The sequence below is a fragment of the Thiohalocapsa halophila genome (genome assembly GCF_016583825.1).
GTDB lineage: Bacteria > Pseudomonadota > Gammaproteobacteria > Chromatiales > Chromatiaceae > Thiohalocapsa > Thiohalocapsa halophila.
In genome coordinates this window covers 1-54493 of sequence record NZ_NRRV01000033.1, presented here as the reverse complement: position 1 = coordinate 54493, position 54493 = coordinate 1, and the positions used below count along the sequence as shown (strand labels likewise).

The window sequence follows — 54493 nt, the reverse complement described above, 5'->3', positions numbered from 1 at the left end:
TTCGGGCAGCAGGGGAAGCTCAACGGTGCCTGGCATGGCGGCTTGCAGTCTCGTATTTATTTATCGAGCAATGCCGCAATTATAGCTCAAATTCAGACGGTTGAAGGGGGTATGTCCGGAGTTCTGCTATGGGAGCGGCATCCTTGCCGCGATGCGCCGCTGCCACCGCTCTGGAAGCCATCGCGGCCAGAGGCCGCTCCCACGGCGCCAGGGCTCAGAAATCAAAAAATCCGGCGGGCGGGCGCCAGCCCGCCCGCCGGATGGGCCGATCAGAAGTCCATGTCGCCCATGCCGCCGCCCGGCATCGCCGGCGCCTTCTCGTCCTTCGGCGCCTCGGCCACCATGGCCTCGGTGGTGATCACGAGTCCGGCGATGGAGGCCGCGTTCTGAAGCGCCGTACGGGCGACCTTGGTCGGATCCAAGATCCCCATCTCCACCAGGTCGCCATAGTCCCCGGTGGCGGCGTTGTAGCCGTAGTTGCCCTCGCCGTCGGCCACCTGGTGCAGCACCACGGAGCCTTCCGCACCGGCGTTGGCCGCGATCTGGCGCATCGGCTCCTCCAGCGCCCGGCGGGCGATGGCGATGCCCACATCCTGGTCGTGATTGGCGCCGGTGAGGTCCTTGAGCTTGGCCTGGGCGCGCACCAGGGCGACGCCGCCGCCTGGCACGATGCCCTCTTCCACCGCCGCACGGGTGGCGTGCAGGGCGTCCTCGACACGGGCCTTCTTCTCCTTCATCTCGACTTCAGTCGCAGCACCCACCTTGATGACGGCGACACCGCCGGCGAGCTTGGCCAGGCGCTCCTGGAGCTTCTCGCGGTCGTAGTCGGAGGTGGTGTCCTCGATCTGGGCGCGGATCTGCTCGCAGCGGCCCTTGATGTCGTCCTCGGAGCCGGCGCCGTCGATGATGGTCGTCTCGTCCTTGCTGATCTGGACCTTCTTCGCGGAGCCGAGCTCGTTCAGGGTGGCCTTCTCCAGCGTCAGACCGACCTCCTCGGAGATGACGGTGGCACCGGTGAGGATGGCGATGTCCTGCAGCATGGCCTTACGGCGGTCGCCGAAGCCGGGCGCCTTGACGGCGCTGACCTTGATGATGCCGCGCAGGGCATTCACCACCAGCGTGGCCAGGGCTTCGCCCTCGACATCCTCGGCCACCAGCAGCAGCGGCCGGCCGGCCTGGGCGACGGCCTCCAGCACCGGCAGCAGGTCGCGGATGTTCGACACCTTCTTGTCGTACAGGAGGATATAGGGGTCCTCCAGCTCCGCCCGCAGCGTGTCCTGGTTGTTGATGAAGTAGGGCGACAGATAGCCGCGGTCGAACTGCATGCCCTCGACGACTTCCAGCTCGTTGTGCAGGCCCTTGCCCTCTTCGACGGTGATGACGCCCTCCTTGCCGACCTTCTCCATGGCCTCGGCGATGATCTCGCCGATGGACTCGTCGGCGTTGGCGGAGATGGTGCCCACCTGGGCGATCTCGCGGTTGTCGGAGCAGGGCCGGGAGATGGCCTTCAGCCCTGCCACGGCCGTCGCCACCGCCTGATCGATACCCCGCTTGAGGTCCATGGGGTTCATGCCGGCGGCGACCGCCTTCAGGCCCTCGCGGACCATGGCCTGGGCCAGCACGGTGGCGGTGGTGGTGCCGTCACCGGCGATGTCGGAGGTCTGGGAGGCGACCTCCTTGACCATCTGCGCGCCCATGTTCTCGAACCTGTCCTTCAGCTCGATCTCCTTGGCCACCGATACGCCGTCTTTGGTGACCGTCGGCGCACCAAAGCTCTTCTCCAGCACCACGTTGCGGCCCTTCGGCCCCAGGGTGACCTTCACGGCGTTGGCCAGAAGGTTGACGCCGCGCATGATGCGGGCGCGGGACTCCTCCCCGAAATGGATTTCCTTAGCGCTCATTGCTGTTTGCCTCGCAAAATCTGAGCGAAAAATAATCGGACCTGCATGTCCTTACTCGACGACACCCATGATGTCGTCTTCGCGCATGACCACCACGTCTTCGCCCGACACCTTGGTTTCGGTGCCGGCGTATTTGGCGAAGAGGACACGGTCGCCGACCTTGACATCCAAGGAGCGGACCTCGCCGTTGTCGAGGATCTTGCCCCTGCCCACCGCGAGCACCTCCCCCTGAATCGGCTTCTCGGCCGCGGAGTCCGGGATCACGATGCCGCCGGCGGATGTGCGCTTCTCCTCGAGCCGGCGCACCACCACGCGGTCATGTAATGGACGAATGTTCAAATGCTTCTTGCCTCGATACTGTCGGACCCACCGGCCGGCGAGCCCGTGACGGAGATTGTTAGCACTCCACCCGTGCGAGTGCTGACGGGAATTTACGCCGATTCCGACCGCCGTCAAGCGATTTTTCGCGCCGGCTGCGCGCAGGCCGGCAGCCCCCGACGAGCCGGCCGGGGGCGGATATTGGGATGGGGAGCTGAGGCCGAGCGCTCGCGCAGGCGCAGGGCGGGTGGACAAGCGAAGCGCAGTCCACCAGCTAACGGGCGGCGGGCGGCTCAGGGGTCGACTTCGCTGTCGCTCGTCGATCCTACTGGTCGCGCTGACGATCAAGCCCGCGACAGACCTTCAAGGCTTAAGCCTCTTCCATGCTCTCTTCGCTGTCCACCGTCTTGGCCATGCGCTTGGCGAAGTAGTAGATGCGCTTGAGCTTCTCGATGATGTCCACTTCGATGGTGTAGGTCCGGATGCGGTTGGGCTCCTCGGCCACGAGCCGCTGCGCCTGGTGGGCAGCGGCGGACTCCGCGATGCGGTTGATCTCCTGTTTCATCGAAATCACCGTGCGTGCCGCCAGCTGATTGTTCTGCGCCACCGCCTGGACGGCGCACTCGACGGCGCGGTTGACGGCGTAGTGGAAGTTGGTCAGGACCTCGCGGGTGGGCTGGCTGATGGAGACACCCTCGTCGATGCGCTCGTGGCCGAGCACGATGAGATTGGTCTCGATCACGTCACCGATGTTCTCGAGCTCATTCACCGCTTCCATGAGCCGGATGAGCTCGCCCGTCTGTGTCTCGGTCAGCGTCAGGCGGCTGATCTTGCCCAGATAGTCGATGATCTGCGCGTGCAGCATGTCGACGTCGTCGTCCATGCGCTCGATGTCGTGCAGCTGCTCTTTGTTGCCGCTGAGGATGGCGGGCATGATCCGCTCCATCATCTCCTGCACGCGCTCACCCATGTGCAGGGTCTCCAGCCGCACCCGATCCAACGCCAGCGACGGCGTTGTCAGCAGCACATCGTCGAGATATTTGGCGCGTACCACCAGGTCCTCCTCCTCCAGAGGCTTGTCCGGCACCAGCCATTCCGCCAAGCGTGCGAACTGCCCGGTGAAGCTCAAGAACAGCAGCGTATTGGCGACGTTGAACATGGTGTGGGCATTGGCGATCTGCCGCGGCACCTCCGCCGCCAAACGCTCTTTGCCCGAGAGATCGGGGTACTGGGGGGATATCCAGCGCACGAATTCGGCCAGCTGATCGATGAAGCCCACCCAGACCAGCACACCGGCGACATTGAACAGCACATGCACCACGGCGGCGCGCACGGCCTCACGCGGTTTGCCGATGGCCGCGAGCGCCGCGGTGGCGCAGGTACCGATGTTGGCGCCGAAGGCCAGCGCGATGCCCGTGGGCAGGTTCACCAGGCCCTGACTGGCCATGACGATGACGATGCCGGTGGTCGCAGCGGAGGACTGGATCAGACCCGTGAACAGCGCCGCCACCGCGATGCCGATCAACGGATTCTCCATCTCCTCCATGACGTCGAGGAAGGGCTCGTAGGTGCGCAGCGGCGCCATGGCGTCGCTCATGACGCTCATGCCGAAGAACACCAACCCGAGCCCCATGATCATGGCGCCGTACTGTCGGATGCGCTCGCGCTTGCCCACGAACATCATCAGGAAGCCGATGCCGATCATGACCAGCGCGGCCTTGGTCACCTTGAAGGCGATCAGCTGCGCCGTGAACGTGGAGCCGATGTTGGCGCCCATGATGACGCCCACGGACTGGGCAAGCGACATCAGGCCGGCGCTGATGAAGCCCACCAGCAGCACGGTGGTCACCGACGACGAGTTGATCACGGCGGTGACGAAGGCGCCGGTCAGGGCGCCCATGACGCGGTTGGTGGTGAGCCGCGCCAGGATGTCCTTCATGCGGTCGCCGGCGACGGCCTTCAGCGCGTCGGCCATCTGCTCCATGCCGAACAGGAACAGCGCCAAGCCGCCGAACAGGCCCATGCCCATGTTCAGCCAGTCGATGTCGTCGGTGACGTCGTCGTCGCCGAGCACCGCGAACGCGGCGCAAGCCAGGAGCAGGCCGATCAGGACGGGCAGCCAGGGCGGCAGACGGTCGCCGGACCGGCGCCGAAGTGCGCGCATGATCAAGCCTTCAGCCTCGCTTCTTGCGGTCCGACTTGACCACGGTGACCGGGATCGGGGCGAGGTGAACCACCTGCTCGGCCACCGACCCGATCATCAGGTGCTTCCAACCGGTCAGGCCCTTGCTGCCGATGACGATCATGGCGGCATCGGACTTCTTCGCCACCTCCAGGATGCGCGAGCTGGGCAGGCCGGTGACGAGCATGGAATCGAGCTGCTTGCGCTTGACCAGGTCGCCATGCGCCTTGACCACACGCTTGAGGAAGTCGTCCAGCATATCGGCGGCGCCGTCCTCAATGCGGGCCAGGTGTTTTTGCTTCAGGGCTTGGCTGTAGTAGCCGGGCATCGAGCCTGGGTCGTGCACCACATGCAGCACCAACAGCCGCCGCTGCAGGCAGCGCCCCAGCTCCACGCCCAGGAGCAGCGCCGCTTCCGAGGGCGCAGAGAAATCCACCGGGACGAGAATGGGTCCCGTCTCGTGCTTATCGCTCATGCGTCCTCCATGCAGGGCCTCGGCCGCAAATGATGTTGAGGTGGTGAGCGCGCCGGCCTGGGGAGGGAGGGCACCGTCGCACGGCATCCCGCGGCCGAATTATGACGAAAAGATGACAGACTTATGACGGCACGTCCATGCCTTCAGGGTTGCGCTGCCGGCAGCAGCGCTCAGCGGCGCGCCGAGCTATTCCCTACGCTGTCGGCAATTGGCAGGATCGAGCGGGCGACAAGCCAGCATCAAGCGACCATCCGCCCCGTCCGGACCAAGCGGTTGTAGACGGGAAGGACCGGCTCGCTCGGATAGATCAGGGGCACGAGCTTGCCGCGCGGCCGGGTGATGACCCCGACGCGATCGGGTTTGGCGCCGAACAAGACGTGATGATTCTCGATCCCGCCGGCATCGATCCAGAGCGTCTCGTCCGGCGACAGGGGCGTGTGCCCCACGACGAAGGGCGTATCCGGAGCCACACCGAGCCGGCGGCGCAGGCGGCGCACGTCCGCCGGCCCGTAGCCCGTCGGCGAATTGGGCTTGCGCAGGCGCAGATGGGTCAGCTGATGCTCGAGCTTCGGCTTGTCCCGAACATGAATGAGATCCTTGCGCGAGGCCTTCATGGTCGGCGCGCCCGCATGGCAGGCGATATAGCGAGTGGAGACGATCACGTAGGGCAACAGGTCGTAGAGCCGCCGCATCGCATCCCGATAGCGTGGGCCGCGCTGGTCGTACAGCGCCCGCTCCCACAACAGGCCCTGGGGCACGCCGCCTTTGTTGATATCCTCGGCGAAGTCGTCGTGATTGCCGCGCAGGTAGAAGACCCGTTCCGGAAAGCGCAGCTTGAGCCGAAAGATCAGGTCCATCAGCAGCATCGACTGGTCCATCTCCTCCTCGTGCCCCGGCGCGTCCGGATGGACGGCGTCGCCGACGATGATCAGCGCCGCACTGCCCTCCATGAGCCCTTCCAGGAAGCCGTTCTGGGTCAGGATCACCAGCAGATTGTCGATGCACGCGTGCAGGTCACCGACGAAGATCGGCACCAGCCGCCCCGGCAGCCGCACCAGCCCGCCGGGGCGACCGTCATCCGTCTGCAGCCTGTAGGGCTCCTGCTCCATCACCGCATTCACCCGCTCCAGTAGCGCCAGTGCCTCACCCCGCGGCAGGGTGTCGATGGGCGCACCGACGGCCTTGGCCAAGCCTTCGATCTTCGACCGTCGCCAGCGCAGCATGTGCTCCGCCTCGGTCGTATCCGGCACCGGCGCGACGCAGGTACCGCGCTTGCGGGACTTGTTCTTGAACGCCAAGCCCTTGTCGCTCAGCTTGAGGCGCAGATGGTTGTCGGCCACCAGCTTGGGATAGGCCATCAGCCGGCGCTGCACCGGGTCCTCCCGTCCGAGGGTGAGCGACGCATCCGGCGCCAGCCGCAGAAAGCCGCTGATGCCCTCGAAAAAAGTGCTGGGGTCGAACAACAGGACATTGCCGCTGCGCGCGAAGGTGCCGTCGGCGCGCACTGTGAGCTCCGGCTCCAGGCGCAGTTGGTAGCCCTCGCCGCGGCCGAGCAGCAATTGCAAAGGCAGTGCCGGCTGCGGCACCCGGACCTTCTTCTCGCCCAGACGCAGCGCATCGGCCAGCTCCAAGTCGTCGCACTCCTCCATGTCCTGGATGAGCTCCTGGAAGTAGCGCAGGAAGCGATTGCGCGATTCGGTCGAGGCGTAAGGCATGGTCGGAGATACATGATCGCGTTAATGGCTGCGGGCGCCGTCGGCGTCTGCTACGCCGCACGGCGCCCGTTCAAAGCGGCGTCGGAAGCGACGCCGCGGCGGCGAATCAGCCGTTACCACAACAGCACCGAGACCGGCTTGCCCTCTGCCCCAGGGATTGAAAACAAGACTGACACAACACGACAATAGTTTTGTAATCTTTCTGTAACGTTGGGGCCTCGCTCTCGCGTCTTCGCGGCGCATCCGGCCCGAGCCGCGGGTGCCGTTGCCTGCGCCCGACCCATGCCGAGCGCACCGCGGGACCTGCCGGCCGTGCTGCGGCGCCGCCCGGCACGGCGCAGCGAGCGTCGAGCTCACCGCCCCGGGGCCAAGCCCGAGGGCCAAGCCACGAGGTCCGCTGCGATGAAGAAGCTCGCAACTCGTCTCCGCATCGGCGAGAAGATCGTCCTCGGCTTCGGCGCCATCGGACTGATATTCCTCGGGGTCATCTGGTACTACCACACCAGCCTGCGCGACATGGCGGCCGCCTACCAGGATCTCTCGGCGGTCTATGGCGCGCGCCAGGCACACGCCTTCGTCATCGAGAGTCGCGTGTCTTCCATGCGCGCGGCGGCCGATCGCTTCCTACTGACCCGCGACCTCGGCTTCGCCGAGCAGAGCCTCGACCAGGCCGAGCTGCTCCAGGCCGAGACCGCGGAGCTCGCGCAGATGGACGCGGCCGCTGCCCGCACCGCCGCTGCCGTCCGCGCCCTGGGCGAGGACTTCACCGGGCGTTTCGAGGCCATCGTCGAGGCCTGGCGCATCCGCGGCCTGGATGAGGACTCGGGCTTGCAGGGGGCCTTTCGCAGGGCGGTGCACCAGCTCCAGGATCGCGCCGCACACTACAACGTCGATCGGCTCTACCTGCTGCTGCTGCAGGTGCGCCGCGGCGAAAAGGACCTCGGCCTGCGCCGCGAGCCCGAATACCGCGAGCGGGTCTATGCGCTGCTCGAAGAAATGCAGGCGGAGCTCACCGCCTCCCAGCTGCGCGACGACACCAAGCAGGCCCTGAGCGACGAGATCGCCGCCTACCGCGAGCGCTTCTCCCGATACGCCGAGCGCGTGCTGGCCGGTGAGCCGCTCGACGGCGGCAAAGGGGCCTTCCGGGATCGCGCCCATCGCATCGAGGATCTCCTGCAGGCGCACTACATCCCGGATCTGGAGACCGCGGTCCTGCAGATGCGCCGTCGCGAGAAAGACTATCTGCTGCGTGGGGATGCGCAATACATCACCATGGTGGACGCCATCGCCGACGACATCACCGCGCGCATCCAGGCGTCGGCCATCGCCGACGAGCAGCAGGCCGCCCTGCTCCCCCTGCTCGACGACTACCGCCGGGACTTCCACGCCCTGGTGGACCAGAACGAGCGGATCGCCCGGCTCAGCGAAGAAATGTTCCAGGCCGCCGCCCGCATCACACCCCTGGTGGAAGACAATCTGGCCGAAGCCACCGCAACAATGTCGGCGCAGAGCGCCGCCATCGCCGACGACGCGGCACGGCGCGCACAGTGGAGCCTGCTCATCGCCGCCGTCACGCCCCTGCTGGGCCTCGTGCTGGCTCTGCTGATCACTGCCCGCATCGTGCGACCGGTACGACGCATGGTGGGCCTGCTCGATCAGCTGACGCGGGAGGTTCCGCGCGAGCGCCTGGACGCCGACCCCGCCGGCCGTGACGAGATCAACGCCATGGCCATCGCCTTGAACACCCTGGCGGATCATCGGGCACGCTTCGCGCAGTGGTGGCGCAGCTCCATGCAGGCGGCCACGGCCTGCCGCGACCTGAGCGAATCGGCCAGCGACGACGAGCGCATCGAAGCCGCCCTGGAAATGCGCAGGGCCTTCGGCGCCAAGCTCGCCCAGCTGGACGGCGAGCGCGAGCGCATGCTGGACGAGGCCGCGCGTCTGGAGTCCATTGCCGCCCGGGAGCCCCGCAACGCCCGCGGCCGCGCGAATGCCGAGGAGCTGGAAAGCATCGCCGGCGACCTGCGCACGCTTGCGCATACGCTGGAGGGCGGCTAGCAAAACCCAGCAAAAAACTCGTGAATCGGCACGGCCATATGGCTAGAATCGAGGACCGAAGCCACCGCAGTCGAGGGCCCCCGCCATGCCCAGCGCCGCCAGCCCGTCCGACCTTTGGCCCCAGTCCGGACCGGTCGTCGCCGCCGTGCGCTTCGATGAATGTGGCCGACACTGTCTACGCCAAGCGTTACGTCTGGCGGCACACCGCGGGCAGCCCGCCATCGCGCTGCACATCCTCCACGAAACCTCCCGCACCATGGGCTTCTACCGGCACCACGACGACGGCGACGTGCTGCGGCCAAGCCTGGACGTCGCCAAGGAGCTGCTGGCCGGCTTCGCCGCGGAGGCGGTCGCCGACGAGCCCGATGCGGCCGGGGTCGCGCTGCGCCAGCTGGTCGTCCCCGGCGTGCCGGAGCGGCGCATCGTCGAGGTAGCCCGGCGCATCGAGTCCGCGCTCATCATCATCATCGGCGGCCGCCGCAAGACGGGGCTCGATCGGCTGCTCGGTCGTGACGTCACCGGCGCCGTGCTCCGACAGGCGCCGTGCCCGGTCCAGGTCTTGGATGCCGCTGGCAATGCCCTCGATCCTCACGATCTGCGACCGATCGGACCGAGCCAGCCACTGCCGCCCGCCGTGGAGAGCACCTGACTCCGTCGCGAGCGTCTGGAGTAGTCTCTGATTGGCCTGGAGCGGCTCTGCGGGCGCGGGGTCGCCGCCAGCCGACAAGACCCCTGCTTTTGGGCGCCTCGCCGGATTCAGTTCTTCCCGCTTTGCTTCTTCCACCAGGGATGCTTGGCCTCCACGAGCTCATCCCAGTAATCGTCGAAGCGCTCCAGCAGCTGGCGGAATTCGCAGGTGCGCCAGCCGATCATGCCGCCGGCGTAGATCAGCACGTCGTGCTCCCGGCTGTTGCCGAGCAGATCGTCCATCAGCGTCCGGGTCACGGCGACGTCGTTCATGACACCGAGCAGATCCTGGAGGCCCTTCATGTGGCCGATGAACACATCCATGTCGGCGAACAGCGGCCTGAAGAACTCCGCAGCGTAGCGCAGCTTTTTGCATTCGATGCGCAGCTGGTGCATCTCCTCCGCGTTCTCGCGGTCCACGTTGGTGCCGGCCGAGAGCACCCGACGCTCCTGCTTGTCGAGCAGCTGCCGGGAGAACTGGATGATGCCGGCCTCCAGGCGCTTGGCCTGTTTCTTCTTCGTGGTTGCCTGCTCCCATTCTCGGCCGTCCAGCCAGCGCGGAAATGCATCGCAGAAGCGCTGAAAGCGCTCGCTGTCGAGCATGGGCACCACGCGCTCGGCGTAGACCTGCGCGCGGCGCTGCTCGGCCAGCTCGCGCAGCTGGTCGGCGCCGGGCAGCGGCAACAGGGCAGACGCCGGCCCCAGGGCCTCGTCGATGAAGACATCGAGGTCGCGGGCATTGCCGAGCTCTCCGGCGATCCAACGCATTTCATCGTTCCAGCTCGCCGTCGCCTCGCGTGGGATGGCGTCGCGGAACAGCGTGAGTGCCGAGCGCATGCGCCGAAAGGCCACCCGCACCTGGTGCACACCCTCGATGTCCTCCCAGCTGCGGGCGCTCTCCCGCCAGGTCAGCATGTAGTCGTAGTTGTGGTGCAGAATCGTCGCGAAGGCCTCGCTCACACTCTGCTCTGGGGTAATCGGCGGTGGGGCTTTGGATTTGGTCGGCACGGTGGTGATTCTGCCTCGGGCGGTGGCCGGCGGCACTGGCAACATAGGCCGATGATAGCCGATTGGCCCGGCCCGCGATCAAACGCGGCTGCCCACGCCAGCGACGCCGCAAGCGGCCTACGCCACCCAGGCATCGCCGAGCCGCCGTGGGGCCTGCCGCGGACAGCACGGCAGAGCTCCCTAGTGCAACACTGTGGAAGCTCGGAGACCCTTCTCGTCCCCGATTGGGGTCGGCGTCGGTATCGGTATCGGTATCGAAAATCTCGTTCCTGATCGGCGTCGGCCTCGGCATGCTTCGTCGTCTTCTTCTTGCTCAAGGCGTTGATGTACTCGCCCGCATCGAACAGCTCCGTCAGCGCCGCGCGGTAGACCTTCTCGGTGCTGCGCTCCGCGATCAAGATGCCCAATCAATCGGTATCTCCCCAAGAGAGTCCGCCATGACAACCGATAAAGCCACGATTCACACCGAGGTCGATGCGATTCGCGACGCACTGGAACGCCGCAAGCGCAAGCGCATGCGGCGCCTCCTCAAGGCGATGCATCCGGCAAAGATCGCCAGTCTGCTGGAAACCCTGACGCCGGCGCAGCGGATCAGTGTCTGGCAGCAGATCGACGAGCCACTGGAGCAGAAGGTGCTGTCGCACCTCTCGCCCGCGCTCCGGGCGCAGTTGACCCAGGAGGCCGGCGCCGGCGAAGACACCGAGCCGTCGGCGGACGCGACTGGCGCGGAATCGACCGCCGGCGGCGCCGATGCCGCGGACGAGACGCAGCTGCGCGTGGTGCTCGAGGCGCTGGAGAGCGGTAAGCTGAAGCGCATCGGGCGGCTGTTCCGCAAGCTCCACCCGGCGCGCATCGCCGGGCTGTTGGAGTCGCTGCCCGCCGCCGACCGTGCCGCCGCCTGGGACATGGTGGAGCACGGCCGCATGGGCAAAGTCCTGCGGCACCTGCACGAAGAGGTCCGCCGGCGCCTCGCCGCAGAAATGGAGCAGGACGACCTGGTGGACGCCGCCCGGGAGATGGCGCCGGACGACCTCGTCGACCTCATCCAGGACCTGCCGGGCGATCTGGGCCGCGAGATCCTGCTGACGCTGAACCGGCGCGAGCGCGAGCGCGTGGAGTCCATGCTCTCCTACCCGGAGGACAGTGCCGGCGGTTTGATGAATCTGGACCAGATCGCGGTGCGCGCCGACATCAAGGTCGGCACCTTGCTGCGCTACCTGCGCCTCCTCGAAGACCTGCCCCCGAACACCGACAAGTTCTACATCGTCGACCGCGGCAACCGCTACCAGGGCATCGTCCGGGCCCGCCGCGTGCTGACGGCCAAGCCCGAGACGCCCATCGCCGAGCTCATGGAGACCGACTTCGAGCCGGTGGCGGTGGACGCGCCCGAGGCGGACATCGCGCGCCGCTTCGAGGCGCAGGACCTCATCTCCGTGCCGGTGGTGGACCCCGCGGGCGTACTTCTGGGGCGCATCACCGTCGACGACGTCGTGGATGTGATTCGCGACCTGGCCGAGCACTCGATGATGGGCATGGCCGGCCTCGATGAAGAAACGGACATGTTCGCCCCCGTCGTGGTCAGCAGCCGGCGGCGCGCTGTATGGCTCGGCATCAACCTCGTGACGGCCTTCCTCGCGGCCTGGGTCATCGGGTTGTTCGAGAACACCCTGGAGCAGGTGGTGGCGCTGGCGGTGCTGATGCCCATCGTCGCCAGCATGGGCGGCATCGCCGGTAGCCAAACCCTGACCCTGGTCATCCGCGGCCTCGCCATGGGCCAGCTGGGCACCGTCAACACCTCCATTTTGCTGCTGAAAGAGATCGGCATCGGCCTGTTGAACGGCCTGCTCTGGGCGTTGGTGGTGGCGGCGCTCGCTATTGTGTGGTTCGGCAACTGGGCGATCGGCGGCATCATCGCCGCCGCGATCCTGCTCAACCTCTTGTGCGCCGCCCTCGCGGGCGTCTTGATTCCGCTGATCCTGCGCCGCCTCGGCATCGACCCGGCGCTGGCAGGCAGCGTCGTGCTGACCACCGTGACCGACGTGGTCGGGTTCTTCGCCTTTCTCGGCCTGGCGACGCTGCTCCTGCTCTAGGGGAAACGCCAATCGCTCGGCGTTTCCTCAGATGGCCGCCACCGCCTGCATTGTCAGGCACCAAAAACCTCCGCCCGACCGACACCGCGGCACGCCTGGCGCGGCTGCCATCGGTGCTTGCCCGCTCTTTCGGACGTAGCGCTCGCAGGTGCGCAGCTATGTTGCTGGTTAAGACCTGTGCCGTGCCGTGGCTCCGCGCATGGCGCCGAGGCAGGCCTGGCCGTGGTGCGACTGCCTGGCGGTACAGGCGAGCTTCCGATGGGGCAAGACGACACCCTGTTGCCTCCGGGGATGGCCACCGGGCCCGCGGCTCAATGCGCGCGGCGAAACAGATACACAAGGACGGCCAGCACGCCGGCGACGGCGATGCTGGCCACCCAGGGGTTCAGCGCCCGCAGCGCGGCGTCCACTCTGTGCAGGTGCTCGGTCAGGTAGAAGGTGCCGAGCCCCCAGACGCTGACCCAGAGCACGGCGCCGGCCACGTTGAAAACAGTGAACAGCCACCAGGGCATGGCCAGGGTGCCGGCGAGGATGCCGTTCAGCTGCCGGGGGCCGTCGAAGAACCGGGCCAGCAGAATGAAGCCGCCACCGAAGCGATCGAACAGGGCGGTGAGCTTTGCCTCGTGCGCTGCGTTGACGTGCAGTCTTCGCAGCAGCGGCCGCCCGCCGTGTCGGCCGATGACATATCCCAGGCTGTTGCCGAGCACGGCAGCGATGACGGCCAGTGTGAGCAGCAGCGTGAGGTTGAGCTTGCCGTGGGCCGCCTCCAGGGCGCCCGCCATCAGCAAGGTCTGCCCGGGTGCGGGCACCCCGAAGCCCTCCGCCGCAACCGCGCCGGCGACGCCGGCGTAGCCGTAGCGCTGCACCAGGGGCTGCATCCGGCGCACCGCGTCCTCCAGATCCTGGCCGATGTCCGCCGCGGTGATCTCCACCGCCTGTAGCGGGTCGCCCTGGGCCAAGGCCGCTGTCGCACCGAGCGCGAACAGCACCGTCAGTAAGCCAAGGCGGGCGCCAAAGAGCAGACGGCGGCGAAGCAGGCGTGGCGGGCCCATCGCCGGCCCTATCGAAGCGCTGCTGAGCACGAGGCGGGCCTCCACGGCCAGTGTGAGGGGTGATGGGAGTATACGCAGGCGTGCCTGCCACCGGCGGCGCAGGGCCGATTCCGTTGCCGTCACCCTTTCCTCACCACCTTGAGTTATAGTTACTGTCACCGCATTGAGAGCGCGCTATCCGGCAGCGCTCGCATGGGGCGTGCTGCGGGACGGCATTCAGGTTGCTTGTGAGTCGAGGTCGGCACCTGATTGGGTGTCCGACGAAGTTTTTCGACCCGACCAGGAGCCTTATCCCATGTCCAGACACCCTCTCTCTCCGACGCCATTTCCTGGGGTACGCGCCGCCCTGAGTGCCGCAGTCATCGCTGCCGTCACCGCCCTGCCCGCCGCAGCCGAGGAGGGCGCTGTCGCCGAGGCCAAGATCCACGACCGCGACGGCGACCTCGTCGGCAATGCCCTGCTGCATGAGACGCCGGCGGGTGTGCTGCTGCACGTGAACTTCGCCGGCCTGCCGCCGGGCGTGCATGGCTTTCATATCCACGAGACCGGCAAGTGCGAGCCGCCCTTCAAGTCCGCCGGCGGGCATCTGATGGCGCCCGACACCAGCCACGGCTATCTGACCGAGAACGGCCCGCATCTCGGGGACATGCCGAACATCCATGTGCCCAAGACCGGCGCCCTGCAGCTGGAGGTCATGACCGAAGTGGCCGAGATGGATGAGCAGTTGCTCGACGCCGACGGCGCCGCGCTGGTGCTCCACGCCAACGCCGACGACTATCGCTCCCAGCCATCGGGTGCCGCCGGGCCGCGCATCGCCTGCGGGGTGATCGAGGAGCAGGTGGAGTGATGCCGGCGATAGCGCGGTGACCGGCCGCCCGTGGGAGCGGCATCCTTGCCGCGACGCGCCGTTGCCAGCGCCCTGGAAGCCGTCGCGGCCAGAGGCCGCTCTCACAGCGACCCCGCGCCCGTGGGAGCGGCATCCTTGCCGCGACGGGCCGCTGCAACCGCCCTGGAAGCCGTCGCGGCCAGAGGCCGCTCCCACAGCGACCCCGCGCCCGTGGGAGCGGCATCCCTGCCGCGACGGGCCGCTGCAACCGCCCTGGAAGCCGTCGCGGCCAGAGGCCGCTCCCACAGCCACCCCGCGCCCGCGGGAGCGGCATCCCTGCCGCGACGGGCCGCTGCAACCGCCCTGGAAGCCGTCGCGGCCAGAGGCCGCTCCCACAGCGACCCCGCGCCCGTGGGAGCGGCATCCCTGCCGCGACGGGCCACTGCCACCGTCCTGGAAGTCCTCGCGGCCAGAGGCCGCTCCCACAGCGAGCCCGCGGATGTGGGAGCGGCATCCCTGCCGCGACGGGCCGCTGTCACCGCTCTGGAAGTCGTCGCGACCAGAGGCCGCTCCCACGGCGACCCCGTGCCTGTGGGAGCGGCATCCCTGCCGCGACGCGCCGCCGCCACCGCCCTTGAAGTCATCGCGGCCAGAGGCCGCTCCCACCGCAACTCCGCGCTCGTGGGAGCGGCATCCTTGCCGCGACGCGCCGCTGCCACCGCTCTGGAAGTCGTCGCGGCCAGAGGCCGCTCCCACAGCGACTCCGCGCCCGTGGGAGCGGCATCCTTGCCGCGACGCGCCGCTGCCGGCGCCCTGGAAGTCGTCGCGGCCAGAGGCCGCTCCCACAGCGACTCCGCGCCCGTGGGAGCGGCATCCTTGCCGCGACGGGCCGCTGTCACCGCTCTGGAAGTCGTCGCGGCCAGAGGCCGCTCCCACGGCGACGCCGTGCCTGTGGGAGCGGCATCCTTGCCGCGACGGGCCGCTGTCACCGCTCTGGAAGTCGTCGCGGCCAGAGGCCGCTCCCACAGCGACCCCGCGCCTGTGGGAGCGGCATCCTTGCCGCGACGCGCCGTTGCCAGCGCCCTGGAAGTCGTCGCGGCCAGAGGCCGCTCCCACGGCGACGCCGTGCCCGTGGGAGCGGCATCCTTGCCGCGACACGGCTGTCAGCAGCGATCAAGCCGCTCACGCCGCCGGGGCAGCTCCACCGCCGCTAGGGGCAAATGAACCGACTGTGGCAGGCGAGTCCATGAGGCTCGCCCAGGCTGCGGTCGCCCTGGTCTGGCGGCGCATCTCAGGCCTCGGGGCCGTCAACAGCAATCAGGTTCTCGACCCGCGCCACGCCGTCGATGGCGGCGGCCAGCTCGGCCGCCTCGCGCTTATCGGCCGCCGTCGGCACCTGTCCCGACAGCGTAACGACACCGTCCCGGGTGGTGACATCGACCCGCGCCGCGTCCAGCGTGCGGTCGAAGCGCAACGATGCCGCAACGCGCGCCGTCAGCCAGGCATCCGACACTTGCTCCGCCGCCGAGGTCATCACCTCCCGAGCCTCGTCGGCAACCGTCGCGTCCGGGTCCACCGTCAGTTGGCTCTCCACCGCGGCGACCCCTTCGGTGCGCCGGGCGATCCGCTCGGCCAGCGCCTTGTCCTCCGCCGAGCGGACGTCGCCGGAGAGGATGACCGTGTCACCGCTGGTGGTCACGTCCACCAGCAGCCCGTAGACGGGCTCGCGCCACAATAGCTGCAGCTTGACCCGCGCGCTGGTATTGGCCTCGGTCACGCTGCGGTAGAAGGGGTTCACGGTCCGCTCTGTCTGGCCCGGCGGCGCGACCTGCAGGCGGTCCACCACCTTGTCGACGCCGCTCAGATCACGCGCCAGCAGTACCGCCAAATCGCGCGCCACAGGCGTGTCCACGATGCCGCTCAAGGTCACGGTGTCGCCGTCGACACCGACGTCGATATCGAAGGGGTTCAAGTGCTCGTTGAGGCTGTAGGTGGTCAAGAGCCGCGCCTCGGTCCACAGCTCGGAGCCGGGCGGCGCCTCGACGCCGGTGTGCTCCGGCTGTGCGTCGCCCACCGCCGTCACGGGCTCCGGCACGCCGGGCGGGTCGCTCTCCAGGTCCTGGGCGATTGCGACACCCCCGGCCGCGAGCAGCAGACCGCCGAGGGCCGCCGCCAGCCCGGGCCCGACGGCCCGGCGGCTGGCTCGCCAAGTGAAGCGGGGAAGCAATGGTGATCGGACGCGCGATGGCGTATGCATCATGAGGGGTCTCCGTTGGTCGCGACGGCCTGCGCACAACCGGGCAGCCGTCGGGACCGGAGAGTCCGCGCCGAATCCGCCCCCGGGGCAAGCCGTCGTTGTAGGGCGCGTTCGCATGCCGTATCGGATGCCGCGTTTCCATCCCGGAAGCAAGCAACCGCTGCGCCAGCCCGAGCGTGACAAGAATGCTCCGGTCGGGCTGAGGCACGAGGCCCGACACCGCGCTACCGGCAACCTGCTGATTGTCGGGCCTCCTGATGTCGGCCCGACCTACGCCGAAGCACTCCCACGACGCACGCGGGGCAGCCGTAAGCAATACTTGCCCAATCTCACCGGTCCCTGAGCATTGGCTCGCCGTGGACAGGCGTGATGGCGTGCGCGAGCGCCGCCCCGGGACTGGTCCACGACTTGCTGTATCTATGCCGGAACCTCCGGCCGACGCGGTGGCGGCACGCCGGAGCGCGCGACCCGGCAGCGCGATCCCGCGGGGGCTGGCGTCGGGCAGCACGCCGGCGTCGCCGCCGAGCCCGGCCCATCTGTTGAGCGACGGACATGAACGACTGGCACTGGCACTACCACGACTACCAACCCGAGCAGGAGCGCCTGCGCGAGGCCCTCTGCACCCTCGGCAACGGCTACTTCGCCACCCGCGGCGCCGCCCCGGAGGCCGAGGCCAACGAGCACCACTATCCCGGCACCTACCTCGCCGGCGGCTACGACCGCGCCCGCAGCGACGTGCACGGGCGCACGGTGGAGAACGAGGACCTGGTGAACCTCCCCAACTGGCTGCCGCTGCGCCTGACCTTCGACGACGGCACCGAGTTTTCGCTCGACACCGTCGACATCCTGGACTACCACCAGGGGCTCGACATGCGCCGCGGCGTGCTGGAGCGCGAGGTCCGCTTCCGCGATGACAGCGCACGCACCACCAGGCTTCGCCAGCGCCGGCTGGTGCACATGTCGGAGCATCACCTGGCGGCGCTCGAGACCGAGATCACGGCGGAAGACTGGTCGGGGACCGTCACCGTCGAAAGCGCCCTGGACGGCAGCGTCACCAACTCGGGCGTCGAGCGCTACCAGGGGCTGGAAGGACAGCACCTGGAGCTCATGGCCACCGAGCCCGTCGGCGAGGACGGCATCTGGCTGAAGGTCCGCACCCGCCAGTCGCGCCTGGAGATCGCGCTGGCCGCGCGCACCCGGCTGTACCGCAACGACGAGGCCCTGGCCGGCGAGCCGAGCCTAGAGCAGGCCGACGAGCGCATCGGCCAGACCTTCACGCTGCAGCTCGACGCCGGCCAGCCCATAGCCGTCGAAAAGGTGGTCGCCCTCTACACCTCCCGCGATGCCGCCATCAGCGAATGCGGGCTGGCGGCCCGCAACGCCATCGCCGACGCGCCCCGCTTCGCAGCGCTGCTCGCCGGCAGCGCGCTCCTCTGGCAGCAGCTCTGGCAGCGCTTCGACCTGGAGCTGGAGCTGGCCGACGACCACGACCACCGCACCGCGGCCATCCTGCACCTGCATCTGTTCCATCTGCTGGTGACGGCGGGGCCCCAGGTCATGGACCTGGACGCCGGCGTGCCCGCCCGCGGCCTGCACGGCGAGGCCTACCGCGGGCACATCTTCTGGGACGAGCTGTTCATCTTCCCGACCCTGAACCTGCGCCTGCCGGAGATCACCCGCTCGCTGCTCATGTACCGCTGGCGGCGCCTGCCCGCCGCCCGGGCCGCGGCGCGGGAAGCCGGCTACCGCGGCGCCATGTATCCCTGGCAGTCCGGCAGCAACGGCCGGGAAGAGAGCCAGCAGCTGCACCTGAACCCGCGCTCCGGGCACTGGACACCGGACGAGACGCACCTACAGCGCCACGTCAACGCGGCCATCGCCTACAACATCTGGCAGTACTACCAAACCAGCGGCGACACCGAGTTCCTGTCCTTCTTCGGCGCCGAGATGCTGCTGGAGATCGCCCGCTTCTGGGCCAGCAAGGCGCAGCTCAACCAGACCCTCGGCCGCTACGAGATCAACGGCGTCGTCGGCCCGGATGAGTTCCACACCCGCTACCCAGACCGCGAGGAGCCCGGCCTCGACAACCACGCCTACACCACGGTGATGGCCGTCTGGGTGCTCTGCCGGGCGCTGTCCCTGCCCGAGCACCTGCCGCGGGAGCGCTGGGACGAGCTGGTGGCCCAGCTGGACATCACCCCGGACGAGCTCGACCACTGGGACACGGTCAGCCGCAAGCTGCGGGTATGCTTCCACGGCGACGGCATCATCAGCCAGTTCGAGGGCTTCGAGCAGCTCCAAGAGCTGGACTGGGACGGCTACCGCGAGCAATACGGCGACATCCAGCGCCTGGACCGCATTCTGGAGGCCGAGGGCGACTCCCCGAACCGCTACCAGGCCACCAAGCAGGCGGACGTGCTGATGCTCTTCTATCTGCTCTCCGCCGAGGTGGTGGAGCAGCTGTTCGAGCGCCTGGGCTACGACTTCGACCCGGACATGATCCCCCGCAACGTCGACTACTACGGCGCACGCACCAGCCACGGCTCGACGCTGAGCCGCGTCGTCGACGCCTGGGTGCTGGCGCGCTCGGACCGCCCGCGCTCCTGGCGGCTGTTCAGCCAGGCCGTCGAGAGCGATGTCGCGGACATCCAGGGCGGCACCACCTCAGAGGGCATCCACCTCGGCGCCATGGCCGGCACTGTGGACCTGATGCAGCGCTGCTACACCGGCATCGAAGTCCGCGACGAGCAGCTCGTGCTGAACCCGCAGCTCCCGGACGAGCTGACCAGCCTGCGCATTCGCCTGCGCTACCGCGGCCAGACGCTCGCGCTGCACATCACCCACGAACAGATGCAGATCCGCGCCGTCTCGGCACACCTGGGCGCCATCCGTCTGCGCATCGACGACCGCAGCGTCACCATGCAGCCCGGCGACTCCCAGGTCGTGCCCATCAAAGAGATGCCCGTCGCCGTCCATGGCCCTTGAGCGCAACCACAATCGGCTGCTCGGTAGGGTGGACAAGCGAAGACTACAAACAGCGGAAGAAAGGCGGCTGAGCCATGCCCCTGACGAGAGATTTCAATGAGACGATCAAGGCCCGGGCACAAGCGGACCCGGCGTTTCGTATCGCTCTGCTCGAAGAAGCCCTCGATGCGTTCCTGAACAACGACCTGGAGACCGGCAAGCTGCTCCTGCGCGACTATGTGAACGCGACCGTCGGCTTCGAGGCGCTGGGGGCGGAGCTGCACAAGAGCCCCAAGAGCCTGATGCGCATGCTGAGCGACGAGGGCAATCCGCGCGCCGACAATCTCTTCGCCGTGGTCTCTCACCTAAAGGCCCACGAGGGGGTCTCTTTCAGCGTGCACTCCTCGACCAGCCCGCAGTAAGGCCGGTCGCTGCGCGGAGCGCGCCCGAGCTACCAGAGAACGCGTCCCAGCCCCCGGTTGGCGGCAGCGTCCGACGGCCCCTGCGGCCCGGCGACTCCCAGGTCGTGCCCATCAAGGAGATCCCCGTCGCCGCACAGGGGCCTTGAGCACCAGCAAAACCGGCAGCTTTGCTCCCAGCGCTGTAGGAGCCCGCTTGCGGGCGACCTCGCTGCGCTCGCGGCTGCAGAAGATCGCCCGCAAGCGGGCTCCCACCTCACAGCGATTGCGGTCAGCGGCAATCGGTTTGGGAATTGCCGCACTGTTGCACTAGGTCCACAAGGCCGTCAGGTCGAGTGTGATCTCCGCAAAGGGCGGCGCCTGTATCCGCGCATCGTCCTTGAAAGTCCCAAGCAGCAGCCACTGGCTGTCCTGCCGTTGCAGGACTTCGAGGGTGCGCAGATCCGGATCCAGCAGCCAGCACCAGGCCACCGCCTGGGCCGCATAAAGCGGCAGCTTGTCGCCGCGGTCGATCCTCGCGGTGGCGGGCGAGAGCACCTCGCACACCCAGTCCGGGACGGTGTCGAAATAGGCCGTCTCAGGCAGGCCCGGCAGACGCTCTCGGCGCCAGCCGGCCAGGGCCGGCACCAAGATGTGCGACCCCAGATGCAGCTCCGGCTCATCGAGGATCCACCAGCCGCCGGGGCCACCGCGTCCCATCTGAAACGGACCAGCCAGCTCGACACCGAGCGACGAGCTGGCAAGCAGATGTTTGGGCGCCGGACGCGGGTGGGTCACCAAGGTGCCGTGAAGGATCTCGCCGACCATATGCTCCGGCAGGTCCAGGATGTCCTGATAGGTCGCCAGGCGCCCTGCGGGTTGGCTCATGGGGTCACCTCGATGTCCGGATTATTCCGCTGTGGGAAGCGCTGCGCCCCGCCGATGACCATTCTTCAACTGTTTCGGCATCTGAGCTGTTTCCCCTACATGCGGAGCAGACGATGCCGGGCAAGAGGAGCAGGCACAGGGCGTAGGGTGGACAAGCGAAGCGCAGTCCACCCCGGAACCGGACGGCAACGGCTGAACCGCCCTCCCCTCGACGGCGATGCGCCTCGCATCAATGCTCTCCGTGGCGCGCCACGAACAGCCGCAGAGCGCTCGACACATCACCACAGCGGTGATTCTTGCTCGTTGTCGCCGTAGACCTACGGCCCATCGATGCATTGGGCGCGTCATGAAGCCGCACCTTCATGCACTTCCCGCAACGCCCGATTGAAGAAGTGCCGGGTCGCTTTCTCCCGGGCGTCCGGGTCGGTCATGACGATGTTGCGCATCTCGTTGTCTTTCTGAAACATCTGGATCGCGCCCTGGAAGAACGCCTGGGCGAAGGCGCCGTAGACGACGTCCGGCGGGTTGTTGCGCAGCATCGCGGTCATGTCGTCGCTGAGCAGGTCGCGGTTGACACGCTCGAAGCGCAGCATGTCCTCCTCGCTGAAGTCGGTGCCGTGGCGGTCGTTGAACGCCCGCACGATCTCCGAGAGCTCCTTTTGCTCGTCCTCGGTGTAGGGCTTGGCGCCGAATTCCGTGATGGCGTAGAGCGCGGCGGTCTCGCCGACGCCGAGTGAGGCGCTGCCCTCCTCCTGCTTCTCGGTCTTGAACGCCTGCAGCTTGAGCATGTCGTCGGTGATCTCGATGTCCGGCGGCACCTCGCGGTTGGGCAGCAGGCGCACGAGCCAGGCGCCGTAGCTGTAGAGCTTCTCCAGGCCGGTGTCCTCCAGGGCCATGACCTGGGCGATGAAGCTGTAGAAGCGCATGTAGCTCTTCAGCAGCTGGCGGAATTCCTCCTGCCGGCCTTCGTCGTCATCGGCCTCGAAGCGCTGAACGGCTGCACGGACCAGCCCTTCGAGCCGGGCGCGGTCGGTTACGCCGAGCTTGCCTTGGTAGAAGGTCTGCGCGAAGCGCTCGATCTCGGCGCGGTCCAGATAACCGAACTTGAACAGACGACCTTCCAGGTCGTAGACCAGGTTCGGGTCGGAGTTGGCCTCCAGGGCCGTGACCTCGTAGTAGGGCCGGAAGGCGTCCTGGATCTCCTCGATGGTGTTGCGGAAGTCCAGGATGTCGGTCGCGTCCTTGCCCGGCCCCACCGTGGCACTGTAGGTGCGGTTGAGCCGCGAGAGGGTCTGGACCGCCTGCAGGCCGGCGAGCTTGCGGTCCACGTACATGGCGCAGAGCTTGGGCTGGTCGAAGCCGGTCTGGTACTTCTCGGCGACGATCAGCAGCTGATAGGTCTCCGGATACGGGGTGCCGTCCTTCTTGAAGCCGTCGAAGCGCCCGCGCAGCTCGGTTTCCGAGAAGCCGTTCAGGGCGGCTTCGGTGAAGGTCTCGCCGTTGTGGGTCAGCTCGCCGGAGAAGGCGACCAGGGCCTTGAGGTCGCTGTAGCCCTGCTGCTTGAGGTAATCGCGAATACCGAAGTAGTAGCGCAGCGCGTGCTCGCGGCTGCTGGTGACGATCATCGCCTTGGCCTGGCCGTTCAACATCGGTTGCACATGGCGGCGGAAGTGCTCGACGATGATCTCGGCCTTCTGGCTGATGGCGGTCTCGTGCAGGTTGGCGTAGCGGGCGACGCGCTGCTGGCCCTTGCGCGAGCTGAGCCGGGGGTCGTCCTCGATGGCCTTCTCCAGCTGGTAGTAGGCGCTGTAGGTGCTGTAGTGCTGCAGCACGTCGAGGATGAAGCCCTCCTCGATGGCCTGGCGCATGGAGTAGAGGTGAAACGGGTGCGGCAGCCCGTCCTCGCCCTGGGTACCGAAGCGCTCCAGGGTGACGTTGCGCGGCGTCGCGGTGAAGGCGAAGAAGCTGATGTTGGGCTGCGGGCCGCGGCTCTTCTGATAGGCGGCGATCAGGTCCTCGATCTCGTCACTGGAGCCGGCCTCGCGGGTCAGCGCATCGGTCATCGCCTGTGCCGACTTACCTGATTGGCTGCTGTGGGCCTCATCGACGATCACCGCGAAGGTGCGCCCGCCCTGCCCGGACAGGGCCTTGAGGTGGTCGGTGGAGAACTTCTGGATGGTGGTGATGATGATCCGCGCGCCCTTGGCGATCGCCTCCTTGAGCTGCCGGGAGGTGCCGTCGATCTTCTTCACCACGCCCTGAGTCTGCTCGAACTGCGCAACGGTGTCCTGCAGCTGGCGATCGAGGATCACCCGGTCGGTGACGATGACGACGGTGTTGAAGACCGGCTCGTCGTCGGCGTTGTGCAGGTTGATCGCGTGATGGGCGAGCCAGCCAATGGTGTTGGACTTGCCGGAGCCGGCCGAGTGCTGGATCAGGTAGTTGTGACCGGGGCCGAAGGCTTGGGCATGGGCGCTCAGCTTGCGCACCGCATCCAGCTGCTGGAAGCGCGGGAAGATCAGCGTCTCCTGCTTGCCGCTGGCCTCCAGCAGCATGAAGCGGCCGATCACATCGAGCAGGACCTCGCGCGAGAAGACGGCCTTGCCCCCCACACCGGCATCGGTACCGGAGCGGTACAGGTAGGCGACACGAAACTCGCCGTCGATGTCCGGGTTGCCGGCCCCGCCGTCTCGCCCCCGGTTGAACGGCAGGAAGTGGGTCTTGCCGTTCGCCAGCCGGGTGGTCATCGAGCAGTTGTCTTCGTCGAAGGCGAAGTGCACCAGGGCACCGCGCTTGAAGGTCAGCAGCGGCTCGCCGGCCGGCGAGCGGTCTTCGCGGTACTGCTTTTCGGCATGCTTGAAGGTGGTGCCGGTGAGCAGGTTCTTGGCCTCCAGGGTTGCCACGGGCAGGCCGTTGACAAACAGGACGATGTCGATGCGGTTGTCATGCCCCTTGCCTTCTCGGCAGCTGTAGGCGACTTCTTTCATCACCGACAGGATGTTGGCCTCGTACTCGGCGACGCGTTTGGGCTCAAGGCTGCTGGCCGGCTGGAAGTAGTACAGCGCAAACTGGATGCCGGGGACGATCTTGATCCCCTGGCGCAGCACGTCGAGCAGGCCCCGATCCTTTAGCGCCTTGGCGAGCTGGGTGAAGAAGGTGTCCTCGGCCGAGGCGCTGTAGTGGGCCTCGAGCTTGGCCCAGGCGTCGGGCTGGGTCTGCTGGACGAATTCCAGCACCAGGGCCTTATCCATGGCCAGGCTCCGGTCATAGTCGCTCGCCGGATTCCGCTGCCGGTAGCCCTCGCCGGCCACGAGCTGGGCTATCAGGTGGTCCTGCAGAACCTGTTCCCGTTGGATTCCGGCTGTGTAGGGCGAGCTCATTGCGTGTCAGTCGAGTCCTTCGACGTCCTCATAGACCAGCCCGATCGGCAGAGCCAGGCGGAGGCAGTCGAGTGTCAGCTCGCCATCGGTCACCACATCCGGCGACCACTCGCGCGAGCGCCGATGATGCCAGACCTCGCGCCGCGTCTGACTCACCAGCAGGTAGTCCTGCGGGCTCGCCAGGGTCGTATAGGCCAGGAACTTCTCGCGCCGCTCGATCCGCTCGGTGGTCTCCGACAGGACCTCGACGAGCACGCAGGGCTTGGTGCGCAAGTAGGTCTGGCGATCATCCGGATCGCAGCCCAGCAGCAGATCAGGGTAGTAGAAGATGTTTTGGCCCGCGATCTGAAGATGCACCTTCATATCGTTGGCAAAGAGCTGACATCCGCGCCCGCGCAACAGCGGACGCAAGGCGGCGACGAGGTTGGAGACGATCATGCCGTGCCGATCGCTCGCGCCGGTCATCGCATAGAGCTGACCGTCGATGTACTCATGGCGCACCTCGCCCTTTTCCTCGCCGGCGAGGTAGTCTTCGACGCTGACTTGCCGTGAAGCATCTGTCGCATGCATGGTGGCGCTCCTCCGTCAGAGGCGAAAATTCGCGAACCGGTAGCACCCACCGGCGATGCGCTGGGCGATCACGTGGTCCTGGACCACCGGTTCAGTGTGGATGGCGGCCGCTGGCCTCCCTGTCATGTGCTCATCTCCTCTTCGATCTGATCCAGACGGCGGTCGGTGCTGCCGCGACGACTCCAGGCCGTCACGTCGATCTGGCCGGTGACGGCGGCGGTAATGAGGGCGGAGCGGAATTCGCGGAGTAAATCTGCTGCCTGCGAATTTTTGCGCAGCAGTTCATTTTCTTTCTGAAACTTTCTCTCAAGATCCACAAGAATGGCATCCTGGGTTGCTAGCGGAGGGATTGGCAGCGACATATCGAGAAATAGGTCTGGATAGAGGCGTAAACGTGAACTATGAATTCCCTTACTTCGCCTAGTTGCTTCCGCAATAAATGGCTTTGATCGCGCAATCAAATCGACAAAAGCAGGTCTCAACTGGTTCGAGACAAACCGATAAACTCCATATGATGGACTAATCAGCCCGTAGTGGCTGCTAACACCCATTGCCCCCATCCATGCCCACATCGTATTTATGACCAGATCGCCCTCAGAAACTAGCTTGTACCCCTGGTTTGTCTCGGCAAGAAACATATTGACGTCTTTTTCAGCGCGTTTTGTCACGCCAGTTATATGAGATACTGTAAGAAGCTCTTCCTCACCGGTCACGCTTCTCTTTTGAGTTTCACGGAGGCAGAATTTCGCACGTTTTTCCTCCCAGTCTGGCGGTAAATCGGGAAGCCAAGTCCCATCATCATGACGACCACCAATAACAACTGATGCAATTATAGCTCTTTGCCGCTCGGAGACGATCTCTGCCAAACGTATACGCTTGAATACCAACTGCTCGATGCGTGCGGTCTCGCGGTCGAGAAAATCGGCGATGGTTTTTTGGGTTTCGAGATCAGGCAAAGCAATCCATGCATTCAGCGTAGCGTCTACATCTATGCTATCAACAGTCGCACCAATTTGAGTCCATTCGAGTAATAGATTTTTAGCCTGGCCGCTGACCCAGAAAGCGAAGAATCGAGGGTCAAGTGTTCCCCTAAACCCTAAAGCCTTCATGTCCTGATTGAGAGCCACGGGCACTAAATTAATAGCCACTGGAAGAGAATGCCTCAGGATCCCAGATCTAACTACCATCAATACCCTACCGGGAGAAACTAAGGACGTTGTACTGCTTGAAACAGCCTCTTCCGTAATAAAATCCTCTGCGTGGTCGATGTAGCGGCGCTTCATATCCTTGGGTGAAACCCAAGGAATCGTACCCTGAGTCCAGTAGTCCGCCCGGTCCTTGCTCGGGGTGCCGCCGCCTACGAAGAAAGAGAGGTGGTGCTTCACCTTGCTGCGGCACCAATCTGATGGCGACAGCCGTAGTCTATGTTCGGCAAGATTCACGCCGCCACCTCCTTCAACAACCGTGCAATCTCCGCCTCCAGCGCCTTCATCTCCGCATCGATCTCCTCCAGCGGCCGCGGCGGGACGTACTGTTAGAAGTAGCGGTTGAAGTTGATCTCGTAGCCAACGCAGCCGACCTCTCCGTCGCGGGCATCGCGCATGCGGTCATCGACCCGGGCATCAGGCACAACTTGCATGCACTCGCGCGCCATGGCCTGCCGCGCATTCTCGCCGACGTTGGTGGCTTTGTTCTGGAGCGAATTGGTCATGACCCTCTCGATCACATCGCGGTTGCGTTGCTCCGCTATAGCAGCACAGAGTAGCGTCTGCACCGGCTTCTGGTCCCTTTTGGCCCAATGAATCTACCGCCCCATCTCGATCAGCTCGAGGTCCTTCTTGAGCAAGTCGTTCACGAGCGCCGACAGGTCCATATCCTTGGCACTGGCGATGGCGGCCAGTCTTGCTTGGACGTCCGCCTCAAGGTGGATGGGCAGCCTGAGCTGTGCGTCGGGGCGATAGAACTTGCCGCGGGCACCACCCGAGAAGTCGATCTCACTGGGCATATCATCATGATCGGAGGTCGGGTTCATGTCATCACCTCATCTGGTAACGTCGCGGAGCAGCGCCGCAATCTCCGCCTCCAGCGCCTTCATCTCCGCATCGATCTCCTCCAGGGGTCGCGGCGGGACATACTTGTAGAAGTAGCGGTTGAAGTTGATCTCGTAGCCGACCCGGCCGACCTCGCCGTCGCGGGCATCGCGCACGCTCTCGTCCACCCAGGCGTCGGGCACGAAGGGGGTCACCTCACGGGCCAGGTACTCCCGCCAGTCCTCACCGAGCGGGACCAGCTCCTGGTCGCGCAGCTCCGGATCGGGCTCCGGGTTGCCCTGCTTGTCGGTGCAGGTGTCGGCGGCCTCGTCGCGCTCCGACAGTGACGACAGGATCGCCTTCTTGAGCGGCGCCGAGAGCTTGATGTCTTTGTCCTTCAGGGGGCGGAGCGCCTTGTTCAGGGCCTGCTCGAAGCTGTCTCGGTTGCGGTAGAGCGCCTCGCCGATGGTCTTCAGCGCGCCGATGATTGCCTCGCGCTCATCTGGATCGAGCTTCTTGAACGCCTTCTCGTCCGCGAGCCGAGCCAGGCGCTCGTCGCTGACCTGGAAGTTGAGCTTGAGCGGGCGCTCGACCCGGATCTCGCGGTAGCCGAAGTCGGTGGTCCGGAAGATCTTGGAGACATCGGACTCACCGCTCTCACCGTTCACGAAATCGGCATAGAGACGAACGATCTCGGCGCGGGCGGCGTCGGGGATCTCGCGGCGCTTGGAGCCGAGGGATTTGCGCATCGAGCGCCAGAAGTGCTCGCCGGAGGCGTCGATGAGCTGCACCTTGCCGGCGCGGGTCTCGGGCTTGCGGTTGTTGAGCAGCCAAACATAGGTCTGGATGCCGGTGTTGTAGAAGAGATCCGTCGGCAGCGCGACGATGGCCTCAACCCAGTCGTTCTCCAGCATCCAGCGGCGGATCTCGCTCTCGCCGGAGCCGGCCCCGCCGGTGAAGAGCGGCGAGCCGTTCATGACGATGCCGATGCGCGAGCCGGTCTCGTCGTCGCGCATCTTCGAAATCATATGCTGCAGGAACAGCAACTGCCCGTCCGAGACCCTGGGCGTGCCGGCGCCGAAGCGGCCGTGGAAGCCGAGCTGGGCGGCCTCGTCCTTGATCGGCTCCTGGTACTTCTTCCAGTCCACGCCATAGGGCGGATTGGACAGCATGTAGTGGAAGCGCTTGCCCTTGTGGGCGTCCTGGGTGAGGGTATTGCCGAAGGCGATCTGCTCCGGGTCGTGCCCGGTCACCAGCATGTCGGACTTGCAGATGGCGAAGGATTCCGGGTTCAGCTCCTGGCCGAATAGCTCGACGCGGATGTTGGGGTTGAACTCGGTCAGCGCCTCTTCGGTCAACGCCAGCATGCCGCCGGTGCCACAGGCGGGGTCGTAGACCTGGCGGATGATGCCGCGGCCCGACAGCTTGGCATCGTCGTTGGCGATGAGCAGATCGACGATCAGTCGAATGACCTCGCGCGGCGTGAAGTGCTCACCGGCGGTCTCGTTGGAGATTTCGGAGAAGCGGCGGATCAGCTCCTCGAACAGGTAGCCCATTTCCAGGTTGGAGACGGTGCTCGGGTGCAGGTCGATCTCGGTGAAGCGCTCGAACACCGGCCACAGCAGGCCGCCCTCGTTCAGGCGCTTGAGCTGGTCGGTGAACAGGAACTTGTCGAGGAAGATGTCGCGGACGTTGCCCGAGAACTTGGTGATGTAGTCCACCAGGTTGGCGTGCAGCTGGGCGGGGTCCTGGCCCTTGAGGCTCGCGAAGGTGAAGCGCGAGAGGTTGTAGACCTTGACGTTGTTGCCGACGTCGCTGAACAGGATCATGTCCCGCGTGGTGTCGTCGATGTCGTCGGGCAGGGTCTCGGCGGTCTTGAGCACGGCCGCTTTGCTCGGCTCCAGCAGGCAGTCGAGGCGGCGCAGCACCACGAAGGGCAGGATGACCTTGCCGTATTCGGACTGCTTGAAGTCGCCGCGCAGGATCTCGGCGATGGACCAGATGAAGCCGCTCTTGGTCTGGATGGTGCTGTTGGTGCTCTGGCCGTCGGCCATGCGGGGGCTCCTTGTGCTCCGTGTCGTGCTTGGTCGGCGTTGTGCTCAGGGCATGCCCGCTTCGTCGGATGGCGCTGACCGCCGCTGGACCTGTGCGGCAGGTCGGTCCCTGCCCTCGCCGGCAGGATAATCGCCGCCGCCGATCCGCGGTGGGCGGCCAGAAGCGCGCATGGCATGCGCCTCGTACAGGGCGGTCTGAGGATAGCAAGCCAGGGTGCGTTGCTGGGAGCCGATGATCGTTCTGCCTTTCAGCGGCCTGGAACATCGACGCCTCGGATCTCCGGGCATCCATCGACGTTGGAATGGCGCCTGTGCAGCGCGCCGGTGGACGGGCCGAGGCGGTGCAGTGCAACCAGCGGCGGGTGCAAATCCCCCACGGTGGTGGGGAGAGCGTGCATCGATCGGGCGTCGGCGGACGGTTGCGTGATGGGTCGCACTCCGTCGTGTCGGGCCTCCTGGCGTCGGCGCCGACCTACGGGCTGCGGGGGCGGCCGGCGTAGGTCGGCGCTGAGCGGCAGCGAAGCCCGACATCGGCGTTGCGCCTGCTGCCTTGTCGGGCCTCCTGGCGTCGGCGCCGACCTACGGGCTGCGAGGGCGTTCGGCGTGGGTCGGCGCTGAGTGGTAGCGAAGCCCGACATCGGCCTGGCGCCTGCTGCCGTGTCGGGCCTCCTGGCGTCGGCGCCGACCTACGGGCTGCGGCGGGGTTCGGCGTAGGTCGGTGCTGAGCGGCAGCGAAGCCCGACATCGGCCTTGCGCCTGCCGCGGTGTCGGGCCTCCTGGCGTCGGCGCCGACCTACGGGCTGCGGCGGGGCTCGGCGTAGGTCGGCGCTGAGCGGCAGCGAAGCCCGACATCGGCCTTGCGCGTGCCGTCGTGTCGGGCCTCCTGGCGTCGGCGCCGACCTACGGGCTGCGGGGGCGTTCGGCGTAGGTCGGCGCTGAGCGGGAGCGAAGCCCGACATCGGCCTTGCGCCTGCTGCCTTGTCGGGCCTCCTGGCGTCGGCGCCGACCTACGGGCTGCGGGGGCGTCCGGCGTAGGTCGGCGCTGAGTGGTAGCGAAGCCCGACATCGGCCTTGCGCGTGCCGCGGTGTCGGGCCTCCTGGCGTCGGCGCCGACCTACGGGCTGGGGTGGCGTCCGGCGTAGGTCGGCGCTGAGCGGGAGCGAAGCCCGACATCGGCCTTGCGCCTGCTGCCGTGTCGGGCCTCCTGGCGTCGGCGCCGACCTACGGGCCGGGGTGGTGCTCGGCGTAGGTCGGCGCTGAGCGGGAGCGAAGCCCGACATCGCGCCTCTGCCCGCCGCCGCGGGCGGCGCCGGACGGTGGCGGCTGTCCGGCAGGCGTCGCCACCGGCGGCGTCGGGCGAGCCAGACTTACGGCAATGGCAATGTATTGGCGCGTTCTTTGCTCGTAGGTTGACCGGCGCTCGGTGAACGGAGGTTGGTGAAAGGTGGTCGTGCGCGCAGTCGGCATGTCGGCGCGGGAGCGGCATCGTTGCCGCGATGCGTGGCTGGCGATGCTCTGGAAGACTTCGCGGCCAGAGGCCGCTCCCACAGCGCGCTTGCGAGCGTGGGAGCGGCATCCTTGCCGCGATGGGTGGCTGGCGGCGCTCTGGAAGTCTTCGCGGCCGGAGGCCGCTCCCACAGTGCGCTTGCGAGCGTGGGAGCGGCATGCTTGCCGCGACGGGCGGCTGCCTTTGCTCTGGAAGACTTCGCGGCCGGAGGCCGCTCCCACGGGGTTGCCGGTATGAGTCCGCCGCTGGATACATCATCGGCCAAGGCGGGGCGTGTGATCTCGGTGCGGGGCAGCGTGGTGGATGTGGCCTTTCCGCCGCCGCTGCCGCTGCGCAATCAGGCGCTGCGCACGGGGGCCGATGATGAGATCGTGCTGGAGGTGCACAGCCTGCTGGACCGCGAGCGGGTGCGCTGCATCGCGCTGACCCCCACCCGCGGTCTCGCCCGCGGTATGGCGGTGCGCGACACCGGCGGACCGCTGCAGGTGCCGGTGGGGGAGCCGCTGCTGGGGCGGGTGCTGAACGTCTTCGGCGAGACCATCGACCGCGGCGGGGCGCTGACGGACGGCGACGGCGGGGACATCGCCCATTGGCCCATCCATCGCGCGCCGCTGCCGCTGGACGAGCGGGTCACCCGCACCGAGATCTTCACCACCGGCATCAAGGCCCTGGACCTGCTCGCCCCGCTGGAGGCCGGCGGCAAGGCGGGGCTCTTCGGCGGCGCCGGCGTCGGCAAGACGGTGCTGATTACCGAGCTGATCCACAACATGGTGGGCCACTATCAGGGCATCAGCCTGTTCTGCGGCATCGGCGAGCGCTCCCGCGAGGCGGAGGAGCTCTACCGCGACATGCGCGACGCCGAGGTGTTGGACCACACGGTGATGGTGTTCGGACAGATGAACGAGCCGCCGGGGGCGCGCTTTCGCGTCGGGCACGCGGCGCTCAGCATCGCCGAGTGGTTCCGCGATCAGGCCCACCGCAATGTGCTGCTGCTCATCGACAACATCTTCCGCTATGTGCAGTCCGGCACCGAGGTGTCCGGGCTCATGGGCCGCATCCCCTCGCGGGTGGGCTACCAGCCGACGCTGGCCACGGAGTTGGCGGAGCTGGAGGAGCGCATCTGCAACTCCGAGAGCGCCGCCATCACCTCGGTGCAGGCGGTCTATGTGCCGGCGGACGACCTCACCGACCCCGCCGCCGCGCACATCTTCGGGCATCTGTCGGCGTCCATCGTGCTGTCGAGGAAGCGCGCCAGCCAGGGCCTGTATCCCGCCGTGGACCCATTGCAGTCCGAGTCCAAGATGCTCACCCCTGCCATCGTCGGCGACCGCCACTACCGCGTCGCCCAGGACGTGCGCGCCACGCTGGCGGAGTACGAGGAGCTCAAGGACATCATCGCCATGCTCGGCGAGGAGGAGCTCTCGCGCGCCGACCGGGCCACCGTGAGCAAGGCGCGCCGGCTGGAGCGCTTCCTCACCCAGCCCTTCTTCACCACCGAGCACTTCACTGGCCAGCCGGGGCAGTTGGTGGAGCTGGAGCAGACCCTCGACGGCTGCGAGCGCATCCTGGCGGGGGAATTCGCCGATGTGGACGAGCAGGAGCTATACATGAAGGGGCCGCTCGATGAGTGAGCCCGCGCGCAGCGCCGACGGCGAGCGGACCCTGCGGCTGCGGGTCTTTCTGCCCACCGAGACCCTGGTGGACACGCGCGTGGTCAAGGTGATCGCCGAGGCCGAGGACGGCGCCTTCTGCCTGCTGCCGCGGCATGCGGACTGGGTGGCGGCGCTGGTGCCGGGCATCCTGCTGTACACCGACCCGGACGGCACCGAGCACCTGTGCGCCGTGGACACGGGCACCCTGGTGAAGGCCGGCGACGAGGTGCGCGTCGCCTGCTTCAACGCGGTGCCGGGGGCGGATCTCGCGACCCTGCGCCAGACCGTGGAGGACGCCTTCCGCAGCCTGGACGAGCACGAGCGCGAGACCCGCAGCGCCCTGGCGCGGCTGGAGGCCGGCACCCTCAGGCGCTTCATGGAGTGGGAGGCGGAGCACTAATGGCAGCGAAAGACGACAACGGGCGGCGCGACGAGCCGCAGGCGAGCCCGCCGGATGAGCGCCGTGACGAGACGCCGGCGCAAGCCTCGGACCATTCGCAGCGCCGGGCGCACCCGCACCGCCCGCCGGAGCAGCGCTTCCGCGACACCGTCGGCCGCAAGGCAGAGCGCAAGCAGCGCGCCCGCGCCGATGAGGACCGCAGCATCTTCTTCTGGCTCGGCATGTTCGGCATGGTGGGCTGGGCGGTGGCGATTCCGACCCTGGCCGGCGTCGCCCTGGGGCTGTGGCTGGACCGCACCTGGCCGGCGGCCGAGGCGTCCTGGACCCTGACCTTCCTGCTGCTGGGGGTGGCGCTGGGCGTGCTGAACGCCTGGTACTGGGTCAAGCGCGAGAGCGGGGAGTAATGATGGACCACGGCGCCCAGAACGCCGCACAGGTGGCACCCATGCTGATCACCATCGGCGCCATCTTCATCGCCGGGCTGCTGGCGGACCTGCTCGGCCGCCACACCCCGCTGCCGCGGGTGACCCTGCTGCTGCTGGCGGGCGTGCTGGTGGGGCCATCGGTCATGGACCTGCTGCCGCCCTTCACCGAGCGCTGGTTCCCGGTGCTGACGAACATCGCGCTGGCCATGGTCGGCTTTCTCATCGGCGGGCAGCTGACACCGAACGCGCTGCGCAAGCTCGGCCGCCGCGTGCTGGTGCTGTCCGCGAGCAAGGTGCTGCTGGCGAGCCTGTTCGTCGGCATCGGGCTGCTGCTCGCCGGCGCCGGGCTGCAGGCGGCGCTGCTGCTCGCCGGCATCGCCCCGGCCACGGCCCCGGCCGCCACCTATGACGTGGTGCACGAGTCCGGCGCCGAGGGCGAGTTCACGCAGACCCTGCTCGGCCTGGTGGCCATCGACGACGCCTGGGGCATCATGCTGTTCACCGTGCTGTTCAGCATCGCACAGGCGCTCGCCGGCGACGGCGGCGAGGCCGGCGAGCTGCTCGGTGCGCTCTGGGAGCTGACCGGCGCCATCGCCCTCGGCGCCGTGCTGGGCCTGCCCATGGCCTGGCTCACCGGCCGCGTGCGCGAAGGCGAGCCCACCCAGGCGGAGGCGCTGGGCTTCGTGATGCTCTGCTCCGGCATCGCGCTTTGGCTGGAGGTGTCTTACCTGCTCGCCTGCGTCACCCTCGGCGCCGTGGTGGCGAGCCGCGCGAAGCACCACAGCCGGCCGTTTCGGGCCATCGAGGGCATCGAGTGGCCGTATTTGATCCTGTTCTTCCTGCTCGCCGGCGCCGCGCTGGAGCTTGCGTCGCTGCAGGCAGTGGGGCTCATCGGCGCCGTCTACATCCTGCTGCGCAGCGCCGGGCTCTACGCCGGTGCCCAGCTGGGCGGGCGCCTGGGCGGCGCACCGCCGCGGATCTACCACTGGATCGGCTTCGCGGTGCTGCCCCAGGCGGGGGTCGCACTGGGCCTGGCGCTGGTGGCGGCGCAGAGCTTTCCGGCGCTGGAGAGCCTGATCCTGCCGACGGTGTTCGGCTCCACGGTGATCTTCGAGCTGCTGGGGCCGGTGGCCACCCGCTTTGCGCTGCGCCGCGCCGGGGAGGTGCCGGGATGAGCGGCGACAGCCTGATCACGGCGGCATTGGTGGTCGCGGCCTTCGGCGCCGGCGCTGGGCTCGGCTGGTTGTTCTATGCCGGGCTCTATCGCACGGTGCAGGCGCTGGGCCGCGCGCGTCATCCGGCGCTTCTGATCGGCGGCAGCCTGCTGCTGCGTATGCTTGTGCTGCTGGCAGGGTTCTGGGTGCTGCTGATGGCCGGCGAGCGGTGGACCGGGGACGGCTGGACGACCCTGGTGCCGGGCCTGCTCGGGGTCTTCGCCGTGCGGGCGCTGCTGCTGCGCCGCTATGGGCGGCCCGGCGACAGACCCGAAGGAAAAGCCGAGAGCAATGGCGCAGGCGGCCCGCCGGGCGAGGATAAAACAGAGAGGCAATCGCGATGACCATCAGCCCCGATCAGATCCTGCTGTGGCAATGGGGCCCGCTGCACATCAACGCGACCCTGGCCTACACCTGGCTCGTCATGCTGCTGCTGACTGGGGGCTCATGGCTCATCACCCGCAGGCTCCGCACCGGGCCGGACATCTCGCGCTGGCAGAACCTGCTGGAAGTGCTGGTGACCGGGCTGAAGGATCAGATCCGCGACGTGAGCCGCCAGGACCCGGGGCAGTATCTGCCCTTCGTCGGCACCCTGTTCATCTTCATTGCCACCGCCAATCTGTTGTCCTTGGTGCCCGGATACATGCCGCCGACGGGATCGCTCTCCACCACCACGGCGCTGGCGCTGTGCGTGCTCACCGCGGTGCCGCTCTACGGCGTGCTGCACCGCGGCCCCATCGGCTATCTGCGCCGTTATGTGCAGCCCACACCGCTAATGCTGCCGTTCAATCTCATCGGCGAGCTCTCGCGCACCGTCGCGCTGGCCGTGCGCCTGTACGGCAACATCATGAGCGGCACCGTCATCGTCGGCATCCTGATCAGCCTGACCCCCTTCCTGTTCCCCATCGTCATGCAGCTCCTGGGGCTGCTCACCGGCATGATTCAGGCATACATCTTTGCGGTGTTGGCGATGGTGTATATCGCCTCCGCGAGCTCGGCGCAGAAGGGTGAGCCATGAGCCGGGATCGAGCTCGCGATGCGGACGGACTGCGGGATCGTGCGCAGTGCGTAGTGCGCGGTGCGGGGCGAAGCCGAGTGCCTGGTGCGAGGCGTATCCGATGTGCGGTGCGGCGTGCGCGGGTCGGGGCATGGCAAGCGCGCAGTGCGGGGCCGCAGTCGAGTGCGCAGTGCGTTGTGCGCGTTGGGCGCAGAGCGAGTGCCGGATGCGAAATGCTTGGTGGCATACCGCACAGCGCACCGCGCACTTCGCACCATCCCCCACCGAGCCATCTCACGCGTGACGCTGTCAGCCACACCAAACATTGAAAGCTGATCCGGAACAGAGCCATGGACCCCCAATCCCTCATCGCCATCGCTTCCATCTTCACCGCCGGCATCACCATCGCCATCGGCGCCATCGGCCCGGCACTCGGCGAGGGCCGGGCCGTCGCGCAGGCGCTGACGGCCATGGCCCAGCAGCCGGACGAGTCCGCGACCATCACCCGCACGCTGTTCGTCGGGCTGGCGATGATCGAGTCCACGGCCATCTACTGCTTCGTGGTGTCCATGATCCTGATCTTCGCGAATCCGTTCTGGAACCAGGTCGCCGGCGCCGGCTGAGGACGGGCCCATGCAGATCGACTGGCTCACCGTCGCCGCCCAGATCGTCAACTTTCTGGTCCTGGTGTGGCTGCTGAAGCACTTTCTCTACGGGCCGGTGACGGCGGCCATGGCCCGCCGCGAGGACCGCATCGCCGAGCGCGTCAACTCCGCCCGCGAGCGCGAGGACGCCGCCGAGCGCGAGCGCGAGCGCCTGCACGAGCGCATGGAGCGCCTGGAGGACCGCCGCGATGCCGTGCTGGAGCAGGCCCGCGAGGAGGCCGAGTCCGAGAAGCAGCGCCTGCTGGAGGAGGCCCGCGCCGACGTGGACGACAAGCGCGAGCACTGGCGCCAACAGCTGCGCGACGAGCAGGACGCCTTCGCCAAGCAGCTGCGCCGGCAGACGGCCGAGGGCTTCGCGGACCTGGCCCGCAAGGCGCTGTCGGACCTCGCCGACGTGCGGCTGGAGGACCGCATGGTGGAGACCCTGGGGGCGCGGCTGGTCGGGCTTGCCGAGGACGAGCGCGAGCAATTCCGCGGCGCCGGCGAGCTCGTCGTCAGCACCGGCTTCGAGCTCGACGACGAGCGCCGCGCGCGCCTCACCGAGCTGGTCCAGGAACACCTCGGCGACGACAGGCAGCCCGGCTTCGAGCAGGACCCGGAGCTGGTCTGCGGTATCGCCCTGACCGCCGGCGGACGCCGACTCGCCTGGAGCCTGGCGGACTACCTGGACGGCTTCGAGCGCAAGCTCACGGCGCACCTGGACCACCGACAGCGCGAGAGCGCCGACACCGAATCCAAAACCGAATCCGATGCCGAGCGAGAAACAGCGGCGACATCGAGCTGACCGCAAGCCGTCGCGGCCAGAGGCCGCTCCCACGGCATCCGATCGCATGTGGGAGCGGCATCCTTGCCGCGACACGCCGCGGCCAGCGCCCTGGAAGCCATCGCGGCCAGAGGCCGCTCCCACAGCGGCGACCGCATGTGGGAGCGGCATCCCTGCCGCGACAGGCCGCGACCAGCGCCCTGGAAGTCATCGCGGTCAGAGGCCGCTCCCACAGCGGCGATCGCATGTGGGAGCGGCATCCCTGCCGCGACACGCCGCGGCAGGCGCCCTGGAAGCCATCGCGGCCAGAGGCCGCTCCCACAGCGGCGATCGCATGTGGGAGCGGCATCCTTGCCGCGACAGGCCGCGGCCAGCGCCCTGGAAGCCGTCGCGGCCAGAGGCCGCTCCCACAGCGGCGGTCGCATGTGGGAGCGGCATCCTTGCCGCGACGCGCCGCGGTCGGCGCCCTGGAAGCCGTCGCGGCCAGAGGCCGCTCCCACAGGCGATTGGCGCACCGTACGCCGTACTCCGTACTCCGTACTCCGAAACTTCAAACTTCAAACTTCAAACTTCAAACTTCAAACTTCAAACTTTCCCACCATGCTTACCCAAACCCTCGACCAAGCCTTCACGGACATCGGCGACGCCGTCGCCGAGACCAAGGGCGAGCCCGCGGTGGACGATGTCGGCACCCTGCTGGCCGTAGGCGGCGGCATCGCCCGCATCGGCGGGCTGCCGCGGTTGGGCTTCGAGGAGCTGGTGGAGCTGCCGGAGGGTGTGCTCGGGCTGGCGGTGAATCTGGACGAGGCGGACCTGGGCGTCGTGCTGCTCGGCCACAGCGAGCATCTGCGCCCCGGCGTGCGCGTGCGCGCCACCGGCCGGGAGGCGGACACGCCCGTGGGCGAGGCGCTGCTGGGCCGGGTCATCGATGCCACCGGCCGCCCGCTGGACGGCGGCGGCGTGCCCAAGACCCGCGAGCGTCGGCCCATCGAGCGCCCGGCGCCCGCCATCATGGACCGCGCGCCGGTGAGCGTGCCGCTGATGACCGGCATCAAGGCGGTGGACGCCATGATCCCCATCGGCCGCGGCCAGCGCGAGCTCATCGTCGGCGACCGCCAGACCGGCAAGTCGCAGGTGGCGCTGGACGCCATCATCAACCAGCGCCGCGAGGCCGCGGGCGGCGACGGCGCCCGTGACGTCATCTGCATCTATTGCGCCATCGGCCAGCGCGGCACCGCGGTGGCGCGGGCCGTCGAGAGCCTGCGGCGGGAGGATGCGATGGCGCACAGCATCGTCGTCGCCGCCTCCGGCGAGGACCCGCCGGGGCTGCAGTTCGTCACGCCCTATGCGGCGACAGCCATGGGCGAGTACTTCATGGACCAGGGCCGCGACGTGCTCATCGTCTACGACGACCTGACACGCCATGCCCGCGCCTACCGCGAGCTCTCCCTGTTGCTGCGCCGCCCGCCGGGCCGCGAAGCCTTCCCGGGCGACATCTTCTACATCCACTCGCGCCTGCTGGAGCGGGCGACGCATCTGATCGAGGAGCGCGGCGGCGGCTCGCTGACGGCGCTGCCCGTGGTCGAGACCCAGGCGCAGGACATCAGCGCCTACATCCCGACCAATCTCATCTCTATCACCGACGGCCAGATCTATCTGTCGCCAACGCTGTTCCGCAAGGGCATGCTGCCGGCCATCGACATCGGCCGCTCGGTGTCGCGCGTCGGCGGCAAGACCCAGTATCCGAGCTTTCGCCGGGTCTCGGGCGACCTCAAGCTCGCCTATACCCAGTTCGAGGAGCTGGAGACCTTCGCGCGCTTCGCCACCCGGCTCGACGAGCGCACCAAGCGCCGCATCGAGCACGGCCGCCGGGTGCGGCAGATCCTGCGTCAGGACGCCGCAAGCCCCCTCGCCGCCTGGCAGCAGATCGCCGTGCTGCTGGCCACCCAGGAAGGTCTGCTGGACGACATCCCCCTGGACGCCGTCGCCGAGGCCGAGCAGCGCATCCGCGAGCGCGTGCAGGCCGAGCACGCCGACCTCTGCGAGCGCATCGACACCGGCCGCGAGCTGAACGACGACGCCTGGGAGACACTGACGGAGACCGCCCGGTCCGCCATCGCGGACCTGCCGGCGGCGGACTGACGGCGAGCATCGCGACGGCCAGCATCCCGGGAGCGATCATCATGGCCAGCATCGAATCGCTGAAACAGCGCATGGAGAACCTGGACGATCTGCAGCAGATCGTGCGCACCATGAAGGCGCTGTCCGCCGTCAGCATCCGCCAGTACGAGCAGGCCGCCGCCGCGCTGGCCGAGTACGAGGGCAGCGTCGAGCTGGGACTGCGGGCGGTGCTGCGAGAGACGCCGACGGCCGCCGCGCCGAGCAGCGCCGACGGCGGTGGGGGCGATGGGTTGGGCGACGACTTGGGCGATAGGTCGGGCGATGAGTCGGGCGACAGGTCCGACGCGACGGACGCGGTCATCGTCCTCGGCACCGACCACGGCCTCTGCGGGCGCTTCAACGAGGTCATTGTCGAGCATGTCCAGCAGCAGGTCACGGATGCCGCCGTAGTGCGCCACTGGCTCGCCGTCGGCGAGCGCGTCGCACCCAGCCTGGAGTCCGTCGCCGGCAACGGCACGGAGATCTTCCCGACCCCCAGCTCCGCGGCGGGCATCACCGCCATCGTGCAGCGGCTGCTGCTGCGCGTGGACGCCTGGCAGTCCGAGGGCGTCGAGCGGGTCCAGCTCTACCACAACCGCCCCACGGGCCGCTCCGGCTACGAGCCGCACGGCCAGCGCCTGTTCCCGCTGGACCCTGCCCGCTTCCGCCAGCGCGCGCAGGCACCCTGGCCGTCGCGCCGGCTGCCGCTCTACACCCTGCCCCGCGGCCTGCTGGTGGGACACCTGCTGCGTCAGCACTATTTCAGCGTGCTCTTTCGCGCCTGTGCCGAGTCCCTGGCCGCCGAGCACGGCAGCCGCCTCAAAGCCATGCAGGCCGCGGAGAAGAACCTGGACGAGCGCCTGGAGGACATCACCGGCCGCTACCGCCGCGAGCGCCAGGCCGCCATCACCAGCGAGCTGCTGGACGTCGTCGCAGGCTTCGAGGCGGCGTCTTGACGCCGCGGCAGTCCGAGCCGGTGGGTCATCGTCGCCCACACGAACACAAGAGAGCCACAGCGCTACAGGAGGCAGGTAAACCCTTCCTGTTTGAAGTGTTCGTCGTTCGTGAGCACCTCGCTCAGCCCTTCCCGGCGCAGGGCCTCCATCGAGATACAGTCGGTCAAGCTGTAACCCTTGTCGGGACGGGCTTGATACAGTCGGAATCCGGCGAGAAAGCCCTCGCGGGTATAGCAGGTGTCAGCAAGGACAGCGCGCATCAGTCGCGCTTGGGGGCGCCATAGAGATAATGGTCATGCTGGGCCGCGCCATCCACGGGGACACTGTCCAGCGCATCCGTCGGGATATCGCGCACGAGATCCTCGGCGACTTCCCAGATCGGCTTTGTTTCCGCAGCATCGTCCTCGGCGGTCTCCAACACCAATGTGACTTCTTGGTGCTCTTCGAGCCGCACCGGCTCCAAGGGGCGAAAGACGCCATGCTCATAGACAGCTTTCAAGTGCTGTGTCATTGCAAACCTCAGTGTACGAAAATCCCGAGATCCCGGGGATGATGATACTGGACGAGCGCCTGGAAGACATCACCGGGAGGACATCACCGGGAGCACATCACCGGCCGCTACCGGCGCGAGCGCCAGGCCGCCATCACCAGTTCGGGTCTTGGCGGGGCGCGACCCCAGCTACCAGGGACCGTTAAGCGATCAGGAGCACAGGCATGCATCCGTCGATCCGCAGCGTGTCGCACCGGTCCGCGCTATCGAAACTGAGCCTCGGCATGGGTTGCGCCGCCTCCGGCTGCACTGCGCAGGCACGGCGCCGGGCCCCCTGGCTCGTCATCGGCCTGCTGGTGCTCACCACCAACGCCTGCGCCCGGGGCCCCGGCGCTCAGGCCGCGGTTACGCCGGATGATTTGGCACCTGCGCCGCCTGCCATCGAATGGCAGGCACCGGTGGCCATCGCCTCCGGCGACGCCGACATCGGCCCCTGGCGGATGAACCAGTCCCGCTTCCACTATGTCGATGATCCGGCGGTCGCGGTGACGGCTGCCGGCTCCGCCGCTGTGATCTGGGTGGACAACGAGCGCAAGGATGTCTTCAGCTGCAAAGCCCCCGGTGACAGTCGTCGACGAAAGTCGGACTTTCGAGCCCCGAAGACGGGTCAGCGCAATTCCTCCGCCGAAGGGCTACTCTCGAGGTCGTTGGCTTCAGCTGCATCCCCGATGGCCCTCGCTCGTGCCTGCGACTACCCTTGTGGCAACCGGCAAACGGGCCTCGAGGGGGCACGATCCGTTCATACCTTGACATGCCCGCGTGTTACTGAGCCCGACCAGCACGAACGCAAAGCTGAACCCTGTACCAACTAGTTGCCCAGCGATCCTCCATGCCAAGCGGCAGAACGCCCAAGCCCATGATCGTGACGCTCCGGCAGATCATGCGGCAGGTGTCCGCCGCAACGACCCTGGACGACGCGGCTGCGGTCCTGGTCCGGCAAGCGAGTCAAGCCGTGCCGATCGATGCCTGCGCAATCTTCCTCAAAGACGCAGCGCGGGATGCCTACCCCCTGGTCGCCGCCCAGGGGCTGAGCCAGAGCGCAATCGCGGGCCTGCCGGAGAGCCGGGATGGGGCGCTCGTCAGGCTCGTCGGCGAGCGGCTCGAGCTCGTCCTCGACCCGGACGCCAAGGGACGGCTGCGGGATGTCCCCGAGCGTCCGGGGCACCCCGGCATCGGGCGCTTCATCGGCGCCCCGCTCATCCACTACCGCCGACTGCTCGGTGTGCTGGCGGCGTGGCGCACCTCCGGCCAGCCCTTTGCGCGCGACGAGATCGGCTTCTTTGTCAGTCTGGGGGCGCAGCTCGCCAAAGCGGTGCATGAGGCCGAGGCGGTGGACGGCGTCGAGCGGCTTCTGCGCGGGGAGACAGGGGGGAATCCATTCATCCACGGTGTTTCCGCGGCGCGGGGACTGGCTATCGGCAAGGGCCGTCTGGTCAGCGCACACCCGCGCTTGGACACCATCCCCGATCACCCGGCGGCGGACGCGACGGCGGAGGAGTCGGCATTCCTGACCGCCATCGCCGCAGCGCAAGCCGAGCTGCGGCAGGCGGGCGAGGGCTTGGCGGGGCGGGTGCCCGATGCAGTGCGGGCCTTGTTCGATGTACAGGTCATGCTCTTGGGCGACGCTGCGCTGGTGCAAGAGACGCTCGAAGGCATCCGGGCGGGCAACTGGGCCCCCGGCGCCTGGCGCTCGACCATTGCGCATCATGCTCTGGTGTTCGAGCAGATGGACGATGCCTATCTGCGCGAGCGTGCCGCCGACATTCGCGACATCGGCCAGCGCGTGCTCGCGCACATGCAAACGCGCATGGAGCCGGCGGCCTTGTCAGAGCCCTGTATTCTCATCGGAGAGACGCTCGGACTGGCGGAGATCGCGGCCATCCCCCGCGGCTGTCTGGCCGGACTGGTGGCATTGCGCGGCTCGCCGCTCTCGCACATGGCCGTGCTGGCACGCGCGCTCGGCATCCCTGCAATCGTCGGCCTGGCGAGGACATCCGCCGGCTCCCTGGAAGGCCGCTCCATCGCCATCGACGGCGATGAGGGGCGACTCTATGTGGAGCCCTCGAGGACGCTGGTGGCCAAGCTCCAACAGCGTCTGCGCGACGCCGAGACCCGCTCCCGACAGCTGCTGTCGCTCTGCGATCTTCCCGCAGAAACCCTGGACCGGGTGCGCATGCCGCTGCTGGCCAACATCGGCTTCGCCGCCGACGGCCCGGGCGCCCGGGCTATGGGTGCCGAGGGCGTTGGCCTCTACCGCACGGAATACAGCTTTCTGCTCGGCGAAACCCTGCCCGTCGAGGAGGCGTTGTTGCAGGAGTATCGCGAGGTCCTGACGAGCTTTGCGCCCCTGCCGGTCACGCTGCGCACGCTCGACGTCGGCGGCGATAAGGTGCTGCCCTATCTTCCCCTGCGGGAAGACAATCCCTTCCTCGGCTGCCGCGGGATCCGCTTCTCATTGGATCAGCCCGAAATCTTCCTGATTCAGCTGCGTGCGATGCTGCAAGCGAATGCCGGCCTGGGCAACCTGCGGATACTCGTGCCGATGATCGCCACCGTCGGCGAGCTGGACGAGGCCTTGGGGCTGCTGGCTCGGGCGGAGCGGGAGCTCGTCGCGGAGGGATTGGCGGCGCAACGCCCGCAGGTGGCGGTCATGGTCGAGGTGCCCGCAGCCGTCTTTCTCGTCGGGGCGATGGCGGACCGGGTCGATGCATTCTCCATCGGCACCAACGATCTGACGCAGTATATCCTCGCTGTCGATCGGAACAATATCCAGGTCAGCACGCCCTATGACAGCCTCCATCCCGCCGTGCTCGACGCAGTACGAAACGTTGTGAGCGCGGCCCACCGCCACGCCAAACCGGTCAATGTCTGCGGCGAGCTGGCGGGCGACCCGGCCGGCGCGCTCCTGCTGCTTGGGCTCGGCGTGGACAGCCTCAGCATGAGCCCCGCATTGCTTGGCGAAGTCAAGCGGGTGATCCGTTGCTGCAAGCAGGCCGATGCCCGCCGCCTCGCAGAAGCAGGGCTCGCGATGGCGGACGGCTTCGCGATCAGTAGGCATGTGCACGCCGAGCTGGACAGGATCAAGCATTGCTCGGGCTCCGGATGAGCACATCTCGCGCCGGATCCCGGTCAAGCCATCAATGAGTCGACTGTCGAGCCGCGAGCGCCCCTGAATTTCGACCCGCGCCCGCGCCTACCAAGGTGACTCATGCAACGCTATCGCATCCTGCACCGCACCTACTACAGCTTCTCGGGCGAGGTACAGCTCGGCCCGCACAGCCTGCGTCTGCGACCACGGGAAGATCACGAGGTCCGCATCGAGTCGGCGGCGCTGACCATCACGCCCACCGCCGTGCTGCGCTGGCAGCGCGATGTCGAGGACAACTCGGCGGCGATTGCAACCTTCGACACACCAGCCAGCCAAGCACATCCCCGTGGCCGTGGCGCGGCTGCCGGAGTCCGTCCCGCCGGTTGCCGGCAGCTACGTCGGCATGCCGGGAGCCGGCCTAAGCGTCGGTGCCTGGGTATCGCAGCTCCAGCCAAGGACGCGGCAGCGGATGCTGGCAGGGCCACCCCACCAGGCGGTGGCCGAAAACGAGGCGCCGGCGGCACGGACGATGGCTGCGATGCCAACGTTCCTGAAAAGCTTGGTCATGCGCAATCTGCGTCTCGGGCTGGTGCGGGCGAGTACGCACGGTGCTCGCCGCTCCGGGATGGAGGGCGCCGTGAAGGAAAGGTCTGAAAACGAAGGCCCCGACGCGAATACTCCTTGCTATTGAGGTCAGAGCGAGTATCTTGAGGCAATCCGACTTGACTAGTCGGGCTTTGGGCGCGCTGGCGAAGTCTCGCTGACACACATCCGTCGCAGCGTGCCCTTCACCACACTCAAGGAGCAACCACCGTGTCAAAATCCCAACGAATCAGTCGGGAACCGAAGAAACAGGCACAACTGACCCCGAAGGAAAAGAAAGCGGCCAAGCGGGCGAAGAAGCATTCCGGAGATTCCGTCCCCTTGATTGTTAAGAGCTCCTGAGCTCAAGCCATGACCGGTGTCCCTGACAGCGGACCCGATGCCGGTACCAAAAGCGGCTGCCGCACTGCCATCGGGGCCCCACGCCTTGTGCCAAGAGCCGGTTAGGCTTGCCTTTAGGCTGCGTCTACTGATGCCAGCAGCTCGGCCACCGTCGTCTCCAGGAGGCAGACGCTCTCATCGCAGGCCCCGTAATAAATGAAGACTCGGCCATCCTCCCAGGTCACCACACCGTTGCAGAACACCACGTTGGGGAAGAAGCCATCGGTCTCGTAGGGCATCTCCGGCCTGAGTATGGGTATGCTGCCCCGCTTGAGGACCCGCCAGGGCTGTTCCAGATCCAGGAGCACGGTGAACAGACTGTAGATCTGGTTGCGGCCTTTGGCGTGGTATAGCTGCAGCCATCCCTGCGGTGTCTTGATACAGGGCGCGCCGCCGCCGATCTTCATCTCTTCCCAGAAGGTGTCCCGCGGTCGCAGAATACACTGGTGATTGCCCCAATGGATGAGGTCCGGCGATTCCGCGTACCAGATGGACGGCCTTCCGAAGCCACTGTTATTGGGACGGTGCAAGGCACGATACAAGCCGTCGATGCTCTCAGGGAAGATGGATACGTCCTTATTCTGCACGGTGAAGATCAGCCCGCGCCGCTCGATGGTCCGAAAGTCCCGGGTCGTGGCCAGGGCGGTGCCCCAGCCGTCGGGAGAGACGCAGGTGTAGTTGATGGCGAAGGTATCCCCGAAGCGCGTCACGCGCGCATCCTCTACGCCGAAGCATTCGCTGGCGTCGCCCGGGAAGATGAACGGCGTATCATCCACCTGAAAGCTCACCCCATCCCGACTCCTGGCGATGCGGATGTGGCTCATGGTGGAGAGGTAATCCAGGCCCTTGTAGACGATGCCCCGGGTGTCCTTCAGCGCCACGTCGGGGTCGTCGAGGGACAGCTCCAGAATCTCGGGACGGCCCACCCCGGCTTCGATGCTGGCCACGGGCACCGCTACGCGGCCTTCCCGCGCCGGACAGTCCTCCGCCACGCGCAGGAGCAGCAGCACCTCGCCGTCGAACCGAACTGCCGCCGGGTTGAAGGCACCGCGTACGCGGTAGCCCGGCGCCGAGGGGACGACCTGATCGGGCTCGATGAGGGGATTGCGCGGGTGTCTCTGCATGGTCCCGCCCCCTCAGGCCGTCGGTACTGGGCGATAGGCCACCGGGCGGTCCCCGCCGGATGACTCGCCATAACCCTCCGGCTCGGGGAAGTACACATACTCGGCCTTGCCATAGGGGACGGTGATAACCGAGTGATAGACATCGATGTGCCGGGCGGCGATGTGCCTCCACGCCGCATGCTCGCTCACGTAGTGCTGGATGTTCGTCTGGCAGCGGCGACGCAGCGCCTCGTCGTCGAGCAACTGGAGGATGCGATCCGGGTACTCGGCTTCGCTCTCACACAACAGGCCGGCCTCGACCCGCTCCAACAGGGCCCGGAAGGCGGGCAAGCTCGAAAGGACGACGGGGCGCTGCAGCGCGAAGCACTGGGAGAGTATCCCACTCTGGCCACCCTGCTCATAAGGCAGCACTACCACGTCTGCGGCGGACATGATGGTGTCGAAGGTGTACTGGGGAAACTGGCCGCGCAGGATACGGATGCGATCGGCATAGGGCGACGCGTTGAGCTTGGTGAACAGCTCGCGCCGATAGGCGTCGTATTCGATACCGCGGTCCTTGCCCGCGACCACAAGCACGGCATTCGCATCCCGCTCGGCAATCTCCGAGAACCGGTCGACGACCTTGTGGAAGCCCTTGCTGGGACGGAAATAACCCGAGAGCAGAATGACCTTCTTGCCCTCCAGCCCCAGCTTCGACTTGGCATCGGTGATCGGCACCAGATCCCGAATGCCGTGCTCGATCACGTGGATCGCGTGGTCTTTGCCGAAGTGGCGCACGAGAGTCTCTTTCTGAAACGCCTCGTGCACGATGATGGCAGAGCTCTCGTCCACGATGTGCTTCAGCAGCCGGTGCTCCTTTTCGTTGAGCTCTTCGTGCACGGTGTGCAAGGTGGTCACCACCGGGATGCCGGCCAGGCGATAGAGCAAAATGAGCTGGATGACTTCCACACCCTTCTGGGGACCATAGAGCCCATACTCGTGCTGAACGTGCATGACGTCCGGTGTCATGCGGACACTCGTGGAGTACAGATCGGCGGCAAAGGACGACGCGTGGGGGTGGTAGAGGGGGAAGACGTGATCTCCCTCGGCACCGAACTGACTGATGACAAAGGTTTCGTTCCTTGCCGACCGCAGCGTGTTGTTGAGCTGCTCGGTATAAGTGGCAATGCCGCACTCGATGGGTGGATAGGTCGAGACGAATCCGATTCTCATAGCTGCTGTCCTCTCTGCGGTTGCAGGCAAACAATGGGAGCGCCCTCTGGGGCATCGATGCGCTGACGAGAAGCGCCCAACGCGGCGGGACGCTTGTCTGTTGTGCCCGCGACCTGATCAGGGGCCACTTGCCAACAATTCAGCGAGCAAATCATTCATCTCCACCGTAGCAAAGGTGCTCGCATAATCCGACATCGCATAGGGCAGAATCAGGCGCCCCGCGTGCACCGCTGCGCCGCAACTGTAAACAACGTTGGGGACGTATCCCTCGCGCTCCTTCTCGTCCGGGCTCAAAAGGGGCTCACGCAGTCTGCCAATGATCTTTGCGGGGTTTTCCAGGTCAAGGAGTATGGCACCGATGGTATATCGGCGAACGGGGCCGACGCCGTGGGTCAGCACCAGCCAGCCGGCCTCGGTCTCGATTGGCGAGCCGCAGTTCCCTAGCTGCACATACTCCCAGGTGTAAGTCGGTCGCATGAGCAGCTCCTTGGTGAACCAGAAGTGCAACATGTCCGAGTACATCAGGTAGATGTTCTCGTTATCCTGACGGGAGAGCATGGCGTAGCGCCCGTTGACCTTGCGCGGAAACAATGCCATGCCTTTGTTCTTCACTTCCGGGCCGTTCAGGGTACTGCTCTTGAAGTGCAGGAAATCCTGCGTTTCCAAAAGCTGCGGAAAGAAGATCTCACCGTCGAATGCCGTGTAAGTGGCGTAGTAGGTGCGCGCGCCGTCCTCCTCCCGAAATTCAACAAAGCGCGCGTCCTCGATCCCTTTGCGCTCTGCCGCGGTGGACGGCAGGATGACCCGCGCCGAGAGTGCTTTGCGCGCGTCGAACTCGATCTCGTAGTTGGCTCGGGCCAAGGCAACCATGCCATTAGCGACATCGGCGTGATCCTGCCGACTGCCTCGCTCCTCCTGCAGGGCGAGCCCCAACCGCGTCTCCAGTGCTTCCAGGGTGAATTCCGCGCCCAGCGTTTCGAGGATACCCCGGGCAAAGTCGTCGAGCAGACCGAGCTCGAACAGCTTCTTGCCGAAGAGGTTTCCCTCATAGCACCGACTCGGGCGGATTTCCGGAATGTCCGCGTGGGGTACGACGGGATCGATGCTGACACAGCCGTTGGGGTCCACCGAGCCCGAGCGGAAGGTGATACAGGACGTGGCCCCCTCCCCCAGGGAGCGCAGACTGAGGACGAAGCGCTTGTGGCCCCGGGCCAAGCCGCTCTGGTCCGGGTGCCATACCATGGAGGGATTGAACAGGGCCGAGGACTCGAGAGAATACTCCTGCGTGAAGTAGGCTCCGATCAGCTGTTTTCTGTCCTCGGAGAAGGGCATATCCAGGAGTGCGAAGCGCTGAACGCTCGTGAACCGCTTTAGCAGCATTCCTTTCAGGTCCAGATGGCGCGACCTGAATTCCGCAAGCAGGCGTTCTAGCTCCTGACGCACTTGGGAATCCGAGAGCGCACAGATGCGGCTGATGATCTTGGTGCAGCGCTCCTGGGAATCGGGTGCGAACGGGCGAAACAGGACGCGCCTGGGCTCGGGCCGGAGGGTGAGGTCGACTCGGGTGACTTTCATATGCTGCCGGCCGTGATCCGGCAGTTCGGCCTAGCCTGATTGTCGGGCCTCCTGGCGTCGGCCCGACCTACACTGAAGCGCCTGCGAAGGGACAGTACGCGATTGTTGCCCGGCCTCGTGAGCATCGAAGCCAGACCCGTGCGGCTGGTTGGACTCACGATCAGCGCCCGGCAGCGCATGATCCTCGCCTAGGATTAAGGCGCATGCGCCTGGGCAGGCTCACCGAGAAGAGCCAAAGCGGCTACATAGGCTGGTTGGGGGACTACAACCGATTTTTCAGCAACGTTGCGCGTTATCGGATCCAAGTCCCGTCGTAGTATTCCCTGCCCGAATCGTTCATCACGTAATGCCGGGCGGCAAATGATATGTTGGCCGTATCTCTTGCCGTGATCGCGTCATCGAAATCGGCGTACTGAGCCACTTCGATCTGAACATACGCGGAAGATGCACCGGGCGCAGGACGTCCGGCTTTTGAACGTTTGCATTTCATCAATGTGTACATTTGTTTCTGGCCATAACCGTCAAGTGGGTGTTGCGTCGTGCGCCGGCAGACATTTGTGGCCGCCTCATCATTTGAGTATACGCGCAACTTGCCAACCCAGCGCTGTATTCTGTCTCTCCTCCTGCCGGCGCAGGCAAACTTTTTCGCGGCACTGCACCGAGCACGATGTCCACCACGCCAAGGCCCAAGCGTTCGCGGGCTGCAAGCCAGTCTTGGAGCACGCAAAAGGGGGTCGCGGCGGGCCCGGTGAAGTAAAAGCCCGGGGCGACGGCGTTTGAGGGGTCGCTGTCGTGTGCAGCCGGTAGCGCCGGCGTGGGTGCCCCGGCTCGCTCACGATGCCGGCGTTGTGGCCGCCGGTGGTCAGCAAAGGTCGTGAGCGATGCGACGCAGCCCTGCGATCTGGTGGTCGGAGCCATGCTGGAGACGGTGGGGGGCGCGCTCTTGGTGGACCACTTCCTCGCGGCGTCCGCGCTGGTCGGCATCGGGCTGAACGATCTCATGCAGTCGCTGTACGGAGCGGACCGGGATCTGGCCCAGCTGCGCGACGAGCTGGACCCCTACGCCCCGGGCGTGTATCGACTTTTGGCCCAGGTTGCCCAGCTGGCCGGCGCCGATGTGGACCGGGTCCAGCTCTGCGGCATCCTGCCGCAGCTGCCGGGCGTGCTGCCGGTGCTGCTCGGCCTGGGCTACCGGACCTTCTCGGTGGACGTGGCCCATGCGCCCTACCTGGCCCAGACCGCGGCGGCTCGCAGCTGCACGCAAGACAGCGCGCTCGCGCAGGCCGTGACCACCGCAGATTCGGTGCGCGAGGTCAAACGCCTGCTCGGGCTCGCCGAGGATCACTGATCCAGCCAGAGCTCGATACCACGCACCGTGCGGCGAAGTCGGATGCGGCCCGCATAGGGCGTGTGCATCCGGTAGAAGGTGGCAAGGGGCATCTCCAGGGCAAGGGCGATCGCGGACCGGATCACGCCCAGATGGCAGACCAGGAGCACATGCCCCTCCGGATGCTCATCGAAGATCGCCAGGATGCCTTCCCGGACCCGCGCGTAGAACCTGTCCAACGGCTCGGCGCCCGGCGGGCGGTGATTGACGGCATCCCGGAAGAAGGCGACGTAGGCTTGCGGATCGGCATCGCGGATCTCGTCGTGGCGGCGCCCCTCCCAGGACCCGAAGCCCACCTCTCGCAGGCGCGGATCGACCACCAGCGGCAGGTCCGAACGCTTTGCGATCACCTCCGCGAAATCCCGGCACCGGCGCAACGGCGAGGTCACCACATGGGTCCAATCCGATGTCTGCGCGACGGCGGCCCACATCTGCGCCCAGCCAAGCTCGCTCAGGGGATCATCGACGCCGTCGCCGCGGTAGCGCACACCGCCTCGGGGCTCGCCGTGTCTCAAGAGGTCGATGGTGCTCATGGGGTGCCTTCAGCGCCGATGGAGCTTACCGCTGGGAATGATAACCACTGTTTGCAGGGTTGCCTCCGATTTTTGGCCAGGATGGCCAATCAATCCGCCTCTCCCTAGCCAGTCCGCTGCGAGCGTCACTCCGCGTAGCCGATGCCGTAGCCGCGCGAATCCCGGGCGAAGAAGGGTGAGCGCCCGCGCGGCACCACGACGATGCCCGACGGCGTGACGATCCAGTTGCGCTGGTCCTCCTCCGGATCGAGGCCGATGCGGGAGCCGTGCTCGATCAGGTTGTGCCTGTCGATGATGGCGTGCTTGAGGCGCGCCCCGCGACCGATGCGGGTGTAGTCCATGATGATGCAGTCCTCCACTTCCGCACCCTCCTCGATCACCGCCTCACGGCGCACGATGCTATTGGTCACCCGGGCGTCCTCGATGACCGCCGCGGCACCGATCAGGGTGTTGTCGATGTGTCCGCGCCGCACCTTGGCCACCGGCCCCTGGTAATTGCTGGAGAACACCGGCCACTGGGGATTGAACATGTCGAGGGCGGGCTCGTCGCCCAGGACATCTTGGTGCGCGGCGAAATAGGCGTCGATGGTACCGACGTCGCGCCAGTAGGCATGCTCCTCGTAGGGCTTCGTGCCCGGTACTCGATTGTCCGCGAAGTTGTAGGCGAAAATGCGTTTCGACGTCAGCATCCGCGGCAGCACGTCGGTGCCAAAGTCCTTGCCCCCGTAGCGCTCGGCATCCCGCAGCGCCCGCACCAGACAGCTGGCGGTGAAGACGGTGTAGATGCCGGAGTTGACCAGATTGCTCAGCACGAAGTCGACGATCCGATACCGCGAGCCGAAGGGCACCGCCGGCTTCGAGCGCTTCTCCGTCAGCGGCATCAGCCGGGAGCCTTGGCCGCCCGCCATGACCATGGCCATGACCTTGGTGGCGCTGGGGGTGCGTGCTGGCTGCTTCCGCATCGTTGAGGTCTCCGTGTGGTTGGCGCGTCTCGAGCACCGCGGCGCGCCGGCACCGAGCGGCGCACCGCGGCGAGAGAGGGGCTCGAGCCTGAAAAACGCAAGGATCGGGCCCTCTCGCGCCCGAGCCGCGGCAGGTCGCTCATCGGCGGTGAGCGCCCTGCGGCCATCACCCAGCTTCCGCGGATGTTCCGGCAGCCGCCGCGGACTCGCCCGCACGACGAGCGCGCCAGCGCTGGTCCAAAACCCCAGCTGGCGGGTTCATTGCAACCGTCCGACCACCCGGGCACACCGCTTCGTGCGAGCAGTGGACCGCCGAGCGGAAAATCTGGTGCACTTGCGGTTGTTGCTCGCATTGGCACGCTCGATGCCCCGGTGTCTGCTGGAGGCGGCGTCTCGACTCCCACCGGCCTGCTCGCATGACCATGATCCGAATCCGCAGCACAGCTCGCGCCGGCCACCCGAGCCCGGTGGCTGCACTCGCCGCCGCACTGCTGCTGGCGCTCGTCGTCGGCCTGGCCGGCTGCGACGGCGGGGCGCCGGCGGTGCCGACCCTGAGCTGGTACGTGTTCGACGAGCCCTCCGGCGCCTTTGCCGAGGCGGCGCAGCGCTGCGCCGAGCAGTCCGACGGCGCTTATCAAGTGGTGGTGCAGCCGCTGCCGGCGGACGCGGACCGCCAGCGCGAGCAGCTGGTGCGCCGGCTGGCGGCGGGCGACAGCGCCATCGACCTCATCGGCATGGACGTCATCTGGACACCGGAGCTCGCCGCCGCGGGCTGGATCCTGCCCTGGCCCGAGGAACTGGCCCAACAGGCCCGCGCCGGGCGCATCCAAGCCACCGTGGACAGCGCCGGCTGGGAGGATCGGCTGTGGGCGGCGCCCTTCACCACCAACACCCAGCTCCTGTGGTATCGCACCGACCGGGTGGATGCGCCGCCCGCGACCTGGGATGCGATGATCCGCCGGGCCGAGCGGCTCGGCGCCCAGGGCAGCATCCAGGCCCAGGGCGCGCGCTACGAGGGCCTTACGGTGCTGTTCGTGTCGCTGCTGGCGTCCGCCGGCGGCAGCGTGCTGAGCGCCGACGGCAGCGAGCCTGCGCTGCCGGAGGGGCCCACGCGCCGGGCACTGGCGGTGATGCGCCGGCTCGCGCGCTCGCCGGCGACGCCGCCCGGGCTCGCCAGCGCCCGCGAGGATCAGGCGCGGCTCGCCTTCGAGGCGGGCGGAGCCGCCTTCATGGTCAACTACACCTATGTCTGGCCGAGCGCCCGGGCCAATGCGCCCGCCGTCGCCCGGCACATGCAGTGGGCGCGCTGGCCGGCGGTGGAGCCGGACCGCCCGAGCCGCGTCGCCATCGGCGGCATCAACCTCGGCGTCGGCGCCTACACGGAGCATCCAGCGCTCGCCTTGCGGGCCGCCGCCTGCATCGCCGGCGCCGAGAATCAGCGTCTCGCCGCCCGGCGCGGCGGACTGCCGCCGACGACGGCGGCGCTCTATGATGACCCGGCGGTGCGGGAGACCTTCCCGTTCGCCGACCTGCTGCGGGCGACACTCAAGGACGCGGTGCAGCGCCCGCGCACACCGCTCTACAACGATGTCTCGCTGGCCATCAGCCGCACCCTGCATCCAATGGCCGACATCGACCCGGCGCGCGACACGGCGCGGCTGCGCGAGGCCGTGTCGCGGGCGCTCCACTCCCGGGGCCTGCTATGACCACAATCGCCCATGAAGCCCGCTGATCCCGCCGAAGAACGCCTGGGCTGGCTCCTGTGCAGCCCGGCGGTGCTGGCCATGCTGGTGGTGACGGCCTACCCGATCCTCTACGCCGTCTGGCTGTCGCTGTTTCGCTACGACCTGCGCTTTCCGGACGAGCGCGCCTTCGTCGGGCTCGCCAACTATGCGAGCGTGCTGACCTCGCCGGTGTGGTGGGAGTCCCTCGCCAACACGGCCATCATCACCCTGGGCTCGGTGAGCCTGGAGCTGGCGCTGGGCATGGGGCTTGCGCTGGTGATGCACCGGGTGCTGTTCCTGCGCCGCACCCTGCGCGCGGCGGTGCTGGTGCCCTATGCCGTCATCACCGTGGTGGCCGCACTGGCGTGGAAGTTCGCCTTCGACCCGGTCACGGGCTTCGTGAACCCCTGGCTGGGTGTGGAGCATGCTTGGCTGACGGAGCGCTGGTCCGCCTTCGTGGTGATCATCCTGACCGAGGTCTGGAAGACGACCCCGTTCATGGCCCTGCTGCTGCTGGCGGGCCTGACCCTGGTGCCGCAGGACCTGCTAGACGCGGCGCGGGTGGACGGCGCCAATGCCGTGCAGCGCTTCTTCCGCGTGACGCTGCCGCTGATGAAGAACGCCCTGCTGGTGGCGCTGCTGTTCCGCACCCTGGACGCCTTTCGCATCTTCGACACCGTCTATGTGCAGACCCGCGGCGCCCAGGGCACCGAGACCGTCTCCATCGTCGGCTATCACGCATTGGTGACCCGGCTCAACCTCGGGCTCGGCTCCACGGTGTCGGTGCTGATCTTCGCCTGCGTCATCGCCATCGCCGTGCTTTTCGTGCGCGGCTTCGGGGCGAGCTTCTCGGCGGGGGATGACGGGGGGAGCGAAGCATGACGGCGCGCCCCGGCCTGCTGGACCGGCTCTTTTGGCGCCTCGGCAGCCTGCTGATCATCGTCTATGCGCTGCTGCCCATGGCCTGGATTCTGTCCCTGTCGCTGAAGCCCGCGGCGGATCTGGCCGACAAGCGCTTCGTGCCGCAGCGCGTCAGCCTGGAGCACTACCGCGCCATCTTCGCCGACGATCAATTCCCGGCGGCGCTGTGGAACTCCATCGGCATCGCCAGCATCGCCACGCTGCTCGCGGTGCTGCTGGCGATGTTCGCGGCCTATGCCATCGTGCGGCTGCGCTTTCGCGGCCGGCAGCTGGTGCTGGCGGCGGCGCTGTCCATCGCCATGTTCCCGCCGGTGGCGGTCATCGGCCCGCTGTTCGAGCTCTGGCGCAACCTCGGGCTGTACGACACCTGGCCGGGGCTGATCCTGCCCTACATGACCTTTACGCTGCCGCTGGCCATCTGGACCCTCTCGGCCTTCTTCCGCGAGATCCCCTGGGACCTGGACCAGGCGGCGCGAGTGGACGGGGCCACGCGGCGGCAGGCCTTCCGCCATGTCGTCGTGCCGCTGGCGGCGCCCGGCGTCTTCACCGCCGCGATCCTGGTGTTCATCTTCGCCTGGAACGACTTCCTGTTCGCCGCGGCGCTCACCTCCACCAACGACGCCCGCACGGTGCCCGCCGCCATCGCCTTCTTCACCGGCAGCTCCCGCTTCGAGCTGCCCACCGGCTCCATCGCCGCGGCCTCGGTGGTGGTCACGGTGCCCGTGACCTTGCTGGTGGTGGTCTTCCAGCGGCGCATCGTCGCCGGACTGACGGCGGGAGCGGTCAAGGGGTGAGAGCAGCCTCCAGTAGGCTCTAGGGGCTAGGGGCTGGCGGCTGGGGG

The 54493-nt window shown here is 67.2% G+C and carries 44 protein-coding genes; 23 read left to right on the top strand and 21 right to left on the bottom strand.

From position 1 onward, the window contains the following. Positions 1-269 precede the first annotated feature (269 nt). From groL to CKO31_RS14355, 5 genes are all read right to left on the bottom strand, one after another. Positions 270-1901: a chaperonin GroEL gene (gene groL / locus CKO31_RS14375; RefSeq protein WP_200238734.1), complete on the bottom strand. Its 1632-nt coding sequence runs from the start codon at positions 1899-1901 to the stop codon at positions 270-272. 51 nt (positions 1902-1952) lie between these two features. Beyond that, positions 1953-2240, bottom strand: coding sequence for a co-chaperone GroES (locus CKO31_RS14370; protein ID WP_200238731.1), 288 nt, complete (start codon positions 2238-2240; stop codon positions 1953-1955). Between the two features lie 349 nt (positions 2241-2589). Beyond that, positions 2590-4383 (bottom strand): Na/Pi cotransporter family protein, encoded by a 1794-nt coding sequence (locus CKO31_RS14365; RefSeq protein WP_200238729.1) that lies wholly within the window; start codon positions 4381-4383, stop codon positions 2590-2592. A 10-nt stretch (positions 4384-4393) separates the two neighbouring features. Then, the gene (locus CKO31_RS14360) at positions 4394-4876 is read right to left on the bottom strand and encodes a universal stress protein (protein WP_200238726.1); all 483 of its coding nucleotides are present in this window, start codon (positions 4874-4876) and stop codon (positions 4394-4396) included. A gap of 239 nt (positions 4877-5115) precedes the next feature. Then, complete coding sequence (locus tag CKO31_RS14355; RefSeq protein WP_200238724.1) at positions 5116-6591, bottom strand: metallophosphoesterase; 1476 nt, start codon at positions 6589-6591, stop codon at positions 5116-5118. A 402-nt stretch (positions 6592-6993) separates the two neighbouring features. Here CKO31_RS14355 and CKO31_RS14350 point away from each other — a divergent pair, with 402 nt between their 5' ends. Together CKO31_RS14350 and CKO31_RS14345 are read left to right on the top strand one after the other, a co-directional pair. Beyond that, positions 6994-8649, top strand: a complete 1656-nt coding sequence (locus CKO31_RS14350) for a methyl-accepting chemotaxis protein (RefSeq protein ID WP_200238721.1) — start codon at positions 6994-6996, stop codon at positions 8647-8649. Between the two features lie 85 nt (positions 8650-8734). Continuing rightward, positions 8735-9298, top strand: a complete 564-nt coding sequence (locus tag CKO31_RS14345; RefSeq protein ID WP_200238718.1) for a universal stress protein — start codon at positions 8735-8737, stop codon at positions 9296-9298. 107 nt (positions 9299-9405) lie between these two features. Here the strand turns inward: CKO31_RS14345 and CKO31_RS14340 are convergent, their stop codons facing one another. Next, on the bottom strand, positions 9406-10296 hold the full coding sequence (locus tag CKO31_RS14340; protein ID WP_200238716.1) for a CHAD domain-containing protein: 891 nt from the start codon (positions 10294-10296) through the stop codon (positions 9406-9408). Between the two features lie 485 nt (positions 10297-10781). Here CKO31_RS14340 and mgtE point away from each other — a divergent pair, with 485 nt between their 5' ends. Beyond that, positions 10782-12434 (top strand): magnesium transporter, encoded by a 1653-nt coding sequence (gene mgtE, locus CKO31_RS14335; RefSeq protein WP_200238713.1) that lies wholly within the window; start codon positions 10782-10784, stop codon positions 12432-12434. A 311-nt stretch (positions 12435-12745) separates the two neighbouring features. Here the strand turns inward: mgtE and CKO31_RS14330 are convergent, their stop codons facing one another. Next, positions 12746-13486 (bottom strand): DedA family protein, encoded by a 741-nt coding sequence (locus CKO31_RS14330; RefSeq protein ID WP_200238710.1) that lies wholly within the window; start codon positions 13484-13486, stop codon positions 12746-12748. A gap of 295 nt (positions 13487-13781) precedes the next feature. Between CKO31_RS14330 and CKO31_RS14325 the strand changes: the two genes are divergently transcribed. Beyond that, complete coding sequence (locus CKO31_RS14325) at positions 13782-14333, top strand: superoxide dismutase family protein (protein ID WP_200238708.1); 552 nt, start codon at positions 13782-13784, stop codon at positions 14331-14333. 1270 nt (positions 14334-15603) lie between these two features. Here the strand turns inward: CKO31_RS14325 and CKO31_RS14320 are convergent. Next, complete coding sequence (locus CKO31_RS14320) at positions 15604-16572, bottom strand: BON domain-containing protein (protein ID WP_200238705.1); 969 nt, start codon at positions 16570-16572, stop codon at positions 15604-15606. Between the two features lie 549 nt (positions 16573-17121). On the opposite strand from CKO31_RS14320, the gene CKO31_RS14315 reads away from it, so the two are divergent. After that, positions 17122-19554, top strand: coding sequence for a glycoside hydrolase family 65 protein (locus CKO31_RS14315; RefSeq protein ID WP_200238703.1), 2433 nt, complete (start codon positions 17122-17124; stop codon positions 19552-19554). 74 nt (positions 19555-19628) lie between these two features. After that, positions 19629-19955 (top strand): helix-turn-helix domain-containing transcriptional regulator, encoded by a 327-nt coding sequence (locus CKO31_RS14310; protein ID WP_200238700.1) that lies wholly within the window; start codon positions 19629-19631, stop codon positions 19953-19955. Positions 19956-20261: 306 nt separating this feature from the next. Here CKO31_RS14310 and CKO31_RS14305 read toward each other — a convergent pair whose 3' ends face one another. The 7 genes from CKO31_RS14305 to CKO31_RS14275 form a co-directional block, all read right to left on the bottom strand. After that, entirely contained in the window at positions 20262-20819 is a 558-nt protein-coding gene (locus tag CKO31_RS14305; protein ID WP_200238697.1) for a Uma2 family endonuclease, read from the bottom strand. Between the two features lie 344 nt (positions 20820-21163). Further along, positions 21164-24070, bottom strand: a complete 2907-nt coding sequence (locus CKO31_RS14300) for a type I restriction endonuclease subunit R (RefSeq protein WP_200238694.1) — start codon at positions 24068-24070, stop codon at positions 21164-21166. 135 nt (positions 24071-24205) lie between these two features. Then, positions 24206-24769: a Uma2 family endonuclease gene (locus CKO31_RS14295; protein ID WP_200238692.1), complete on the bottom strand. Its 564-nt coding sequence runs from the start codon at positions 24767-24769 to the stop codon at positions 24206-24208. 122 nt (positions 24770-24891) lie between these two features. Continuing rightward, on the bottom strand, positions 24892-26211 hold the full coding sequence (locus CKO31_RS14290; RefSeq protein WP_200238689.1) for a restriction endonuclease subunit S: 1320 nt from the start codon (positions 26209-26211) through the stop codon (positions 24892-24894). Between the two features lie 92 nt (positions 26212-26303). After that, positions 26304-26480, bottom strand: coding sequence for a hypothetical protein (locus CKO31_RS14285; RefSeq protein WP_200238686.1), 177 nt, complete (start codon positions 26478-26480; stop codon positions 26304-26306). 93 nt (positions 26481-26573) lie between these two features. Next, positions 26574-26801 (bottom strand): hypothetical protein, encoded by a 228-nt coding sequence (locus CKO31_RS14280; protein WP_200238683.1) that lies wholly within the window; start codon positions 26799-26801, stop codon positions 26574-26576. A 9-nt stretch (positions 26802-26810) separates the two neighbouring features. Further along, positions 26811-28853: a type I restriction-modification system subunit M gene (locus CKO31_RS14275; RefSeq protein WP_200238681.1), complete on the bottom strand. Its 2043-nt coding sequence runs from the start codon at positions 28851-28853 to the stop codon at positions 26811-26813. Positions 28854-30593: 1740 nt separating this feature from the next. Between CKO31_RS14275 and atpD the strand changes: the two genes are divergently transcribed. The 10 genes from atpD to CKO31_RS14225 all read left to right on the top strand — a co-directional run bounded on the left by atpD (position 30594) and on the right by CKO31_RS14225 (position 39592). Continuing rightward, positions 30594-31991, top strand: coding sequence for a F0F1 ATP synthase subunit beta (atpD, locus tag CKO31_RS14270; protein WP_200238679.1), 1398 nt, complete (start codon positions 30594-30596; stop codon positions 31989-31991). Beyond that, on the top strand, positions 31984-32412 hold the full coding sequence (locus CKO31_RS14265; RefSeq protein WP_200238677.1) for a F0F1 ATP synthase subunit epsilon: 429 nt from the start codon (positions 31984-31986) through the stop codon (positions 32410-32412). Before atpD ends, CKO31_RS14265 begins: the two co-directional genes overlap by 8 nt. Further along, on the top strand, positions 32412-32816 hold the full coding sequence (locus CKO31_RS14260; protein WP_200238675.1) for an AtpZ/AtpI family protein: 405 nt from the start codon (positions 32412-32414) through the stop codon (positions 32814-32816). The genes CKO31_RS14265 and CKO31_RS14260 overlap by 1 nt, the downstream gene beginning before the upstream one ends. Then, complete coding sequence (locus CKO31_RS14255; protein ID WP_200238673.1) at positions 32816-34012, top strand: cation:proton antiporter; 1197 nt, start codon at positions 32816-32818, stop codon at positions 34010-34012. Before CKO31_RS14260 ends, CKO31_RS14255 begins: the two co-directional genes overlap by 1 nt. Further along, complete coding sequence (locus CKO31_RS14250) at positions 34009-34395, top strand: N-ATPase subunit AtpR (protein WP_200238671.1); 387 nt, start codon at positions 34009-34011, stop codon at positions 34393-34395. Before CKO31_RS14255 ends, CKO31_RS14250 begins: the two co-directional genes overlap by 4 nt. After that, positions 34392-35069 (top strand): F0F1 ATP synthase subunit A, encoded by a 678-nt coding sequence (locus CKO31_RS14245; protein WP_200238669.1) that lies wholly within the window; start codon positions 34392-34394, stop codon positions 35067-35069. Before CKO31_RS14250 ends, CKO31_RS14245 begins: the two co-directional genes overlap by 4 nt. A 329-nt stretch (positions 35070-35398) precedes the next feature. Then, positions 35399-35671: a F0F1 ATP synthase subunit C gene (locus CKO31_RS14240; protein WP_200238666.1), complete on the top strand. Its 273-nt coding sequence runs from the start codon at positions 35399-35401 to the stop codon at positions 35669-35671. 10 nt (positions 35672-35681) lie between these two features. Continuing rightward, positions 35682-36497, top strand: a complete 816-nt coding sequence (locus CKO31_RS14235; protein ID WP_200238663.1) for a F0F1 ATP synthase subunit B family protein — start codon at positions 35682-35684, stop codon at positions 36495-36497. A gap of 579 nt (positions 36498-37076) precedes the next feature. Then, entirely contained in the window at positions 37077-38618 is a 1542-nt protein-coding gene (locus CKO31_RS14230) for an alternate F1F0 ATPase, F1 subunit alpha (RefSeq protein ID WP_200238661.1), read from the top strand. Positions 38619-38659: 41 nt separating this feature from the next. After that, entirely contained in the window at positions 38660-39592 is a 933-nt protein-coding gene (locus CKO31_RS14225; protein ID WP_200238658.1) for a F0F1 ATP synthase subunit gamma, read from the top strand. Between the two features lie 259 nt (positions 39593-39851). Here the strand turns inward: CKO31_RS14225 and CKO31_RS14220 are convergent, their stop codons facing one another. Next, positions 39852-40091 carry an antitoxin family protein gene (locus CKO31_RS14220; RefSeq protein ID WP_200238656.1) on the bottom strand — a complete coding sequence of 80 codons (240 nt, stop codon included), beginning with the start codon at positions 40089-40091 and terminating at the stop codon, positions 39852-39854. A gap of 215 nt (positions 40092-40306) precedes the next feature. Between CKO31_RS14220 and CKO31_RS14215 the strand changes: the two genes are divergently transcribed. The 3 genes from CKO31_RS14215 to CKO31_RS27665 all read left to right on the top strand — a co-directional run bounded on the left by CKO31_RS14215 (position 40307) and on the right by CKO31_RS27665 (position 43884). After that, positions 40307-40954, top strand: a complete 648-nt coding sequence (locus CKO31_RS14215; RefSeq protein ID WP_200238653.1) for a hypothetical protein — start codon at positions 40307-40309, stop codon at positions 40952-40954. Positions 40955-40971: 17 nt separating this feature from the next. Then, complete coding sequence (gene ptsP / locus CKO31_RS14210) at positions 40972-43248, top strand: phosphoenolpyruvate--protein phosphotransferase (protein WP_200238650.1); 2277 nt, start codon at positions 40972-40974, stop codon at positions 43246-43248. A gap of 102 nt (positions 43249-43350) precedes the next feature. Continuing rightward, positions 43351-43884, top strand: coding sequence for a transglutaminase N-terminal domain-containing protein (locus CKO31_RS27665; RefSeq protein ID WP_200238647.1), 534 nt, complete (start codon positions 43351-43353; stop codon positions 43882-43884). A 404-nt stretch (positions 43885-44288) separates the two neighbouring features. Here CKO31_RS27665 and CKO31_RS14200 read toward each other — a convergent pair whose 3' ends face one another. The 3 genes from CKO31_RS14200 to CKO31_RS14190 form a co-directional block, all read right to left on the bottom strand. Next, positions 44289-45338: a glycoside hydrolase family 130 protein gene (locus tag CKO31_RS14200; RefSeq protein ID WP_200238644.1), complete on the bottom strand. Its 1050-nt coding sequence runs from the start codon at positions 45336-45338 to the stop codon at positions 44289-44291. A 12-nt stretch (positions 45339-45350) separates the two neighbouring features. Further along, on the bottom strand, positions 45351-46550 hold the full coding sequence (locus CKO31_RS14195) for a glycosyltransferase (RefSeq protein WP_200238642.1): 1200 nt from the start codon (positions 46548-46550) through the stop codon (positions 45351-45353). 117 nt (positions 46551-46667) lie between these two features. Further along, positions 46668-48125, bottom strand: coding sequence for a glycoside hydrolase family 130 protein (locus CKO31_RS14190; protein WP_200238640.1), 1458 nt, complete (start codon positions 48123-48125; stop codon positions 46668-46670). 874 nt (positions 48126-48999) lie between these two features. On the opposite strand from CKO31_RS14190, the gene CKO31_RS14185 reads away from it, so the two are divergent. Then, the gene (locus CKO31_RS14185) at positions 49000-49473 is read left to right on the top strand and encodes a putative PEP-binding protein (protein WP_200238637.1); all 474 of its coding nucleotides are present in this window, start codon (positions 49000-49002) and stop codon (positions 49471-49473) included. Here CKO31_RS14185 and CKO31_RS14180 read toward each other — a convergent pair. Both CKO31_RS14180 and CKO31_RS14175 read right to left on the bottom strand, forming a co-directional pair. Continuing rightward, positions 49467-50045: a histidine phosphatase family protein gene (locus CKO31_RS14180; RefSeq protein WP_200238634.1), complete on the bottom strand. Its 579-nt coding sequence runs from the start codon at positions 50043-50045 to the stop codon at positions 49467-49469. The genes CKO31_RS14185 and CKO31_RS14180 overlap by 7 nt on opposite strands. Before the next feature lie 125 nt (positions 50046-50170). Further along, positions 50171-51007 carry a GlgC family sugar phosphate nucleotidyltransferase gene (locus tag CKO31_RS14175; RefSeq protein WP_200238631.1) on the bottom strand — a complete coding sequence of 279 codons (837 nt, stop codon included), beginning with the start codon at positions 51005-51007 and terminating at the stop codon, positions 50171-50173. Between the two features lie 416 nt (positions 51008-51423). On the opposite strand from CKO31_RS14175, the gene CKO31_RS14170 reads away from it, so the two are divergent. Genes CKO31_RS14170 through CKO31_RS14160 form a run of 3 tightly spaced genes read left to right on the top strand, consistent with a single transcriptional unit; the run spans position 51424 to position 54446 of the window. Next, the gene (locus tag CKO31_RS14170; RefSeq protein ID WP_242475379.1) at positions 51424-52713 is read left to right on the top strand and encodes an ABC transporter substrate-binding protein; all 1290 of its coding nucleotides are present in this window, start codon (positions 51424-51426) and stop codon (positions 52711-52713) included. 12 nt (positions 52714-52725) lie between these two features. After that, a complete protein-coding gene (locus CKO31_RS14165) occupies positions 52726-53613 on the top strand; it encodes a carbohydrate ABC transporter permease (protein ID WP_200238627.1) in 888 nt (295 codons plus the stop codon). Next, positions 53610-54446: a carbohydrate ABC transporter permease gene (locus CKO31_RS14160; protein ID WP_200238625.1), complete on the top strand. Its 837-nt coding sequence runs from the start codon at positions 53610-53612 to the stop codon at positions 54444-54446. The genes CKO31_RS14165 and CKO31_RS14160 overlap by 4 nt, the downstream gene beginning before the upstream one ends. Positions 54447-54493 lie beyond the last annotated feature (47 nt).

What these genes read in the sequence shown, in the direction of transcription:
- mgtE (WP_200238713.1), top strand. Translation starts at nt 10,782, where the DNA reads ATGACAACCGATAAAGCCACGATTCACACCGAGGTCGATGCGATTCGC.
- CKO31_RS14360 (WP_200238726.1), bottom strand. Translation starts at nt 4,876, where the DNA reads ATGAGCGATAAGCACGAGACGGGACCCATTCTCGTCCCGGTGGATTTC.
- CKO31_RS14350 (WP_200238721.1), top strand. Translation starts at nt 6,994, where the DNA reads ATGAAGAAGCTCGCAACTCGTCTCCGCATCGGCGAGAAGATCGTCCTC.
- CKO31_RS14175 (WP_200238631.1), bottom strand. Translation starts at nt 51,007, where the DNA reads ATGCGGAAGCAGCCAGCACGCACCCCCAGCGCCACCAAGGTCATGGCC.
- groL (WP_200238734.1), bottom strand. Translation starts at nt 1,901, where the DNA reads ATGAGCGCTAAGGAAATCCATTTCGGGGAGGAGTCCCGCGCCCGCATC.
- CKO31_RS14325 (WP_200238708.1), top strand. Translation starts at nt 13,782, where the DNA reads ATGTCCAGACACCCTCTCTCTCCGACGCCATTTCCTGGGGTACGCGCC.
- CKO31_RS14255 (WP_200238673.1), top strand. Translation starts at nt 32,816, where the DNA reads ATGATGGACCACGGCGCCCAGAACGCCGCACAGGTGGCACCCATGCTG.
- CKO31_RS14330 (WP_200238710.1), bottom strand. Translation starts at nt 13,486, where the DNA reads ATGGGCCCGCCACGCCTGCTTCGCCGCCGTCTGCTCTTTGGCGCCCGC.
- CKO31_RS14260 (WP_200238675.1), top strand. Translation starts at nt 32,412, where the DNA reads ATGGCAGCGAAAGACGACAACGGGCGGCGCGACGAGCCGCAGGCGAGC.
- CKO31_RS14245 (WP_200238669.1), top strand. Translation starts at nt 34,392, where the DNA reads ATGACCATCAGCCCCGATCAGATCCTGCTGTGGCAATGGGGCCCGCTG.
- atpD (WP_200238679.1), top strand. Translation starts at nt 30,594, where the DNA reads ATGAGTCCGCCGCTGGATACATCATCGGCCAAGGCGGGGCGTGTGATC.
- CKO31_RS14225 (WP_200238658.1), top strand. Translation starts at nt 38,660, where the DNA reads ATGGCCAGCATCGAATCGCTGAAACAGCGCATGGAGAACCTGGACGAT.
- CKO31_RS14180 (WP_200238634.1), bottom strand. Translation starts at nt 50,045, where the DNA reads ATGAGCACCATCGACCTCTTGAGACACGGCGAGCCCCGAGGCGGTGTG.
- CKO31_RS14310 (WP_200238700.1), top strand. Translation starts at nt 19,629, where the DNA reads ATGCCCCTGACGAGAGATTTCAATGAGACGATCAAGGCCCGGGCACAA.
- CKO31_RS14285 (WP_200238686.1), bottom strand. Translation starts at nt 26,480, where the DNA reads ATGACCAATTCGCTCCAGAACAAAGCCACCAACGTCGGCGAGAATGCG.
- CKO31_RS14305 (WP_200238697.1), bottom strand. Translation starts at nt 20,819, where the DNA reads ATGAGCCAACCCGCAGGGCGCCTGGCGACCTATCAGGACATCCTGGAC.
- CKO31_RS14240 (WP_200238666.1), top strand. Translation starts at nt 35,399, where the DNA reads ATGGACCCCCAATCCCTCATCGCCATCGCTTCCATCTTCACCGCCGGC.
- CKO31_RS14295 (WP_200238692.1), bottom strand. Translation starts at nt 24,769, where the DNA reads ATGCATGCGACAGATGCTTCACGGCAAGTCAGCGTCGAAGACTACCTC.
- CKO31_RS14315 (WP_200238703.1), top strand. Translation starts at nt 17,122, where the DNA reads ATGAACGACTGGCACTGGCACTACCACGACTACCAACCCGAGCAGGAG.
- CKO31_RS14250 (WP_200238671.1), top strand. Translation starts at nt 34,009, where the DNA reads ATGAGCGGCGACAGCCTGATCACGGCGGCATTGGTGGTCGCGGCCTTC.
- CKO31_RS14280 (WP_200238683.1), bottom strand. Translation starts at nt 26,801, where the DNA reads ATGAACCCGACCTCCGATCATGATGATATGCCCAGTGAGATCGACTTC.
- CKO31_RS14215 (WP_200238653.1), top strand. Translation starts at nt 40,307, where the DNA reads ATGCATCCGTCGATCCGCAGCGTGTCGCACCGGTCCGCGCTATCGAAA.
- CKO31_RS14365 (WP_200238729.1), bottom strand. Translation starts at nt 4,383, where the DNA reads ATGCGCGCACTTCGGCGCCGGTCCGGCGACCGTCTGCCGCCCTGGCTG.
- CKO31_RS14235 (WP_200238663.1), top strand. Translation starts at nt 35,682, where the DNA reads ATGCAGATCGACTGGCTCACCGTCGCCGCCCAGATCGTCAACTTTCTG.
- ptsP (WP_200238650.1), top strand. Translation starts at nt 40,972, where the DNA reads ATGCCAAGCGGCAGAACGCCCAAGCCCATGATCGTGACGCTCCGGCAG.
- CKO31_RS14195 (WP_200238642.1), bottom strand. Translation starts at nt 46,550, where the DNA reads ATGAGAATCGGATTCGTCTCGACCTATCCACCCATCGAGTGCGGCATT.
- CKO31_RS14345 (WP_200238718.1), top strand. Translation starts at nt 8,735, where the DNA reads ATGCCCAGCGCCGCCAGCCCGTCCGACCTTTGGCCCCAGTCCGGACCG.
- CKO31_RS14355 (WP_200238724.1), bottom strand. Translation starts at nt 6,591, where the DNA reads ATGCCTTACGCCTCGACCGAATCGCGCAATCGCTTCCTGCGCTACTTC.
- CKO31_RS14165 (WP_200238627.1), top strand. Translation starts at nt 52,726, where the DNA reads ATGAAGCCCGCTGATCCCGCCGAAGAACGCCTGGGCTGGCTCCTGTGC.
- CKO31_RS14170 (WP_242475379.1), top strand. Translation starts at nt 51,424, where the DNA reads ATGACCATGATCCGAATCCGCAGCACAGCTCGCGCCGGCCACCCGAGC.
- CKO31_RS14275 (WP_200238681.1), bottom strand. Translation starts at nt 28,853, where the DNA reads ATGGCCGACGGCCAGAGCACCAACAGCACCATCCAGACCAAGAGCGGC.
- CKO31_RS14160 (WP_200238625.1), top strand. Translation starts at nt 53,610, where the DNA reads ATGACGGCGCGCCCCGGCCTGCTGGACCGGCTCTTTTGGCGCCTCGGC.
- CKO31_RS14300 (WP_200238694.1), bottom strand. Translation starts at nt 24,070, where the DNA reads ATGGATAAGGCCCTGGTGCTGGAATTCGTCCAGCAGACCCAGCCCGAC.
- CKO31_RS14320 (WP_200238705.1), bottom strand. Translation starts at nt 16,572, where the DNA reads ATGATGCATACGCCATCGCGCGTCCGATCACCATTGCTTCCCCGCTTC.
- CKO31_RS14190 (WP_200238640.1), bottom strand. Translation starts at nt 48,125, where the DNA reads ATGAAAGTCACCCGAGTCGACCTCACCCTCCGGCCCGAGCCCAGGCGC.
- CKO31_RS27665 (WP_200238647.1), top strand. Translation starts at nt 43,351, where the DNA reads ATGCAACGCTATCGCATCCTGCACCGCACCTACTACAGCTTCTCGGGC.
- CKO31_RS14230 (WP_200238661.1), top strand. Translation starts at nt 37,077, where the DNA reads ATGCTTACCCAAACCCTCGACCAAGCCTTCACGGACATCGGCGACGCC.
- CKO31_RS14265 (WP_200238677.1), top strand. Translation starts at nt 31,984, where the DNA reads ATGAGTGAGCCCGCGCGCAGCGCCGACGGCGAGCGGACCCTGCGGCTG.
- CKO31_RS14200 (WP_200238644.1), bottom strand. Translation starts at nt 45,338, where the DNA reads ATGCAGAGACACCCGCGCAATCCCCTCATCGAGCCCGATCAGGTCGTC.